This is a genomic window from Geobacter sulfurreducens PCA, from assembly GCF_000007985.2.
Lineage (GTDB): Bacteria > Desulfobacterota > Desulfuromonadia > Geobacterales > Geobacteraceae > Geobacter > Geobacter sulfurreducens.
This window is the reverse complement of the sequence record NC_002939.5, coordinates 1,518,358-1,576,028: the sequence shown is the minus strand read 5'-3', so window position 1 is coordinate 1,576,028 and position 57,671 is coordinate 1,518,358. Positions and strand designations below refer to the sequence as shown.

At 60.7% G+C, this 57,671-nt stretch carries 47 protein-coding genes, 1 tRNA gene, 1 pseudogene and 1 CRISPR repeat array (2 of these 50 only partly in view); of the genes and pseudogenes, 24 read left to right on the top strand and 25 right to left on the bottom strand.

From position 1 onward, the window contains the following. The 6 genes in view from GS_RS07145 to GS_RS07120 are tightly spaced (at most 26 nt apart) and all read right to left on the bottom strand, a layout consistent with a single transcriptional unit that may run on beyond the window. On the bottom strand, positions 1-641 hold the 5' portion of the coding sequence (locus GS_RS07145; RefSeq protein WP_010942084.1) for a M48 family metallopeptidase. It extends 154 nt beyond the left edge of the window; the window shows 641 of its 795 coding nt (coding positions 1-641); it begins with the start codon at positions 639-641; its stop codon lies off the left edge, out of view. Positions 642-661: 20 nt separating this feature from the next. After that, positions 662-1,186 carry a hypothetical protein gene (locus GS_RS07140; RefSeq protein WP_010942083.1) on the bottom strand — a complete coding sequence of 175 codons (525 nt, stop codon included), beginning with the start codon at positions 1,184-1,186 and terminating at the stop codon, positions 662-664. A 26-nt stretch (positions 1,187-1,212) separates the two neighbouring features. Beyond that, a complete protein-coding gene (gene opp4C, locus GS_RS07135; RefSeq protein WP_010942082.1) occupies positions 1,213-2,061 on the bottom strand; it encodes an oligopeptide ABC transporter permease in 849 nt (282 codons plus the stop codon). A gap of 3 nt (positions 2,062-2,064) precedes the next feature. After that, positions 2,065-3,045 carry an ABC transporter permease gene (locus GS_RS07130; RefSeq protein ID WP_010942081.1) on the bottom strand — a complete coding sequence of 327 codons (981 nt, stop codon included), beginning with the start codon at positions 3,043-3,045 and terminating at the stop codon, positions 2,065-2,067. Between the two features lies 1 nt (position 3,046). Beyond that, on the bottom strand, positions 3,047-4,663 hold the full coding sequence (locus GS_RS07125; RefSeq protein ID WP_010942080.1) for a peptide-binding protein: 1,617 nt from the start codon (positions 4,661-4,663) through the stop codon (positions 3,047-3,049). Then, positions 4,660-6,381: a tetratricopeptide repeat protein gene (locus GS_RS07120; protein ID WP_010942079.1), complete on the bottom strand. Its 1,722-nt coding sequence runs from the start codon at positions 6,379-6,381 to the stop codon at positions 4,660-4,662. Before GS_RS07120 ends, GS_RS07125 begins: the two co-directional genes overlap by 4 nt. Positions 6,382-6,663: 282 nt before the next feature. Here GS_RS07120 and GS_RS07115 point away from each other — a divergent pair, with 282 nt between their 5' ends. From GS_RS07115 to GS_RS07095, 5 genes and pseudogenes are all read left to right on the top strand, one after another. Continuing rightward, a complete protein-coding gene (locus tag GS_RS07115; protein ID WP_010942078.1) occupies positions 6,664-8,247 on the top strand; it encodes an AAA family ATPase in 1,584 nt (527 codons plus the stop codon). Beyond that, positions 8,232-8,489 carry a hypothetical protein gene (locus GS_RS07110; protein ID WP_010942077.1) on the top strand — a complete coding sequence of 86 codons (258 nt, stop codon included), beginning with the start codon at positions 8,232-8,234 and terminating at the stop codon, positions 8,487-8,489. Before GS_RS07115 ends, GS_RS07110 begins: the two co-directional genes overlap by 16 nt. Beyond that, positions 8,486-11,735: pseudogene (locus tag GS_RS07105) on the top strand (SpoIIE family protein phosphatase). The gene GS_RS07110 and the pseudogene GS_RS07105 overlap by 4 nt, the downstream one beginning before the upstream one ends. A 106-nt stretch (positions 11,736-11,841) precedes the next feature. Continuing rightward, entirely contained in the window at positions 11,842-12,177 is a 336-nt protein-coding gene (locus tag GS_RS07100; protein ID WP_010942075.1) for an STAS domain-containing protein, read from the top strand. Positions 12,178-12,188: 11 nt separating this feature from the next. Continuing rightward, a complete protein-coding gene (locus GS_RS07095) occupies positions 12,189-12,638 on the top strand; it encodes an ATP-binding protein (protein WP_010942074.1) in 450 nt (149 codons plus the stop codon). Positions 12,639-12,646: 8 nt separating this feature from the next. Here the strand turns inward: GS_RS07095 and lgt are convergent, their stop codons facing one another. The 7 genes from lgt to GS_RS07060 all read right to left on the bottom strand — a co-directional run bounded on the left by lgt (position 12,647) and on the right by GS_RS07060 (position 19,538). Continuing rightward, positions 12,647-13,429 carry a prolipoprotein diacylglyceryl transferase gene (gene lgt, locus GS_RS07090; protein ID WP_010942073.1) on the bottom strand — a complete coding sequence of 261 codons (783 nt, stop codon included), beginning with the start codon at positions 13,427-13,429 and terminating at the stop codon, positions 12,647-12,649. 649 nt (positions 13,430-14,078) lie between these two features. Continuing rightward, complete coding sequence (locus GS_RS07085) at positions 14,079-14,642, bottom strand: DUF4124 domain-containing protein (RefSeq protein ID WP_010942072.1); 564 nt, start codon at positions 14,640-14,642, stop codon at positions 14,079-14,081. 24 nt (positions 14,643-14,666) lie between these two features. Further along, positions 14,667-15,011: a histidine triad nucleotide-binding protein gene (locus GS_RS07080; RefSeq protein ID WP_010942071.1), complete on the bottom strand. Its 345-nt coding sequence runs from the start codon at positions 15,009-15,011 to the stop codon at positions 14,667-14,669. Beyond that, complete coding sequence (locus tag GS_RS07075) at positions 14,989-17,163, bottom strand: ATP-binding protein (RefSeq protein WP_010942070.1); 2,175 nt, start codon at positions 17,161-17,163, stop codon at positions 14,989-14,991. Before GS_RS07075 ends, GS_RS07080 begins: the two co-directional genes overlap by 23 nt. Next, the gene (locus GS_RS07070; protein WP_010942069.1) at positions 17,163-18,293 is read right to left on the bottom strand and encodes a metallophosphoesterase family protein; all 1,131 of its coding nucleotides are present in this window, start codon (positions 18,291-18,293) and stop codon (positions 17,163-17,165) included. Before GS_RS07070 ends, GS_RS07075 begins: the two co-directional genes overlap by 1 nt. A 13-nt stretch (positions 18,294-18,306) precedes the next feature. Then, on the bottom strand, positions 18,307-19,098 hold the full coding sequence (locus GS_RS07065) for a TlyA family rRNA (cytidine-2'-O)-methyltransferase (protein ID WP_010942068.1): 792 nt from the start codon (positions 19,096-19,098) through the stop codon (positions 18,307-18,309). 11 nt (positions 19,099-19,109) lie between these two features. Then, entirely contained in the window at positions 19,110-19,538 is a 429-nt protein-coding gene (locus GS_RS07060) for a helix-turn-helix domain-containing protein (protein WP_010942067.1), read from the bottom strand. A gap of 210 nt (positions 19,539-19,748) precedes the next feature. Between GS_RS07060 and GS_RS07055 the strand changes: the two genes are divergently transcribed. The 3 genes from GS_RS07055 (at position 19,749) to GS_RS07045 (ending at position 20,681) form a co-directional block, all read left to right on the top strand. Beyond that, a complete protein-coding gene (locus tag GS_RS07055) occupies positions 19,749-20,099 on the top strand; it encodes a hypothetical protein (RefSeq protein WP_010942066.1) in 351 nt (116 codons plus the stop codon). Next, on the top strand, positions 20,086-20,511 hold the full coding sequence (locus tag GS_RS07050) for a response regulator (RefSeq protein WP_010942065.1): 426 nt from the start codon (positions 20,086-20,088) through the stop codon (positions 20,509-20,511). The genes GS_RS07055 and GS_RS07050 overlap by 14 nt, the downstream gene beginning before the upstream one ends. A gap of 83 nt (positions 20,512-20,594) precedes the next feature. Further along, positions 20,595-20,681, top strand: a tRNA-Leu gene (locus tag GS_RS07045). Positions 20,682-20,799: 118 nt separating this feature from the next. Here GS_RS07045 and GS_RS07040 read toward each other — a convergent pair. The 3 genes from GS_RS07040 to GS_RS07030 form a co-directional block, all read right to left on the bottom strand. Next, positions 20,800-21,582, bottom strand: coding sequence for a 4Fe-4S binding protein (locus GS_RS07040; protein WP_010942064.1), 783 nt, complete (start codon positions 21,580-21,582; stop codon positions 20,800-20,802). Between the two features lie 43 nt (positions 21,583-21,625). Further along, positions 21,626-22,021, bottom strand: coding sequence for a response regulator (locus tag GS_RS07035; RefSeq protein WP_010942063.1), 396 nt, complete (start codon positions 22,019-22,021; stop codon positions 21,626-21,628). Positions 22,022-22,247: 226 nt separating this feature from the next. Further along, entirely contained in the window at positions 22,248-24,905 is a 2,658-nt protein-coding gene (locus GS_RS07030; protein WP_081461260.1) for a PAS domain-containing hybrid sensor histidine kinase/response regulator, read from the bottom strand. A 257-nt stretch (positions 24,906-25,162) separates the two neighbouring features. On the opposite strand from GS_RS07030, the gene GS_RS07025 reads away from it, so the two are divergent. The 9 genes from GS_RS07025 (at position 25,163) to GS_RS06985 (ending at position 30,296) form a co-directional block, all read left to right on the top strand. Continuing rightward, the gene (locus GS_RS07025; RefSeq protein ID WP_010942061.1) at positions 25,163-25,540 is read left to right on the top strand and encodes a NifB/NifX family molybdenum-iron cluster-binding protein; all 378 of its coding nucleotides are present in this window, start codon (positions 25,163-25,165) and stop codon (positions 25,538-25,540) included. 16 nt (positions 25,541-25,556) lie between these two features. Beyond that, entirely contained in the window at positions 25,557-25,967 is a 411-nt protein-coding gene (locus GS_RS07020; protein ID WP_010942060.1) for a DUF302 domain-containing protein, read from the top strand. A gap of 22 nt (positions 25,968-25,989) precedes the next feature. Continuing rightward, a complete protein-coding gene (locus GS_RS07015) occupies positions 25,990-26,985 on the top strand; it encodes an arsenic resistance protein (protein ID WP_010942059.1) in 996 nt (331 codons plus the stop codon). Positions 26,986-27,005: 20 nt separating this feature from the next. Beyond that, the gene (locus GS_RS07010) at positions 27,006-27,362 is read left to right on the top strand and encodes a DUF134 domain-containing protein (RefSeq protein WP_010942058.1); all 357 of its coding nucleotides are present in this window, start codon (positions 27,006-27,008) and stop codon (positions 27,360-27,362) included. Further along, positions 27,355-27,750, top strand: a complete 396-nt coding sequence (locus GS_RS07005) for an iron-sulfur cluster assembly scaffold protein (protein WP_010942057.1) — start codon at positions 27,355-27,357, stop codon at positions 27,748-27,750. The genes GS_RS07010 and GS_RS07005 overlap by 8 nt, the downstream gene beginning before the upstream one ends. Before the next feature lie 66 nt (positions 27,751-27,816). Further along, positions 27,817-28,704, top strand: coding sequence for an Mrp/NBP35 family ATP-binding protein (locus GS_RS07000; RefSeq protein WP_010942056.1), 888 nt, complete (start codon positions 27,817-27,819; stop codon positions 28,702-28,704). Beyond that, positions 28,701-28,946, top strand: coding sequence for an Rdx family protein (locus GS_RS06995; RefSeq protein ID WP_010942055.1), 246 nt, complete (start codon positions 28,701-28,703; stop codon positions 28,944-28,946). The genes GS_RS07000 and GS_RS06995 overlap by 4 nt, the downstream gene beginning before the upstream one ends. Before the next feature lie 11 nt (positions 28,947-28,957). Further along, a complete protein-coding gene (locus GS_RS06990; RefSeq protein WP_010942054.1) occupies positions 28,958-29,209 on the top strand; it encodes a GSU3529 family protein in 252 nt (83 codons plus the stop codon). Between the two features lie 124 nt (positions 29,210-29,333). Beyond that, positions 29,334-30,296, top strand: a complete 963-nt coding sequence (locus tag GS_RS06985) for a radical SAM protein (RefSeq protein ID WP_010942053.1) — start codon at positions 29,334-29,336, stop codon at positions 30,294-30,296. Between the two features lie 41 nt (positions 30,297-30,337). On the opposite strand, the gene GS_RS06980 is transcribed toward GS_RS06985, so the two are convergent. The 3 genes from GS_RS06980 to dnaE all read right to left on the bottom strand — a co-directional run bounded on the left by GS_RS06980 (position 30,338) and on the right by dnaE (position 35,660). Further along, positions 30,338-31,081, bottom strand: a complete 744-nt coding sequence (locus tag GS_RS06980) for a pseudouridine synthase (RefSeq protein ID WP_010942052.1) — start codon at positions 31,079-31,081, stop codon at positions 30,338-30,340. A gap of 114 nt (positions 31,082-31,195) precedes the next feature. Further along, complete coding sequence (locus GS_RS06975) at positions 31,196-32,155, bottom strand: acetyl-CoA carboxylase carboxyltransferase subunit alpha (RefSeq protein WP_010942051.1); 960 nt, start codon at positions 32,153-32,155, stop codon at positions 31,196-31,198. Positions 32,156-32,192: 37 nt separating this feature from the next. Then, a complete protein-coding gene (gene dnaE, locus GS_RS06970) occupies positions 32,193-35,660 on the bottom strand; it encodes a DNA polymerase III subunit alpha (protein WP_010942050.1) in 3,468 nt (1,155 codons plus the stop codon). A 329-nt stretch (positions 35,661-35,989) separates the two neighbouring features. On the opposite strand from dnaE, the gene GS_RS06965 reads away from it, so the two are divergent. From GS_RS06965 to GS_RS06935, 7 genes are all read left to right on the top strand, one after another. After that, on the top strand, positions 35,990-36,892 hold the full coding sequence (locus tag GS_RS06965; protein ID WP_010942049.1) for a sensor domain-containing diguanylate cyclase: 903 nt from the start codon (positions 35,990-35,992) through the stop codon (positions 36,890-36,892). Positions 36,893-36,895: 3 nt separating this feature from the next. Then, positions 36,896-37,960: a magnesium/cobalt transporter CorA gene (corA, locus tag GS_RS06960; RefSeq protein ID WP_010942048.1), complete on the top strand. Its 1,065-nt coding sequence runs from the start codon at positions 36,896-36,898 to the stop codon at positions 37,958-37,960. Positions 37,961-38,111: 151 nt separating this feature from the next. After that, positions 38,112-38,693: an SCO family protein gene (locus tag GS_RS06955; protein WP_010942047.1), complete on the top strand. Its 582-nt coding sequence runs from the start codon at positions 38,112-38,114 to the stop codon at positions 38,691-38,693. Beyond that, positions 38,690-40,393, top strand: coding sequence for an ABC transporter substrate-binding protein (locus tag GS_RS06950; RefSeq protein ID WP_010942046.1), 1,704 nt, complete (start codon positions 38,690-38,692; stop codon positions 40,391-40,393). The genes GS_RS06955 and GS_RS06950 overlap by 4 nt, the downstream gene beginning before the upstream one ends. Positions 40,394-40,410: 17 nt before the next feature. After that, positions 40,411-40,764 carry a hypothetical protein gene (locus GS_RS06945; RefSeq protein WP_010942045.1) on the top strand — a complete coding sequence of 118 codons (354 nt, stop codon included), beginning with the start codon at positions 40,411-40,413 and terminating at the stop codon, positions 40,762-40,764. Between the two features lie 262 nt (positions 40,765-41,026). Then, positions 41,027-41,284: a hypothetical protein gene (locus GS_RS06940; protein WP_010942044.1), complete on the top strand. Its 258-nt coding sequence runs from the start codon at positions 41,027-41,029 to the stop codon at positions 41,282-41,284. 91 nt (positions 41,285-41,375) lie between these two features. Next, the gene (locus tag GS_RS06935) at positions 41,376-45,287 is read left to right on the top strand and encodes a choice-of-anchor D domain-containing protein (protein ID WP_010942043.1); all 3,912 of its coding nucleotides are present in this window, start codon (positions 41,376-41,378) and stop codon (positions 45,285-45,287) included. A gap of 201 nt (positions 45,288-45,488) precedes the next feature. Beyond that, a CRISPR array of direct repeats spans positions 45,489-54,182; the repeat unit is 29 nt; unit sequence CGGTTCATCCCCGCGCATGCGGGGAACAC. 74 nt (positions 54,183-54,256) lie between these two features. On the opposite strand, the gene cas2e is transcribed toward GS_RS06935, so the two are convergent. From cas2e to cas5e, 6 genes are all read right to left on the bottom strand, one after another. Next, positions 54,257-54,562, bottom strand: a complete 306-nt coding sequence (cas2e, locus tag GS_RS06930) for a type I-E CRISPR-associated endoribonuclease Cas2e (RefSeq protein ID WP_010942042.1) — start codon at positions 54,560-54,562, stop codon at positions 54,257-54,259. Then, on the bottom strand, positions 54,543-55,463 hold the full coding sequence (cas1e, locus tag GS_RS06925) for a type I-E CRISPR-associated endonuclease Cas1e (RefSeq protein ID WP_010942041.1): 921 nt from the start codon (positions 55,461-55,463) through the stop codon (positions 54,543-54,545). The genes cas2e and cas1e overlap by 20 nt, the downstream gene beginning before the upstream one ends. Before the next feature lie 27 nt (positions 55,464-55,490). After that, positions 55,491-56,075: a mobile mystery protein B gene (locus GS_RS06920; RefSeq protein ID WP_010942040.1), complete on the bottom strand. Its 585-nt coding sequence runs from the start codon at positions 56,073-56,075 to the stop codon at positions 55,491-55,493. After that, positions 56,072-56,542 (bottom strand): mobile mystery protein A, encoded by a 471-nt coding sequence (locus tag GS_RS06915; protein ID WP_010942039.1) that lies wholly within the window; start codon positions 56,540-56,542, stop codon positions 56,072-56,074. The genes GS_RS06920 and GS_RS06915 overlap by 4 nt, the downstream gene beginning before the upstream one ends. Positions 56,543-56,712: 170 nt before the next feature. Beyond that, the gene (gene cas6e, locus GS_RS06910; RefSeq protein ID WP_010942038.1) at positions 56,713-57,321 is read right to left on the bottom strand and encodes a type I-E CRISPR-associated protein Cas6/Cse3/CasE; all 609 of its coding nucleotides are present in this window, start codon (positions 57,319-57,321) and stop codon (positions 56,713-56,715) included. Further along, positions 57,308-57,671 carry the 3' portion of a type I-E CRISPR-associated protein Cas5/CasD gene (gene cas5e / locus GS_RS06905; protein WP_010942037.1) on the bottom strand. It continues 317 nt past the right edge of the window, so 364 of the gene's 681 nt are visible here — the last part of the coding sequence; the start codon falls outside the window, past its right edge; its stop codon occupies positions 57,308-57,310. The genes cas6e and cas5e overlap by 14 nt, the downstream gene beginning before the upstream one ends.

Sequence of the window (57,671 nt, the reverse complement as noted above, 5' to 3'; positions counted from 1 at the left end):
CCGTCCATCGCGTTCAGCTTCTGGAAAAAGCTCGTCAGGCCGTTGGGGTTATATCCGGCCTTGTACATGGTCTCCACGCCGAGGAAATCTGCCTGGTTTTCGTATTCCCGGCTGTATGACATCATACCCGCCTTGCCGAAGAGTTGGCCGGCCAGCTGCGCCAACATGTTGGGGTTGTCCCCCAGGACAAGGGAAAGGACCAGAGAATAGCCATACTCCTGAGTCATCTGCCTAGTGCCGTGACGGGCGACCGCATGGTTGATCTCGTGGGCCAGGACGCCGGCCAGCTCCGTTTCGTTGTCAGCCGCCTTCAGCAGGCCCGTGTGCACATACACACGTCCGCCGGGGATGGCGAACGCATTGACGCTGTCATCCTTCACCACCTTGAAGACGTAGTCGAATTCCACTGCCCGGGCACCGGACAGCAACCGCTTGCCTACCTTGTCCACGTAACGCTGGACCTCCGGGTCGTTCACGGGTTGCTGCTGCTTTTCGATCTCCACGGCAAACTTGTTGCCCAATTCCTTCTCCTGCTCGATGGAGATCATGTTGAAACCCTTGATGTCGGTCATGCTCGTGGCACAACCGGCAAGGATACCCAGTGCCGCCAGCGGTCCAAGCAACCATTTCGCCAACTTCATAGCCATCCTCCTTGATCCGTTCACCACTGTTTCAACGAGCACTCCCGCTCCCAGGCGAGATAACCGTCCCCTTCGATGGCCCAGAATGCCTTGATCCGCTCTTCATAATAAGGAAGATCAGAGCACTCGCGGTCTATTTCCTCAAAAAAAGGTCCGTCCAGCAAGTCCCGCTCCAGCAGGAACCGGTAGAAAGCCCGCACGCCTGCCAGGTGGATCGCCAGCTCCCCGACGGAGGGTTCCACCGTATGAACGATGTACCAGTTGCCCCCGAACCGACGGACGATGCCCGGTTGATCGTCGAAGAGACTGCGATGCATGAACCCTATGACGAAATCGCGAACGAAATGGTCGGCCCCGCTGGCGAGCAGCGTGGCTTCCCGGGGATCAACTCCCTGTTCGAGCAGGGAAAAGTAGAACCGCGAGAGAAGCTTGCGGCAGAGGTTGTCGGCACGGATCTCGTCCTCCACCGAAGCGATGACGAAATCGGCCTTATCAATGACGAGCTCGCCTTCGAGCTCGGCGGCCGGTGAATAGTATGTTGTCATGCAACCACCTTTGCTTGTGTAAAAGATCAGACCCGCGGGTCAAGGGCGTCCCTGATTCCCTCGCCCAACAGATTGTAGGCCAGAACGGTCACCAGGATGGCTCCGCCGGGGAACAGCGAAAGCCACCAGGCGAACTCGATGTAGTCCTTGCCGGAGGTGAGGATGTTACCCCAGCTCGGCGTGGGGGGCTGGACCCCGATGCCGAGAAAAGACAGAGCCGATTCGGTGAGAATTGCGCCGGCCACACCAAGGGTGGCGGACACCAGGACCGGCGATACGGCGTTTGGCAGGACATGGCGGAGCAGTATCCGCACATCCGATGCGCCGAGGGCGCGGGCAGCCAGCACGAAATCACGCTCCCGCAGCGACAGGACCTCGGCCCGCACGAGCCGGGCCACTCCCATCCAGCCCGTGAGGCCGATGATGGCCATAATGTACCAGATAGACGGCTCCAGAAAGGCGATCACCGCGAGGATGAGAAAAAACGTGGGGAAGCAGAGCATGATGTCCACGAACCGCATGATAATCGTATCGACAAGCCCGCCGTAGAATCCGGAGACGAGACCGAGCACCGTGCCGATAACCACGGCGATGCCTACTGATACGAATCCCACCTTGAGCGAGATCCTGGCTCCGTAGATGACACGGGTAAAGACGTCCCGCCCCAGTTCGTCGGTCCCGAACCAGTGTTCGGCCGACGGCGGGAGCAGAACGCGGTAGGCGTCGATGGCGTCCGGGTCCCAGGGGGCGATGTAGGGAGCCAGGAACGAGATGGCAAAGAGCACCACCACAACCACGCCGCCGGCCAGGGCGAAACGGTTGCGCCGGAAACGTTTCCAGAAGACCGTATGGAACCAGCTGTCGCGGTAGGCCATCCCCTACCCCCTTCCGTGCCGGATGCGCGGATCGGCCATGGCATAGCAGACATCGGCCAGCAGGTTACCGATGAGCGTAAGGAACGCGCCGATGACGAGAATCCCCATGACAAGCGGATAGTCGCGGGCCATGACCCCTTGGTAGAAGAGCTGTCCCATGCCCGGGATGGCGAAAATCGTCTCGAAGATGACACTCCCTCCGATGAGCCCCGGCAGGGAAAAACCCAGAAGCGTGATGACGGGCAGCAGTGCGTTGCGCAGGGCGTGGCGGTAAATGACCACACGCTCGGACAACCCCTTGGCCCGGGCCGTGGTGATATAGTCCTGGCGGATCACCTCCAGCATGTTCGAGCGCATATAGCGCGACAGCCCCGCCAGACTGCCGAAAGTGGCCACGAACACGGGCAGCACCAAGTGCTTTACCATATCCGCGAACCATGCCAGGGGTGAAAGGTTCTCGCTCCCCAGGGAGTGGAGCCCCGAAATGGGAAGCCACCCCAGTTTCACCCCGAAAAAATACATCAGCAGCAGCGCCAGCCAGAAGGTCGGCACGGCGAACCCGAGAAAGACGAAGAGGGTTATTCCCTTGTCATAGATCGTGTCCCGGTGTGTGGCGGCAAAGATACCGATGGGGATGGCGAGACCGAATTCAAGGATCAGCGCAATGATGTTCAGGGAGAGGGTCACCGGTATTCTCTCGGCGATCTTGTCGGTCACCGGCCGGTTGTCCGGGGCGAAGGAGCGGCCGAAGTCGAGCTTAACGATGCGGCCGACCCAGGAAACGTACTGCTCATGGAGCGGCTTGTCGAGTCCGTAGAACTCCCGGAGCCGCTCGCGGGTTTCGGCGGTGATCTTGGGGCTCATGGCGGTCATCGCCTCCACCGGCTCCCCGGGGGCGAGCCGGATCACCACGAAGGTAATGAGGGTGATCCCGAACAGCAACGGGATCATTGCCAGGAGTCGCTTGAAGATGTAGGCGGCCATGTTAGTGCACCTGCTCTTCTTTCGGCACGTACCAACGGATGAAGTTGTACATGATGCCGGCCGGCGCGGGCTCGATTCCCCTGAACCGGGCGCTCACCGCCGGCAGGGCATCGGGGACGTACAAAAAGGTGTAGGGCTGCTCCTCGGCCAGAATCTCCTGGATGCGCCAGTAGCAGCGCCTGCGCTTCTCCTGGTCGAAAGTGCGGCGCCCCTCCTCGATCAGGCGGTCCACCTCATCGTTTTTGAAGCCGACGAAATTCAGTTCCTTGGGACCGGTCTTGCTCGAATGCCAGACATCGAAGAGATCGGGATCCTGGGGGATCGTCCACCCCATGATGAGGGCATCGAAATTCCGCTTGTCGATGAAATTGGTCAGGAGAGACGCCCACTCCAGCACCCGGATCTTCACGTCGATCCCGACCTTGCGCAGCCGGCGCTGGATGATCTGGGCGGTCTTGAGCCGCTGGTCATTGCCCTGGTTCGTCAGAATGGTGAAGCTCAGCGGCTTGCCGTCCTTCATCAGGATGCCGTCGGGCCCGGTTGCGCGCCACCCCGCCTCGGCAAGCAGTTGCCTCGCCCGCACCGGGTCATAGCCCGGGTCGCGCACCGTGGGATTGTAGGCCCAGGTCCCCGGCTTGAAGGGGCCCACCGCCACCTGGCCGAGCCCCAGGAGCACACCGTGAATGATCTCGTCCTTGCTGAGGGCATGGGCAATGGCCTGGCGCACGCGACGATCGGCAAAAAGCGGATTTTTCAGATTGTACCCCAGGTAGGTGTAGGCCGAGGCCGGATAGCGGTACTTGGCGAAGCGGGAACGAAACTCGGGGGTATCCGTCTGCCGGGCATACTGGACCGGCGAGAGTCCCATCAGGTCCACGCCGCCTGCCTTGAGTTCCAGGTACATGGTGGAATTGTCGGGGATGATCCGGTAGATGTAACGGTCAATGTACGGGCGGCCCTCGTAGTAGTCGTGATTGGATTCGAGGACGATCTTCTGACCGGCGACCCATTCCTTGAACCGGTAGGGCCCGGTTCCGACGGGACGACGGGAGAGTTCACTCTTGGTGATGTCCTTCCCTTCCAGCAGGTGAGCCGGGAGAATTCCCATCCCCCAGGAGGCCAACGCAGGGGCGAACGGCTTGGCATAGGTGACGCGAAAGGTGTAGGGATCGGGTGCCTCGGCGGTCTTGACCTGCTTGAAATCCTCGGCGTACGCAGTGGGGGTCTTCGGATCCACCGTCACCCGGTAGGTGTAGAGCACGTCACGGGAGGTGAACTCCACGCCGTCGTGCCATTTCACCCCCTTGCGGAGATGGAAAGTGATGGTGAGGCCGTCGGGAGAAACCTGCCACGACTCGGCCAGTTCCCCCTCCAGGTTCAGGTTCTTGTCGTAACGGACAAGGCCGTTGAAGATATTGCCCGCCACCTCGTGGGATGCCGAGTCGGACGCCAGCAGAGGAAGCAAGTTCGACGGTTCGCCAATGGTACCCACCACGATGGCGTCACCGTAAGCGGGCGTACCCGGTCCGCGCACGGCAGGGGCTCTCGCGCGGTCTTCGCCGCTGCACGATACGATCAACAGCAGGGCAAGAAGGCAGCCGATCCACCGGAACGTCATTTTTCCTGGCTCTCCCCCCTGACCTTGCGCTTCTTCTCGATGATATCCTTGCGGCCGGGCTCCGTTTCCAGGATCTTCCGGTAGAGTTCAAGGGCCTTGCGATGCTCGCGCCGGGCCGCATAGGCGTCGGCCAGATGCTCCATAATGGTGAGATCGTCGTCCACAAGCTTTGTCGCTCGTTCCAGGAGCGGCACGGCTTCATCATAACGCTTCAGCTTGAAATAGACCCAGCCGAGGCTGTCGAGGATGAAACCATCGTTGGGGCGGAGTTCAACCGCCTTTCTGAGATACTGCAACGCCTCGTCCAATTTTATGCCGAGCTCCGCATAGGTATACCCCAGGTAGTTCAGCGCCTGGGCATCATCCGGCGCGATGGTCAGCACCTTTTTCATCCGGGCGATGGACTCATCCTTGTTCCCCATCTTGTCGTAAAGGGTGCCCATGCGGAAGTGCAGGCGCGGATCGCCCCCGAAATCCCCTTCCACCGCCTTCAGCACCGCCAAGCCCTCGGTGTAGTGATCAAGAGACTCGTACAGACCAGCCAGATAGAGGTGAAGCTCCAGATGGCTCGGGTATGCGGCGATGGCATCCTTCAGGACGGCAATCCCCTTTTCGGGATTCCCCATATCCTTGTGGATGAACGCCATGTGCCCGACGGCCTCGAAATAGTTGAAGGAGCCGGGAGGTATCCGGCCGAACTCTTCGAGCGCCCGGTCGTACTCTTCCTTTTCCTCGAAGGCGGTCGCCAGATAGAAGCGGACTTGCAGGGCATTGGGCTCACGCTCCAGAATGTCCCGGAATTCGGCGATTGCCTCGTCGTACCGCTCGCTCTCCATGTAGATGAGACCGATCTTGCGTGACGTCTCCAACCCGCCGATCCCCTTTTCCTTGAGTCCCTTGAGGAGGGGAAGCGCCTCATCATACTCCTGCTGCTGCAGGTAAATCTGAACCAGATGCTGCAGGACGTTCAGATTGTAAGGATTGATATCCAGCAGGCTCTTATAGGTAGCGACGGCCTCATCGTGGAGCCCCATTCCCTCCTGGACGATCCCCAATTCGATGATGGCCTGCTCAAAGTCCGGCTTCAGTTCAATGGCCTTCTTGTAATAGTTGGCGGCCTCCTTCTGGAGCTTCATCTGGTCGTAAGCCTTGCCCAGGTAATAGTAACCGAGGGATGATTCGGGCTTGACCTTAACGAGGGACTTGAGCGTATTTACCGCCTTCTCGTACTCGAACAGCTTCAGGTAGGATACGGCCAGATGAATGTAGGCCTCTTCCCGAGACGGATCGAGCTCGATAGCCTTTTCCAGATGGGGAACCGCATCTCTATCGCGCTTGAGACTGGCCAGAATGGCACCGGCCAGCAGTCGGGCCTGACGGTACGAAGGATCGAGCCTGATGGCATTTTCACACGCCTTGAGTGCGTCTTCGGCCCGCCCCGTCTTCATGTAGATCTCAGCAACCGCAGTGTGGAGATATGCTGAGCCCGGATCTGCTTCGATGGCACCGTTGAGCAGCGTCAGGGCTCCGTCCACGTCCCCTTCCAGCAGCTGCAGCCGCGCCCTGGCGAAAATATACAGGGCGCGCGACCCGGCAATGTCAACAGTCGGCTTGAAACTCGCCTCATTGACGGGCAGCGCTCCTACCGCTCCACTGGTAGCGCAGCCGGGAATAACAAGAAAAAGGGTCAAGAGCGCTGCAACGGTTGTCGTATTCATGGAGACACCTGCCGTGACGGTCGGTCGCGGGCACGCGACGATGGACGGAGGCAGCCGAAGCCCCACTCGCCACACAATGGATTCCGTTGTCGTGGAATGATCCTGAAGTCGTGATCCGCACCGTCCTAAAGACAGTCGACACCGGAGGAAACATGCCTGCAACCTTGGAAGAAAGCTAGCACATTAACCCCACACCGTCAAATGTTTCTCTGGGCTCCGGAACCTTGCACCGACCGGGGTTTGTGGTACTGTTGACATAACTTTTCTTCCCATGGAAGCGGTATGGAACAACACCACGTTCGGTCACTGCTGAAGCCTTCCGCCTACCCGGATCCGACCGGCTCCGTGGAGTTGGTCCAGACCCACGTCTCCTACATCTTTCTCACCGACAACTTCGCCTACAAGGTAAAAAAACCCGTAGACTTCGGCTTCCTCAACTTTTCAACCCCGGATCGGCGCCGTTTCTACTGCGAAGAGGAGGTTCGCCTCAACCGCAGGCTCTGCCCTGACATCTATCTCGGCGTGGCAGAGGTGCGTGATACTCCGGCCGGAGCCGCGTTCGTCGGCGAAGGACAGGTCATCGATCACGCGGTCAAAATGAAGCGGCTGCCGGCGGACCGCATGCTCGACCGGCTGCTTTCGGCCGGCCTGGCCGGAGAGCCGGAGATCCGGGCTGTGGCGCGCGTTGTCGGCACCTTTCACCTGGAGGCGGAACACAGCTCTGAAATAGATGCGTTCGGCGACCTCGCCACTATCAATGCCAACTGGGTGGAGAACTTCCAGCAGACTCGCCCTTACTGCGGCATCACTCTGAGCGCGGGGGATCACGACTTCATCAGAGGATGGGTCGAACGATTCATGGCGGAGCGGGTCGACCTCTTTGCCGCGCGGGTCGGGGACGGCCGCATCCGCGACGGCAACGGCGATATTCACATGGAAAATATCTGCCTCGGCGCCGACGGCCGCGTCTGCATTTTCGACTGCATCGAGTTCAACAATCGGTTCCGCTACGGCGACACTGCGGCAGACATCGCCTTCCTGCTCATGGATTTCGACTTCGTCCTCCGACCTGATCTGGGAGCCGCTTTCCTGGACGAGTACACGCGGATCACCAACGATGCGAGCGTCGTTGAAATGATCGACTTCTACAAGGTGTATCGGGCCTTTGTCCGGGGTAAAGTGGAGAGCATGCGGCTCTCTGATCCGCAGATACCGGAAAACGAAAAACAGGCAGCCGCGGCACGGGCATCCCGGTACTTTCGCCTGGCACGGGGCTATGCGGTGAGGCAGGGACTTCCGCCAACCCTTTTCATTACCTGCGGACTAACCGGCACAGGAAAAAGCCGTCTGTCACGGGAGCTCTCCCTGGACCTGGGGCTGGAAATCGCCTCCTCCGATGTGGTAAGAAAGGAGCTTGCGGGACTACGCTCCACGGAGCGGCCGGACCAAGATTACGGCGCAGGGATTTATACGGACCGATTCTCGCTGCTGACATACGGGGAACTGGAACGCCGGGCGCGGGTAGCCCTGGAGGGCGGCCGCAGCATCGTTGTGGATGCCACCTTCCGCCGGCGCGCCGACCGGGAACGGTTCGGGGCTTTGGCACGGGACGCCGGCGCGACGTTCGTCATCCTGCATGCGGTCTGCCCCGAGCCGACAATCCGCAGCCGGCTCAACTCGCGACAGAAAGACAGGAGCGAGCCCTCGGACGGGACTTGGGAGGTCTACCTCCGGCAAAAAGACGAATTCGATCCCCCCTCGGACCAGGAGGGAAACCTCCTGTGCATCGACACGTCGGACACCGCGTCAGCCATGGTTGACAAGGTGCTCCACGGACTGGAGCTGCTGCCATGTGGAAAAAGCTGAACGGCGCCATCCTCAAGCGGTTGCGACTCAGGGAATCATGGGTGATCTTCTTTGTGCTGGGGATCATCATGATGAATTACCCCTTCACCCAGATATTCAACAAACCGTGGCGGATATTCAACATTCCGCAGCTGTACCTCTATTTCCAGGCCGGGTGGGTGGTTTCCATCTTCGTCATCTACCTCTTCACCAAGGCCATTGATCTTCCCGATGACGACCACGACGAAGGAGATCACCGTTGATCCTCAGCATCGAACTGGTGGTCGGCATATCGCTGCTCTACATTGTCTTCCTCTTCACGGTGGCGTACTACGCCGACAAGAAAAAGGAAGAGGGCCGGAGCGTTATTGCCAATCCTCTGGTCTACGCCCTTTCCATTGCCGTCTATCACACGTCCTGGACGTTCTACGGCAGCGTCGGCAAGGCCGCGACCACGGGAATCGACTTCCTGCTCGTCTACCTGGGGCCCACGCTGGTCGCTTTTTCCTGGTGGTTTTTTCTGCGCAAGATCGTGCGGATCTGCAAGGAAAACAACATCACGTCCATCGCCGACTTCATCAGCTCCCGCTATGGGAAATCCCAGTGGCTCGGCGCTGTGGTTACGGTCATCGCCATCGTAGGGATCATGCCCTATATAGCACTCCAGCTCAAGGCGGTCTCAACCACCTTCGACATCATCTGCGGCTACCCTTACGTCCAACTCCCGCTTCTGCACACCAACTACCCGGTTTCGCTCCACACCAACTTTTTTGCCGCGGTGATCCTGAGCGCCTTCAGCGTCATCTTCGGCGCCCGCAAGCTGGTTTCCACCGAACGCCACGAGGGACTGGTCGCCGCAATTGCCGTAGAGTCCATCGTCAAGCTCGTGGCCTTCATGGCTGTGGGCATCTACGTGACCTACGGAATGTTCAACGGTTTCGGCGACATCTTCGCCCGCATCGATGCCCAGGGCCACCTGCTGGACAATCTGACCACCATTGGGGGCTCCTCCACAACCTCCCACGCTCGCTGGTTCACGACGCTCTACCTTTCCATGGGTGCCATCATGCTCCTCCCCCGCCAGTTCCACGTAATGGTCATCGAGAACTCGGACGAGGAGCATATCAAGAAGGCCATGTGGCTCTTCCCCGCCTACATGTTCCTGATAAACCTCTTTGTGATGCCCATCGCGCTGGGGGGGATACTCCAGACCGGCGGCGTCCTGGGCGCCGACTTCTTCGTACTTACCCTTCCTCTCCAGACCGGCCACTCCTGGCTGGCCCTCCTGGCCTTTCTGGGAGGTTTTTCGGCAACCGCAGGCATGATCATCGTGGAGTCGGTCGCCATCTCCACCATGTTCCTCAACCACCTCCTGATGCCCATCGTGGTGAAACTCAAGCCTCGCCCCTGGTTTCCCACCATGCTCATCAACCTGAAGCGACTCTGCATCTTTGTCGTGGTTTTTCTCGGCTATATCTATCAGACCGTAGTTGGCGAAACGTTCATGCTCGTGAACATGGGGCTCATTTCCTTCGCTGCCGCGGCACAGTTCGGCCCCGCTCTCCTGGGAGGACTCTACTGGCGCAGGGGGAACAAATCCGGCGCCCTGACCGGCATCGTCCTTGGCTTCATTTTCTGGTTCTATACCCTTCTCCTGCCGTCCATCATCATATCCGGATGGCTTCCCCGCGCAATTCTCGACCAGGGCCCCTTCGGCATAACCCTGCTCAAGCCGACGGAGCTCTTCGGCCTCGCAGGGTTCGACATCTGGACCCATTCCCTCTTCTGGAGCCTCCTTTTCAATGTCGGGGGATACCTGACCCTGTCCATCGTCCTTCGCCAGAAGGACCGGGAAAAAGAGCAGGTGCGAAAGTTCGTCGACGTATTCACGGCACGGAAAAACGGCGTCCCCTGGGAAACCAAGCGGATGTCGAAGCCCGTGACCATCATGCAGTTCGTTAATCTCATGTCAAAGTTCATCGGCGACCAGCAGGCCCACGCGGCAATCACCGAGTACGTGGGCTCGCGCGAGATCGACGCCCAGGGAGGGGTCTCGGAGTTCGAGCTGCCCAAGCTGAAACGGTTCACGGAAAAGACCCTCGCCGGCTCCGTGGGGGCAGCCGCAGCGGGGGCCATCGTGGAGAGCTATCTGTCGGATCTCGGTTCGCGCATGGAACCGGTCTACGACATATTCAGCACCGTCCAGGCATCCCTGGCCGAAAGCCGCGAAGCGCTCTATGTACGACTCCGGGCCTCCGAGATCATGAACCGGACCCTTGACCTGCAGATCATCATGGATGATCTCCTCAACCTGCTCTTGAAGGAGTTCAAGCTCGATCTTGCCGTCATTCGGCTGGTGGACGAAAAGGGAGTGTTGCGGGTCAGAAGCTACAGCGGCAAGGGGATTGCCGGCATCGCCGGAAAAGATTGGGAGCCGGAGATCGAAACCTACATCGGCGAGGCGTTTCTGAGCAATCGGCTTCAGTTCGTGAACGACACCCAGTACATGACCAAGCCGCTTACCAGGGAACTGATGCAGAAGGAAGGGATCAAGTCCTTTGCCCACATTCCCATCTCCCGCAAAGGGGAACCCCCCTTCGGGATCCTGTCCGTCTTCTCCAGAACCATCGTCGGCCTGTTCAACGAGCCCTTCCTGAACCTTCTGGAGAGCCTTGCCGGCCAGTTGGCCCAGGCGGTAAAAATCGTCACGGAAATGGAAGCGAAGGAGCGCGAGCGGGAAGAGAAGGAGCGCATCCTTCTAGAGAATGCGCGCGTAGTCAAGGAGATGGAAATCGCCAAGCAGATCCAGCTCTCGCTGCTCCCCTCGGCCCCGCCGACTCTCCCCCGGCATGGCCGTGGCGGGCCGGTGCAAGCCGGCCACCCACGTTGGAGGAGACTATTACGACTATTTCCAGCATGGCGAGTCCGGGGCGGACATGGTCATTGCCGACGTCTCCGGTCACAGCGTCGGCGCAGCCCTCATCATGGCTGAAACCCGCAGCGTCCTGCGCGCCCAGGCGCGTTCCGACCGCAGCGTCGGCGAAATCCTCGAAACCCTCAACGAGCTTCTTCACGACGATCTCTCAGGCGCGGAACTCTTCATCACCATGTTCTACATCCGCTACGACACCCGTCGTCGTCTGCTTTCCTACGCGAATGCCGGGCACAACCCTCCGCTGATTTTCCGCAACGGTCAAACCGCATGCATGGAGCTCGACGCCGAGGGGCTCATCTTGGGAGTGAAGCGCAGGGTTGAATTCGAAGAGAAGCAGATTGAGCTCCAGCCCGGCGATGTGGTTCTTCTCTACACCGACGGCATTACGGAGGCTCGGAATCCTGATGGGGAATTTTTCGGGTCCTCAAGGCTCTGTACGCTCCTGTCAGCCACGAGCGACAGAAGGAGCGACGAAATCATCGACGTCATCCTCGCCGAGGTTGAATCATTCAGCGGCGGTACCGTCATCGACGACGACATCTCCATGGTTGTCCTCAAGATCCTGGAAGGGTGAATTTCATGAAAATGCAAGCAGGGGATGACTAATTGGTGTAAGATACTTCAGAAGATAACCATACAGGTCTTTCAGAATGAAGGACTCATATAGTAAGGAGCGGACCATGAATCTGAAAATCGAGACGAAAAACGACATTCTCATCATATTCGTGCGCGAAGAACGGCTCGACGCCCATAACTCCGGCGACCTCAAGACAAAGATGCAGGAGCTTTTCACGTCGGGAACGAAGAACATCCTCGTGGACCTGAACGAAGTACGGTTCATCGACAGCTCGGGGCTGGGTGCCCTGGTATCCGGCTTCAAGAACGCAATCTCCCACCAGGGGAGCCTTAAACTTGCCAGTCTCCAGCCCCAGGTCAAATCCATGTTCGAGTTGACCCGGCTCCACCGGGTATTTGAAATATTCGGCTCTACGGCGGAAGCGGTGGAAAACTTCTAGGAGTGAGCGGGATGGACAAAAACGAGATCGAGGTCGACATCAAGGTACCGAACCAGACGCGCTACCTGAGCCTCATCGGAAGGATCGGCGAGGACATTGCCAAGGAGCTGGACCGCTACGACGGCGATCGGGAAACGCTGGCATACCATATCAACCTCGTCCTCACCGAGGCCATGGTCAATGCCATCAAACACGCGAATGCCGGCGATCCCGACAAGATGGTCCACATCTACATCAATATATCGGACCAGGATCTGATGATCCGGGTTTACGATTCAGGGCAGGGATTCGACATCAACACGATCCCGGCTCCCGACTTCGACACCCTGGAGGATCGGGGCCGGGGCATCTTCATCATCAAGTCGCTCATGGACACGGTTCGCTACACCAAGATTGCCGACGGCAACGTGCTCGAGATGACGAAATGCCTGCGCACCTCTTTCCCCCCCCTGCCCAAATGACTTCTGGCCTATGGTCCGACCTTTCTACGTGAAACAAGGACGGCCATGGTCAACCCCAGAAGAAACATGGGAAAACTTAGCAACTGCCCCATGGAAAAGGGTCCGGCAAGAAGCCCCAGCTGGGCGTCGGGCTCCCGGAAAAACTCAACCAGGAACCGGAACAAGCCATAGAACGCAATGAAGGTCCAGAACACCACGCCAGCCGGACGTTCCCGCCTCCCCACAGCCATCAGGATCAGAAAGAGCACCGGCCCCTCCAGCACCGCTTCGTAAAGTTGCGACGGATGCCGGGGCACTCCGCCGCCACCGGGGAAAATAATTCCCCACGGCACGTCGGTCACCCTGCCGTAAAGCTCACCGTTGATGAAATTGCCGAGCCTGCCGAGCCCCAACCCCACGGGTGCCGCCGGCGCACAGATGTCGGCCAGCACCGGAAAGCCGATTTTCTTTTGCCGTGCCACGTACACACCTGCCAGGATCACGCCCAGGAGACCGCCGTGAAACGACATGCCTCCCTCCCACACGGCGAACAGCTTGAGCGGGTGGGAGAGGTAGTAGGACAGGTTATAGAAGAGAATGTATCCCAGACGGCCGCCGAGGATAACGCCGATCGCCAGCGAGAAGATCACATCGGCAACGTCGTCCTGGGTCAGGGCGAGACCGCGACGGCCGGCAGCGCGCCTGACAATAAAGTAGGCGGCGATGAACCCGAGGATGTACATCAGGCCATACCAACGGAACTCCAGATGCCCGAGACGGAAAAAGACCGGGTCAATATGCGGGAACTGCATGTCGCTCCTCTTGAATTCGAAGTTCACCTAACCTATCAGACGGGGGGTGTACTGTCAATTGACGCGCCACCGGCAACAGCATTCCCTCACGATAAACCATGCCTATATCACCTTGATATACTTGAATAAATTTTTATCGCCCTCCGACTTGACAGCCCAGAGAAGGCGTTTACAATTCATACTAAAAGGTCTTTGAAAATTGCTCTGGGAAGCAGGTACTGACCGGTTGAGGGACCTGACGGATAATCAAATCATTTACGCATCCGGGTCCAGGCGTGATGAGCATGGCCGCAGCGATGGGCAAGCCTGAAACGTTTCCCCGGGGGAATCTGTTCACAAGGTCAGAGGGTCCAGCGGTATACGGCTGTCCCGGAGCAAGAAACTAATTGGCGTTCAGGGAATGGCGCCTTGCGTGTATCTCTCATCCGTCAGGCGCGTCGCAACCGCCACAAAAAGGGGAAGCACGAGCTTCAGCCCGCAACGAACGGTCGCCAAAGAGCGTTCATCGCAGCGTAGCAACGGCTTTCACCGACGGATATGGGAAAGCATCCCCGCTGAACGTCAATTACAGTGAAAAGCCCGGAGGCAGTATCTCCGGGCTTTTCTAATATGAAGTAACTGTCACCACACGGGCCTGGGCGTGGGTTGTCTATTTACGCAACTCCAACGGGACCCCCGCCTTGGCGGCGCTCTCTTTCAGAATCGCAAGTTTCTCCCTGAGTCCAGCCAGTTTTTCCTCGATCCGCTTCACTTCAGTCTGAGTTCCCAGGTATTCGCCGCGGCTCATTTTGGTGGGATTGGCCAGCTTTGCCTTCCGGTCGGCGAGTTCATTCTCGTAGAGTTGAATATCGTTCCTGAGCCTGCCGAATTCAGCCTTCCAGACGTCCTCCGACTTGCCGCCGTAAACCGGCTTTTTCACTTTCTCGGGCTGCTGAGCCTGTTTTTCCTGCGGCTCGGACGTCCCCTGCGACGGAGTACCCTGCCCTTCCGCCGGCGCCTTCAGCTGTGCGCCCTCCTCCACCGATTCGGTAAACTCGGGCGCCACGGAACCGGGATCGGAGATGACCGTCATCTTCTTGCGGAACTTTTTGGGGACCTTGCCTGGATCCTCAGTGAAATTCACGGTTCCCCGCTCATCTATCCATCGGTAGGTCTCACCCAAGGCCGGCTGGACCAGAACAGCGACAAGGAGCAGCACCATTATGCTTTTCATCAATTGTCCCCCTCTCGTGGAACGCTATCCCGGCGGCCATCCCAGGTGGCGGCCGGCCAGAAGATGAAAGTGAATGTGGAAGACCGACTGCCCGGCGTCGGCATTGGAATTCTGAACAATCCTGAAGCCCCGCTCGTCGACGCCACGCTGGCGGGCGATTTCCGCGGCAACACGGAACACGCGGCCCACGAGCCGGTCATCCTCCGGGGTAAGGTCAAGGGCATTGACCACGTGCTTTTTCGGTATCAGGAGAAGGTGATGGGGGGCCACGGGATTGATATCTTCAATGGCGACCATATCCTCATCTTCATATACTTTTTTCGCGGGGATCGTCCCGTCGACAATCTTACAGAAGATGCAGCTGTCCATCCTGCTGTCCTTTCGTGTCGATCTTGACCCGGTGCCAGAGATCCGCCCCCCGTGCCTTCAGGTAGCGTTCATCGTGGACCAGGAGGATTACCTGGTGATCGGAGGCTGCGACGTTAAGCGCCGCCAGAGCCGCGGCCCTGCGCTCTTCGTCGAAATGTACCAAAGGGTCGTCGAGAAGAAAAGGCAATTTTCGGCTACGGGAAAGGATTCCGCCAAGAGCGAGCCGAGTGGCGAGATAGGCCTGATCCTGGGCGCCGCAGCTCAGGGCGCCCACCGGGCGAGGAGTCCCTTCGACGCCGATGGACAGCGCAAAACCGTCATCCAGAATCGCCTCGCGGTATCTGCCGGCAGTGAGATTGTACAGCTTTCCGTTGATCTCGCTGCCGAGGCGCGACAGATAAGTGGCCCGATACTCGTCAAGGGTCTCGCGCAGGAGGTCGACCGCGAGCCGTAGCGCCTCCACCCGACGCACAAGGCGGGTTTCGCGGGACTTCAGTTCCTCGTCCTCTTCCGCAATGGCCTCCAGGTTAAGGCTCCCCCGGCGCATAACCGCCAATTCCTGCTCCTTGGCGAGGCAGAGTCTTTCTTTTTCGGCCACCTCGCTCTCCAGCCGCCGCATCTTCTCCTCGGCCTCAGCGTACTCACGGGGGGACATGACCGGGAAGCCCCGCCCGATAAGAGTCTCCATGCCTTCACGGGTCACGGCCAGTTCCCGGGCCAGCTCAACCTCCTGGCTCCTTATGCTCTCCAGTGGCGGAAGGACCCCAAGGGCACTCTCTATCCGGGCCAATTCCCCCCTCACCTCCGCGGCGCGGTCAATTTCGCGCAGAATATCGCTGACCCGCAGAGGATCGAATGTTCCCAGCCGCTTTTCCAGCTCAGCCTCGGTCCGGTCGAGCTCTTCCCGGAGCCTGACCGCATCGGCGGAGAGACCGTCGATGCGCCCCTGAATGCGGGCCATCTCGGCTGATCGAGCCTGACCGGCGCGCACGGTTCGCACAAAAAGGAACACCGTGATGACGAGGGCGCCCCCGGCAAGGGGCAACCATGCCTGGGGCAGCAAAAACCACGCCCCCGTAGCGCCCGCCCAAAGCAGGAGAGCCAGGATCAGCATCGGCACCTGCAGGACGGAGCCGGCGTGCGTCCGGTCGGCGCTCAGGCCCGCCAGCTCCCTCTCAAGCGCCGTCAACCGCTCCGAGCCGTCTACCCACGCTTCCAGGGTCCTGGCAAACCCGTCGGGAAGTCCTGCCGCCTCGCCCAGGGATGCAAGCCGCTCTTCAACCGATTGTCTCTTTGCCGTGAGCGCCTCAACCTTTTCCCGTTCAGCCCGGATGCGGTCATAATCCTTGCGAAGCGCCTCTTCCCGGGCGGCAGCCTCGTGATATCTGCTCACCCGCTCCAGATAACGCTTTCCCTTTTCCAGATCCTCTCGTCCCGTTGCCACGGCGGTCCGCAACTCGGCCAACGTCCCATCCAGGGCTGCAAGCTCCGACACGGCACGGCTCGCCTCGCGCCATTGCTCGGCCAGGACTGCCATACGCGCACGAACCTCTTCCAGCTCCCGGTCTCGCGAACGACCGCCGGGGCGCTTGGTCAACTCGAACAGTTCCTTCTCCAGGCTCTCCACCACCGCATCGTAATCGAGTTCGGCAAATCCCGACAGGAGCTGCTTGATGCGGGTGGTCAGCCCCGCATCGCCCTCGATCCGCAGGTCGCGCTGCCCAACGTAGACTGAATTGCGGAAAATGTCCCCTTCCGCAAATCCCCACACGTCTTCAATCTTCGCCAGGTATTCCTCGCGCTCGCTGCTTCTGCCCAGGGGGGAAACCTTGCCTTCGAAACGCCAGAGGGTCCTCTCCCCGTCGCGCTCTATCGCTTGAACGCGGTCGGAGAGAAAGTCGCGGGCAATGGTCATTTCACGGCCGTTGTAAGTGAAACTCACCCGAGCCTCACACCGTTCGCCGCCTGTCCAGGGCACGAAACGATCGCGCTCCTTGCGAAAACCGAAGATGGTTCCGGAAATTGCCGACACAAGCGTCGACTTGCCCGCCTCGTTGCGGCCGTAAACCAGGTTCATGCCCGGCCTGAAGGTGAACGACGCCCCCCTGAACCGGCCGAATGCGGGGAGTTCGACCCGACTGATCCAGAGCATCAATTCCCCCCTCCACGACTGAACCGCCCCATGACGAGCCTGAGGGCGTCGCGGCACAGTTCGCGTTCGGCGTCGGAACCTGCTGCGTCGTATCGTTCATGGATCTTGCGGATGAAAAGGCCCCGGATCGAGTCCTCCCGCTCCATCCGCTTCACATGACCGCTATTGTAAAGATCGGTTTCGTCCACCAGCTCGAGCCAGGCGAAGTTCCCTTTGACCCGCCCGGACAGATTGGCCGTGTCCAGGGGTTCTTCCACGGTCCCGCACAGCCTGATGCGCCCGACGGTATCGGAAGTGCCAAGACGTGCCAGTTCCGCTTCAAGGGCCGCCGGCTCGGCAAAGAGCGAGGCGTCGACGTTGAACTCCCGGATGATCCGCGTCTGCACCTCGACCCGTTCAACCGAGGCATTGCCCGGCGCCACCTCCACGATCAAGGCGTAACGCGGACCGTTCTCGCCGAACTTTTTCCCCTCCGGCGAGCCGGGATAACAGGCAATGACGCGCCCCCCCTCTTCCAGGCAGGCGGCGTCATGGTAGTGGCCGAGCGCGATGTAGTCCAGGTCGAGCGCGACCAGATCGGCCACGGAAAAGGGAATGTCCTTCTTGCGCATCTCCCACTCGGGATTTCCCTTGAGGGAGCCGTGCAGAAGTCCCACATGGATGCCGTCGCCGGAGCGGCGACGCATGGATTCGAGGGCTTCCCGCGAACGGTCCGAGCGATAGGCAAAACCGTAGAAAAACACTGCCTCGCCACGAATGTCCAGCCGCAACGGCTCATCCACCGCCGGTTCGCGTAGAATATGAACGCCAGTAAACTGGTAGCGGCTGTAGACACTCTCCGCCGAGATGATGTTGTCGTGGGTGCCGGGGATCAGGACGACCTGCACCCCACGCCCCGCCAGCCGGGAAAAGGCATCCTGCACGCGCCCCACCGTTTCGGCGCCAACCGATGTGGAGTCGAACAGGTCACCTGCTATCAGGATGCAGTCCACCTCTCGCTTGATGGCAAGATTTACGATCCGGTCGAAGGTCTTCAGGAAGTCGCGACGGCGCTCACGGGCAAGGTCGCCGAACGTGCGCAGGGGCGAGTCGAGATGCAGGTCGGCGGTATGGAGGAATCGGATGGGCATGGCTGATGTCGGATTACCGGTTATGGGGCGGGGTCTCCCCAACCGCCTTTTTAAGGTGGATCAGAAACTCACGATTTCCCTTGGGCCCGAGAATGGGAGACTCGGTAACGCCGAGAACCATCAGGCCCAATCCTTCTGCAAGGGCCACGACGTCGGCAATCACCCGGCGGTGCTTCTCCTCGTCGCGCACCACGCCGCCCTTGCCGACCTCTCCCCGTCCCACCTCGAACTGGGGTTTGATGAGGGCGACAATGACACCCTCTTCCCCGATAAGGCGCAGGGTGGAGGGCAGGACCTTGTCGAGTGAAATGAAGGACGCATCGATCACTGCCAAGCCGGGTGTCTCCGGCAGAGCGCCGGGTTCCAGATAGCGGATGTTCGTCTTTTCCAGATTCACCACGCGCGAGTCCTGGCGCAGCTTCCAGGCCAGTTGACCGTACCCCACGTCAACGGCATAGACCTTCCGGGCACCGCGCTGGAGCAGGCAGTCGGTGAAGCCGCCGGTGGAAGCACCCACGTCAATGGCGGTCATGTCCGCGACATCGATACCGAACTCCTCCAATGCCCTCGCGAGCTTAAGGCCACCCCGGCTCACAAAAGGAATGTCCTCCCCCTTGAGCCGGATTTCGGCTTCCACCGGAACCTGGAGCCCGGCCTTATCCGCCAGGTGATCGTTCACCACCACCTGACCGGCCATGATGAGCGCACGGGCTCGTTCCCGCGACTGGACAAGCCCCCGGTCGACCAGAAGCTTGTCGAGGCGCTCCCTGCTTTTTGCGGTGTTCAACGTTGATGAGGCTGTCATGGGCTGAAATTCTACGGCTTGCTGTACGAGGGGCCGTCCTCGGCGGCCAGCGGAAGAGAACCCGCCGGCGTTTGATATGCTTTTTTCCGTTCCGCCCTCCGATGCCGGTTGAGCAGACGGACAATTTCAACCACAAGGGGCAGGTCGTCCGGATGGAGCACGCGCAGTTCCTTCTCCAGCTCCCCCGCCTTACCGGCCTGGACCACCCGAAGCCGCGCAGCCTCGGCAGCCGACTCGCCTCCGAAGAAGATGCCCACGGGCACACCGAGTGCCTCGCTTATGCCGATCAGAATCTTCAACGACGGCAGCTGCTCGCCTCGCTCGATCTTACCGATATAGGTATAGTCGAGGCCACCACTCACCAGCGCCGCCAGATCCTTCTGGGTCAGCCCACGCTCGCTTCTAAGCCTTTTCAGCGCATGTCCTATATTACAGTTCAACGGCAACTCCCAGCGGCTCGATCAGGTACTGGAACCCACGGAGAATTCCGACCAGACGCGGGTTTATGCACACCCTGACGCACGTTTGATATACCCCCTTTCACCCCCATGTGTCAATGCGATTAACAATATGACTATCAGTCGTATTTGTCATTGACATTAAGGATTATTTATCACATCATCACTTCAATCGCCATATCCGGAGGTATCGTGGACAAACGCTTCCTGCTCAAGGCCTTGTATGAGACGGGCACCAATGCCCTCCTCTCCGGAGGCGATTTCAGGCTGTATGTGCTTTTTCTGGCAGCGGCCGGCACCAACGGACGTGGACTCCTTCCGTACAGTGTCATTGAGGAGGCGCTTGGCCCGATCCATCCGCCCGGACGACTGACATTCATGTGCAGGAGGCTCGAAGAGCTGGGACTGATTCAGCTCCACGGACCCCCTGTCGCCACAATCGGAGTCGGGTATCGCCTGAAAGAACCGGTCCCCGTCATCCACAACGCACCCATGGAGTCGGCCCCCAGTGCCGGCAATGGAGACCCCCATGAAACACAATAAACTGCTGATGGGCAGCCGCCATCTTGCGGCGCCTGCGAGGGCTCGCGTACTTGTTGTGGACGATGATCGCGATATTCTCATTTTCGTGAGGCTCGTTCTCGAAAACGAGGGCATCGACGTTATCTGCGCGGAGAATGGCTCCCAAGCACTGGAACTGCTCGCGAACAATACGTGCGCCGTCATGATCACCGACCAGAACATGCCGCTCATGAACGGTTTCGAGCTGGCACACCGGGCCCGTCGTCTCAAGCCGGAACTAACGGTTTTCATGGGCACGGGCCACATCTACCCCGGCATCCAGGCCCAGGCGCAATCGGCCGGCATCCGACAGGTCTTCGGTAAGCCGTTCAACTTCCCGCATCTCTTTGCCGCACTTCATGAAGTATTGAACGCAGACTCAATCGGCAAGTGATGGTGAGTAAGGGCGGCGAAGCGTCACACTCGAAAAAAGTGCTTGCAAACCTGAATGGGGGGTGCTATAAGTTCAAGTCCAACGCCGAAGTGGTGGAATTGGTAGACACGCAAGATTCAGGATCTTGTGCGGGCAACCGTGTGCTGGTTCGAGTCCAGTCTTCGGCACCATAAAAACAAGGGGTCAGCAACTGTGGTGCTGACCCCTTTTTCTTTCTGGTTACCACACATTACTGCGTGGTCAGAACCACCGCATGCGAAAGGCCCTGATCCGGACCTGCTGCACCCCCTACAGGAACAATGCCGGCTCTTTCCGCTCGCTGCACTGGTTGACCAGCATCTCGCACCGTGTTTCAACCGTGGGGTGATGCAGCGTCCTGGCCCCTGCGGGACAGCCTTTTGTGCAAGCACAGCACTTCAGACACCCTTCCGCGCTCGTCAGGACCCTGTCATCCACCTTGATGACAAAGGTAGGACACAGGGCGGCGCAGGTACCGCACAGGGTGCAGAGCCCGGGATCGGTTTCCGGCGCGACACCGCCCAGCGGCGGCCGCTCCCTGTAGGGCACGTCGCCGGGAATCACCGGCATTGCCAGACCGATGCCGGCACGCAGTCGGCGGGCGATGAGCCATCCGAACTCCCGCGCCTTTGCCAGGTCGGCCGGGTCCGGGCGATGGGCGGCAATCGGTTGGGTAGTCGTCGAATACGAATGTTCACCGATAAACGCGCCGGCAGCGATCGCCGTAAATCCTTTGGCAACAGCGACATCCCGCAATTCGATCAGCGCATCCTCGAACGCGCGGTTGCCGTACAGGACAACCAGCACGGCGGGAACGCCGGACGCCGACAAACCACCCAGTCGCTCCAGACAGATTTCCGGCACCCGCCCCGCGTAAACCGGGACACCGATAACGGCAAGACCGTCATCAAGCCGCAGATCGAGCCCACCTTTCAACCGGGTTAGGTCATGGTGTGCAACACTCGTGTCGCCAATGCCCTCGGCAATCTGTTCGACGATCATTTTCGTGGTGCTGGTGGGGGAGAAATAAATCAGGTGAGTCGTGACCGGCATAGAGACCTTCTTTCGTATGATTGGCGTGATTCTGCGCAGTAATTCATGGTGTCCCGATGGCCTCGATCAGCTGTGAGATGTCATTTTCCCTGAACGGTTTCGGCAGTATTCCCCGAATGCTGAGACGTTCCATCTCCACCTGATCGAGGAATTCCGTGCTGCCGCTCGATATGAAGGCTATCAGATTCGGATCGACTTCCGTGATCCGGGCAATGGCTTCAAGCCCCCCCATTCGGCCGGGGACGGATAAATCCATGATCACCGCCGCATAACGCCTGCCCTGCGAAAGGGCGGTGCCGTACAGTTCCACGGCCTGTTTGCCGTCTTCGGCAAAGTCGGCGGAAAACCCACACCGTTCAAGGTAAAAGCCCGCGATCATCCTGATATCTTCGTCATCGTCCATCACCAGGACCCTGCCGCGACACTGGTCGTTTTGCATCAGTTCACTCCGCTAACATAAGATGAGAGTCCATCAGGCCGCTCACGCCCCGAGTGGATTGTGCCGCTCAGAAATTCCATGGAGCGGGCATAGCACCATCGGCACAGACGGGACCGGCACCGGAAGTACGGTTAGTGCCGGCCGCACGGGACACAACCTTAACTATAATTCGTTTTTTTGTTTGTTCAATCGAAGAGTGTTTCCGTAGAACTCAGGTCGCGGGGCACTACGACTGAGGTTCTACCTCGGCCGGCTCATGCTCATGATGCAGGCTTGGCAGCACCTCACGGCCATCCAGCACCCGACGGATTGCCGTGAGAATGTCCTGGGGGAGGAGCGGTTTGGGAACGAATTGGATACCGGCGTCGAGAACTCCTTTGTTCTCGATCAGATCGGCAGTGTAGCCGCTCGTATAGACGACCTTCACAGCCGGGTTGATCTTTAGGAGCTCGTCATGGACCTGGCGGCCATTCATCCGCGGCATGATGACGTCAAGAATCACCAAGGCTATATCCTCTCCGGTCGCACGATACCGTTCGATGGCCTCTGCCCCGTCCCCCGCGGTCACAACACGGTAGCCGAACATTGTCAGAATATCCGCCGTGGTGGTTCGCACGGATTCATCATCCTCCACGAGCATAATGGTTTCGTTTCCCCCCGGGAAAACCGGCGTCGCATCGGCATGCTCCCGCGCACCGGCTGCCAGGGGAAGATAAATCCGGAATGTGGTACCCCTTCCCACCTCGGTATAAACCGTAATCACCCCATCGTGCTGCTTGATGATGCCGTAAACCATGGCCAGACCGAGGCCCGTCCCCTTGCCGACCGGCTTGGTTGTGAAGAAGGGATCGAAAATTTTCTCCTTTGTTGCGTCATCCATGCCGATCCCACTGTCGGTAACGGTAAGCAGGGCATAGTCTCCCGGACGGCAGCCGTGGAGGGACGCTGAAATCGTGTCGAGCCGCACCATGTCCGCGCCTATGGCCAGCATCCCACCTTCCGTCATGGCATCGCGAGCGTTGGCCGCCAGATTGACGATGACCTGCTCAATCTGGCCCTGGTCCACGGAAACCGGCAATCCGTAGCTCGGCAGGGAGAATTTCAAATCGATATCTTCTCCGATGATCCGTTGGAGGAATTTCTCCATATCCGCAACAATTTCCGCCAAATCATGCTGTTTCGGTACGATGACCTGTTTGCGGCTGAATGCCAGGAGGCTTCGCGTCAAGGTTGCCGCTTTTTCAGATGATTTGAGGATCTGATCGAGCAGGGGCAGGAACTGGGGGTGCTGCTCAAGCTTCAGTCGCAGCATTGAACCGCACCCCGTGATAACCGTAAGGATGTTGTTGAAATCGTGAGCGACACCTCCCGCGAAGGTACCGATTGACTCCATCTTCTGGGCCTGCCGGAGCTGGTCTCCCAGCTTGCGTTTTTCGGTGATGTCGTGAATGATCGAATGCAGGTACTCCTTGCCTCCGATGCGGACTTTGCTGCTGTAGACCTCGACATCGACAATGCTGCCGTCAGCCTTTCGATGCTGGAATTCGAACCGCGTATTCCCGGAATTCCGGGCTTTGTCCATCTCTTCTTTCACCTGCGAGAAAGGAAGGGTGTTGATTTTGGAAATCTTCATGCCGCACAGTTCGGCCACAGACCAGCCGTAAAAGAGCGCTGCAGCATTGTTGGCATCGACGATGGCGCCGCTTTCTGGGTCAATGATCAGCTTTGCCGCGGCATGATCCTGGAAAATGTTCCGGAATTTTTCCTCGCTCTCCCGCACGGCAGCCTCGGCCTGCTTACGCTCGGTGATGTCATGGGCAAAGGAGAAAGAGAACCGTTCTCCTTCGAAATCGAGATAGGTGACAGTGATCTCGACCGGGAAAACGCTACCGTCCTTGCGCCGGTGGAGGGTTTCTATGGTACCGGAGCCGCGCTCGCGGATGTTCGCCCGGTGCCTGAGCCAACTATCATCGCTGAACGTCGGGTCAATATCGAAGACCGTCAGGGAGCAGAGCTCGTCCCGTGAATAGCCGAGCCCCTCGCAGGCTCGACGGTTCGCATCGATAATGCGGCCATTCTCGGCCACCGAAAAGATGGCAATGGCCGATTCGTCCATGCAGAACCGCGCCAGACGCAATTCGCGTTCGGACACCTTGGCTCTGGTGATGTCTTCGGTAAAAATGACGACGCCCCCCACTCGGCCTTCCCCCTCGTACCAGGGACGCACTTCCCATCGCAGCCACTGAGTTCGGCCGTCAGCCCGCACGAAGCAATCCTCTTCGACGCGGATAACTTCCCCCGCGAGGCCGCGGCGATGCACGGACTTCCACTCTTCTCCGATTTCCGGGAAGATATCATAGTGAGACATGCCGAGAATATCGCCGTCTCCAAGACCGTAGTCTTCGCGCCAGCGCCGGCTCACGGCAAGATACCGCATCTCCCGGTCGAACATGGCAAGGGCGGCAGGCGCATGCTCCGTGAACAGACGCAGCCGCTCGTCTGAAGCCCCGGTCTGCACTCCATTAAACGTCAGCACCACTACGCCGACAACGGCACCGTTGTCATCCCGTAGCGGCGAAGCCGTTGTCAGCCACGTCCCCGGCGGTCCCGGGCAGTGTTCCGGACGGGGCTGGATCAACTCCGCGTCAGAAGGCGTGCCGGCCTCCACGGCGATAGCCGCCGGGCAGTTGCGGCACGGAACGCCCATCCCCCGTACGGAATAGCACTTCCTGCCCACGAGTGCCCGTAAGGAAAGCTCCACGGCCTCCCGGTACGCCTTGTTCGCCCAGACGATCCCGTACTCGGTATCGCACACGGCGACCTGCACCGGAAGGTCTTCAAACGCCTCGATATGGGCCTGTCTCAGAATGATATCTTGCGTCATTGTTCTTCTCGGACTCAGCCGGCAAGACTACCTTTTCATCGAATTATACGTGATAAATATGAGGATGCCCATGCAAGTGCCAACTTTTTGCCTTTTCCTCCCTTTCAACCCTGCCGACCAGTCCTGCCCCATCGCAACCTGTTTACTGGTTCCACTGACGCCGTTTTCTACTCAAAATTAATTTGTACACAAAGCTATTGACATTCAAGAAATCGAATGCAATAGTGTGCATATGCACACAACAAAAGGAGGCACGTATGAAACTCTGCTTTCCCGTGACATCGGACGATGGACTCGACAGCAAGGTGTATGAGCACTTTGGATCCGCACAGCGCTTTATCGTAGTGGACACTGAGACCGGGGCAACGGTCTCCATTGACAACACCGACAAACACCACAGCCACGGATCGTGCAACCCGCTGAAGGCCTTGGCAGGAGCGCCGCTCGACGCGGTCGTGGTCGGAGGGATCGGCGCCGGTGCACTCATCATGCTCAACCGCGCGCAGGTCAAAGTGTTCAGCTCACAGGCGCCCACGGTGGGGGAAAACGTTGCCTTGTTCAGAAGCGGCGCCTTCCAGGAAATCGTGCCACCCACCTGCGGGGGTCACGGCCATGGCCACGGCTGCGCTCACTGAACAGGAGAGATCGATCATGAACTGGGCGGAACTGTATCAGGCTACAACGGACAAACCCCTCGGCGAGTTCGTCGCGGCGCTGGCCAAGGCCGGCAGCCGGCGAGGGTTCGTCATTCACAATGAGGAAAAGATGGAAATGGCGCATACCTTCGGTGCCCATGGCGTAATGGTTGGCGAAGGGTTCGATCTCCATATGATCCAGGTCTGCAAGCCGAAAAAGGCGGCCGCAAGCCTTCAGAAAAACCCGGAACGGGCCGCTCTCATGCCGAAATTCATCACCACGTTCACCCGCGACGGCAGGACTGAGGTCCGGATGCTCCGCTACCGCAGGCCCATGATCGAGGCCCTGGTGGACGACACCGAGTTCGCCTCATCCCTGGATGAGAGCTTCGATGCCATCGTGGCCATGATCGAGGAGGCGCGCTGAGCGCGCGCAGAGGGCCAAGGCTATGTGGCAACTGCTGAGCAGACTCAACAAGAACCTGGTGCTGACCATTCCCGCCATGATGGCCGCGGGCTTCGTCTTCGGTCTCGTGACTGAGACCGGCTTTCTCAAGGAGCTGATCATCCCCTTCACCTTTCTCATGGTCTACCCCATGATGGTGACCCTTAAGCTGAAGAAGGTACTGGAGGGAGGTGACGGCAAGGCCCAGCTGTTCACCCAGTTCATCAACTTCGCGGTGGTGCCCTTTGTCGCCTTCGGGCTGGGAAGGCTTTTCTTTGCTGACCGCCCCTACATGGCCCTGGGCCTGCTGCTTGCGGCCCTGGTCCCCACCAGCGGCATGACCATCTCCTGGACCGGCTTTGCCAGGGGGAACCTCGAAGCGGCAGTCAAGATGACCGTCGTGGGCCTCATCCTGGGCTCGATCGCAACCCCCTTCTACGTGCAAGCCCTCATGGGCGCCCATGTGGAGGTGGATATGACCGGCATCATGAAGCAAATCGCCGTCATCGTTTTCCTGCCCATGGCGGTCGGGTATGCGACCCAGCGCTATCTGATAGCGAAGCACGGCCAGAAAGGATTCCAGGAACAGTGGGCGCCCCGCTTCCCCTGCCTCTCCACCCTGGGCGTCCTGGGCATCGTTTTCATCGCCATAGCCCTCAAGGCACAGGCCATCGCGGCCCGCCCCCAGGATCTGCTGGCAATCCTGCTGCCCCTGGCCATTCTCTACGGCATCAACTATAGCCTCAGCACCGTTGTGGGCAGGCTTTTCCTTCCCCGGGGCGATGCTATCGCCCTGGCCTACGGCACGGTGATGCGCAACCTCTCCATTGCCCTGGCCGTGGCCATGAACGCCTTCGGCAAGGCCGGTTCCGACGCGGCGCTGGTCATTGCCCTGGCCTACATCATCCAGGTGCAGTCAGCCGCCTGGTACGTAAAATTTACCGGCACGCTCTTCGGTGAGGCACCAGCGCCGTCCTGTCCCGCACCGAGGCGGAACTGACCACCCGATGAAAGGAACCCATGTCGCCACGCAAGAAAAAACAACGCAACTGCATCTGCCCCCTCCGGGAGAAGCTGGGACACGTCTTCAAGCCCGCGGGCACTCCGCTGAAGGAGATGGAGATCATCATCCTGGATCACGATGAGCTTGAGGCGCTGTTTCTCTGCGACAAGCTGGGGCTGAACCAGGAGGAAGCGGGAACGCTGATGGGGGTTTCCCGGGGAACGGTCCAGCGGCTACTGGCCGAGGGAAGGAAAAAGGTGATCGAAGCCCTTGTGGAGCAGAAAGCCCTGGCCGTGACCGGGGATGTGCCCGAACACGGCGTATCGGATGACAACGCCGAGACCGGGGAACGGAAAGGAACCGAACATGGCTGAGATTTATTCGGCGAAGGTATGGGATCACGTGCGCAACCCGCGCAATGTGGGGTCACTGGAGGATGCCAACGTGGTGGTACAGGCAGGCGACCCCACCTGTGGCGATGCGGTGCTCTACTTCCTCAGGATCGAAGAGGATATCGTGCGCGACATCAAATTTCTCATCAAGGGATGTGGTGCGGCCATCGCCACATCGTCAGTGGCAACGGAGCTTGTCATGGGCAAGGGGCTCGACGAGGTCATGGGGCTCTCCGATCAGATCATCGCCCAGGCCCTTGACGGGCTCCCCGAAGAGAAGATGCACTGCTCGAACATGGCGGCTTCGGCGCTCCACGCGGCGGTCGAGCAATACCGTGCAACAGTGGCGGGTGAGACGAAGCCCTTATGAGTCTCGTGGTGGGATGGCGACAAAACATATCCGGCGAAATTCGACAGGAAATACGAGGTGAACAGCATGCAGGGTGAAAAGGTAGCGCAAAAATCATGCAACAGGGAGCAGGTGGAAGAGCTGCACCGGCTCAAAGAGCAGATCGAACTGCAGGAAGCCCTTTTCAACATCAAGCACAAGATCGTGGTGCTGTCGGGCAAGGGGGGCGTGGGCAAGAGCTCGGTGGCGGTCAACTTGGCCGTGGCCCTCTCGCTCAGCGGCAAGAAAACGGGATTGCTGGATGTCGATCTGCACGGGCCAAGCATCCCGACCCTTCTCGGCATTGAGGGCCGGCTTCCGGCAACTGCCGCCCGGATCGAACCGGTTCCCTACAGCGACACCCTCAAAGTCATGTCGGTAGGGCTGCTGCTGCGCGACCAGGCCGAGGCGGTAGTCTGGCGGGGACCGGCCAAACACGGCGTCATCAAGCAGTTTCTGGCCGCCGTGGAGTGGGGTAATCTGGACTACCTGATCGTCGACTGCCCGCCAGGGACCGGTGATGAGCCTCTCTCGGTGATCCAGCTTCTGGAAGGGGCGGAGGGCGCCGTCATCGTCACCACTCCCCAGGACGTTGCGCTCACCGACGTGCGCAAGTCGGTCACCTTCTGCCGTCAGATGAAGCTGCCGGTCATCGGCGTAGTCGAGAACATGAGCGGCTTTGTCTGCCCCCACTGCGGCGAAGGGGTCGACATCTTCAAGAGCGGCGGCGGCAAGCTCATGGCCGATGAAATGAGCGTGCCCTTCCTGGGCAGGATTCCGCTGGACCCGGCCATGGTCAGAGCCGGCGACGAAGGGGAGCCCCTGGTGGAACACCGGGCCGATTCCCCCACGGCAAAGGCCTTTGCCGAAATTGTGGCGACCGTCGCGGCCCGTTGCGATACCGCCGTCAACGCAGCACGGGAGGGCGGACAATGAACGTCAGGATCCTGTTCTGCCCCACCTGAAGCCAGTATCCCATTGCGGCCGGTCTGGCCCGCTTGATCGAGCAGACGGAGGAGAATGTATCGGTGGAACTCGACAAACAGGCACCGCGGAGCGAATTTGCCGTGTACCTGGACGGAGAGATAATTTTCTCCCGCCTCGAACGGGGCCGGATGCCGGAACCGCTGGACATTATCCCGGCTATCCGCGCCCGGCGTCATGGCACCTCAGGCTGAAAGGACTGCGTATGGACGTCTTCGAAGAACTCAGAGAGGTTGCCCTCCGGCAGAATGCGGAGGGTGAATTCCCGGAATGGCTGCTGGCCGATGTACTGGGCATCGCCGACGACCCGGAGCGGTATGGTGACCGTACCCATCTGGTGGAGACCCTTGTTTCGCAAATCAGGGAGTACGATCCCTTTGCCGGGGCGGGATGCTTCGGCACGGCCGTGGGCATAGAGGAAATCCGGGCAACGCTTCGCCACCTGACCCTTCCCTGAGCTGCCAAGAGTCACGGTCGTCTCTGGAATATATTTCCGAACAGGGTATACTTTGGGATGAATTCATGATCTTGCCGGGTGCATGCCCGGACGAACCGTAGTGCTCAAGGAAGACGGACGCATCATGTTCATCTTCGGACCGGTACCATCCAGACGCCTGGGGCGCAGCCTCGGGCTCGACACCATACCTGCCAAGGCATGTTCCTATTCTTGCGTTTACTGCCAGTTGGGCCGGACCTGCTCCATTCAGAGCGCCCGGCGCCGCTTCTGCCGCCCGGAAACCATTGCCGTCGAGGTTGAGCGGGCGGTCCGCAGACTCATCGAACGGGGCGAACGGATCGATTACCTTACGTTTGTGGCCGACGGTGAACCGACCCTTGACCTGAACCTCGGGAGAGAAATCGAGCTGCTCAGACCCCTCGGCATAAAAATCGCCGTCATCACCAACAGCTCGCTCATCTGGCGTTCCGACGTAAGGGCCGAACTTGCCCTGGCGGATTGGGTTTCCCTCAAGGTGGATGCAGTGGACGGGGACGCATGGCACCGCATCAACAGGCCGGCCGCCACCCTGCGGCTCGCCGACCTCTTGAGCGGAATGGCCCTGTTTGCCGAAGAGTTCACGGGGACACTCGCCACTGAGACCATGCTGGTGAGCGGCATCAATGACTCCGAAACCGAACTGGAGATGCTTGCGGCGTTTCTGGGGGAGCTGAAACCGGACGTCTCCTATGTCGCAGTTCCTATCAGGCCGCCGACGGAGCGGTGGGCGACGCCGCCGACAGCCGAGGCCCTCAATCGGGCCGTGCAGATTATTTCGGGAAGCGTTGAGCGAGTGGAATACCTCACCGGCTACGAAGGGAACGACTTTACCGGCAGTGGAGACGTGACCGCCGACCTGCTCGGCATCACGGGCGTTCATCCCTTGCGGGAAGATGCCGCGCGTGAGCTTCTGGTCAAGGCAGGTACCGACTGGTCAGAGGTGGAACGGCTCATCGACAGGGGCCTTCTTCTGGAAACCATCTATGACGGCCGAAAATTTCTGCTGCGCATGAGGCCATGCGCATTTCCCCTCAAAACGATGCACTAAATCCGGACACAAAATGATCCAACAAAAGCAGCCTTGAGCGATCAGGCTTTCCGACGGCGCTGTTCTCGTTTTTCGCGGCCGGCCAGGGCTGCAACCTCCGTCGGGCTGAGGGGCCGGTACTCCCCCGGTTTCAGGTCGCCGAGCGAGACCGCGCCGTATCTCACCCGGCGCAGGCGGACCACCGACAGGCTCACGGCTTCGCACATGCGGCGCACCTGGCGGTAGCGCCCCTCGTGAATCACGATGGAAAGCCAGGTGTTGTTATCGCTCTGGCTGGACACCTCCACCTTTGCCGGCGCCGTCGGCCCGTCGTCCAGTTCCACACCGGTAGCCAGCCGCCGGATCTGCTCCTTGGCCACAGCCCCCCGCACCCGGACCAGGTATTCCTTGTCCACCTCATGCCGGGGATGGGCGAGCCGGTTGGCCCAGGCACCGTCATTGGTGAGCAGCAGAAGCCCCTCGGTGTTGTAGTCGAGCCGCCCCACGGGAAAGACGCGGACATCGAGCCCCTTGAGGAGATCGGTGACAATGGGTCTCCCCTCCGGATCCCTGAGGGTGGTCATATAGCCCACGGGCTTGTTGAGGATGAGATACACCTTCTTCTCCGCCGGACGGACGGGCTGCCCGTCCACGGTTATCCGGTCCCGCTCCGGGTCGGCCTTGCTCCCCAGCTCGGTAACGACCGTGCCGTTCACCGCCACCCGTCCCTCGGTGATGAACCGTTCCGCCTCGCGCCGGGACGCGACCCCCGCCTGGGACAGCAGCTTCTGCAATCGTTCTTCCATATGCCCCTCCAAAAAGACTAAAGGCCGAAGACCGGGGAACTCCCCGCGAACGTCTCCAGCCTTCAGACTGTCAGGTTGCCCGAAGGCGGTTGCCGCCCCCGGTGCGTCTCGGCCCTACCCTTCGATGAAGCGCGACATTTTGCGGAACTTCTGGTACCGCTCCTCCACCAGTTGCTCCGCGGGAATCGCCTTCAGCTCCTTCAACTGCCGGGCGATGGCTTCGTGGAGGGTCCTGGCCATGGCCTCATGGTCGCGGTGGGCGCCGCCCAGGGGCTCGGGCACAATCTCGTCGATCACCTCAAGCTCCTTCAGGTCCTTGGCGGTCAGTTTGAGGGCCTCGGCGGCCTGCTCACCCTTAGTGCCGTCGGACCAGAGGATGGCGGCGCACCCCTCGGGGGAGATGACGGCGTAGATGGAGTACTGGAGCATGAGGACCCGGTCGCCCACGGCGATGGCCAGCGCCCCGCCGGAGCCCCCCTCTCCGGTGACCACGACAATGATCGGCACGGTGAGGGCCGCCATCTCCCTGAGGTTGCGCGCAATGGCCTCGGCCTGGCCCCGCTCCTCGGCGCCGATGCCGGGAAACGCGCCGGGGGTGTCCACGAAGGTGATGATGGGCAGCCGGAACCGCTCGGCCAGCTCCATGATCCGCAGGGCCTTGCGGTACCCCTCGGGGTTGGGCATGCCGAAGTTGCGGTAGACCTTCTCCTTGGTGTCGCGCCCCTTCTGGTGGCCGATGACCACCACCGGCTCACCGTCGAGCTTCGCCAGGCCGGCGACAATGGCGTGATCGTCGCCGAACAGGCGGTCGCCATGGAGTTCGGTGAAATCGGTGAAGATCAGGTTGAGGTAGTCCAGGGTGAAGGGACGCTCGATGTGGCGGGCCACCTGCACCGTCTGCCAGCGGGACAGGTTGGAGAAGATCACCTCGCGCATCCGGTCGACCTTCTTCTCCAGCTTGGTCACTTCGCCCGCCAGTTCGGCGTTAGTGCCGGCCAGTTCGGCCAGTTCCTGTACTTTTTTCTCAAGCTCAACCACCGGTTTTTCGAATTCCATGTAATATTGGGCAGCCATTGAGTGTTCTCCTTTGGGTATGCGTTAGCTTCTCTCTCTATTCAAACGCAACGGCATGATAGCCGAAGAGGTTCTTGACCTCCACCGTCAATTCGTCAGAGGGCGCAACCATGCAGGAATCGGGCAGGGCAATGGTGGCGCGGCACTGGTCCGGGATGTCGATGGTGAGGGTGGCCTTGCAGGTACCGGGATGGCGGAGCATGATCGCCTTGAGCTCCTCCAGGCGATAGCGGTCGAGGCCGTCCCCCTGCAGGGCGAAGATCACCCGTGAGGTCTGCCGCGCGGTCACGTCCCGGAGAAGAACCACGTCGCTGGCCATGATCTTGGCGCTCTTCTCCCCCTTATCGATGGTGCCGGTGACCAGCAGCGGATCGTCCGACTTGAGGTATTCCGACGCCTTGGCAAAGACCTCGGGGAAGACCACCACCTCCACGGAGCCCACCAGGTCCTCCAGGGTGGCAAAGGCCATCCGGTCCCCCTTCTTGGTCATGAGCTCCTTCATGGTGGCCACGATGCCGCAAATTTTGACCTCGCTCTTGTCGGCCCGCTCCTCCAGGGTGGCGGTGTCGGCGGTGGTGAAGCGCCGGATGTCCTTCTCGTGGCGGCCCAGGGGATGGCCGGTGATGAAAAAGCCGAGGGCCTCCTTTTCCTGGGCCAGCAGAAACTTGTCGTCCCATTCGGGCAGATCGGGGAGCTGCACCTTTCCCTTGCCGTTGCCGTTGGTCCGGACGATCTCCTCGGCACCGAAGAGCGACACCTGGGCGCTTTCCTTCTCCTGCTGGATCTTCTGGCCCAGGGACATGGCATCTTCAAGGGCCGCCGTGAGCTGGGAGCGCCGCCCGCCGGTCGAGTCGAAGGCGCCGCACTTGATCAGGGATTCCACCACCCGCTTGTTGACCTTGCGCAGGTCAACCCGCTCGCAGAACTCGAAAATATCCTTGAACGGGCCGTCGCCCCGGGCCTCGATGATGGCTTCGATGGCCGACTCGCCCACGTTCTTGACCGCGCCGAGACCGAAGCGGATGGAGTTGCCCAGGACCCGGAACGACAGATCCGAGGCATTGATGTCCGGTGGCAGCACCTCGATCCCCATCTCGCGGCAGTCGGCGATGTTCTTGACCACCTTGTCGGTGTTGGCCATGTCCTCGGTCAGGAGCGCGGCCATGAACTCAACCGGATAGTGGGCCTTGAGATAGGCGGTCTGGTAGGCCACCAGGGCATAGGCGGCCGAGTGGGACTTGTTGAACCCGTACTCGGCGAACTTGGCCATCAGGTCGAAGATGGCGCCGGCCTTCTGGAGATCGATGCCGTTGTTCTTGGCCCCTTCCAGGAAGATGTCCCGCTGCTTGGCCATCTCGGCCGGGTCCTTCTTGCCCATGGCCCGGCGCAGCAGGTCGGCGCCGCCCAGGGAGTAGCCGGCCAGGGAGCGGGCGATCTGCATGACCTGCTCCTGGTAGACGATGACCCCGTAGGTGTCCTTGAGGATCGGCTCCAGTTGCGGCAGATCGTAGACCACCTTCTTGCGGCCGTGCTTGCGGTCGATGAAGTCGTCCACCATGCCCGAGCCGAGGGGGCCGGGACGGTAGAGGGCGCAGACGGCGATGATGTCTTCGAAGCAGGAGGGCTTGAGCTTGCGGAGCAGTTCCCGCATCCCCGAGGATTCAAGCTGGAACACCCCGGTGGTGTTGCCGGCCTGGAGCAGCTTGTAGCTCTCCTCGTCGTCGTCCCGCAGGGCGGCGATGTCGAAGTCCGGCTTTTTGTCGGCCCGGATGTGCCGGACCGCGTTGAATATGACCGTCAGGTTCTTGAGCCCCAGGAAGTCGAACTTGACCAGCCCGATCTTCTCCACGTACTTCATGGAGTACTGGGTGGTGAGCGAGCCGCTCTTCTGGTCCTTGTAGACCGGGCAGAACTGCTCCAGCACATCGGGGGCCACCACCACGCCGGCCGCGTGGGTGGAGGCATGGCGGGCAAGCCCCTCCAGGCGCAGGGCCACCTCCAGCAGCTCCTTCACCCGCGGATCGGCCTCGGCCGCCTCGTTGAGCTTGGGCTCCTGCGCAATGGCCTTTTCCAGTGTAATGCCCAGGACCTCCGGCACCAGCTTGGCGATCCGGTCCACCTCGCCGTAGGTCATGTCCAGGGCCCGCCCCACGTCGCGGATGACGGCCCGGGCGGACATGGTCCCGAAGGTGATGATCTGGCAGACCTTGTCGCGACCGTACTTCTCGGTGACATACTGGATCACCTCCTCGCGCCGATCCTGGCAGAAGTCCACGTCGATATCGGGCATGGATATCCGCTCCGGGTTAAGGAAGCGCTCGAAGAGGAGGTTGTAGGGGATCGGGTCCAGGTCGGTGATCCGGATGGCGTAGGCCACCAGCGAGCCGGCCGCCGAGCCCCGGCCCGGGCCCACGGGAATGCCGTGGTCCTTGGCCCAGTTGATGAAATCGGCCACGATCAGGAAGTAGCCCGGGAACCCCATCTGCTTGATGCAGGCGAGCTCGATGGCGAGGCGGTCCCAGTAGGCCTGCTCCTGCTCGGCGGTCATGGACGAGTGCTTGGCCCGGATAGCGGTCAGGCGCGACTCCAGTCCCGTGCGGGCAGCCTCCTCCAGCATCTGATCAAGGCTCAGGCCGACGGGGGGCTCGAAGCGGGGGAAGTGATAGGTCTTGAAGTCAAAGGAAAGATCGCACCGCTCGGCGATCTTCACGGTGTTGGAGATCGCCTCGGGCGCATAGTGGAATGCGGCGGCCATCTCCTCGGGGGTCTTCACGTAAAACTCGTCAACGGAGAAGCGCATCCGCGACGGATCGTTCATGGTCTTGCCGGTCTGGATGCAGAGGAGCACCTCGTGGGCCCGGGCATCCTCCCGGTTGAGATAGTGGCAGTCGTTGGTGGCCACCAGCGGCAGACCCACTTCCCGCGCCACCTCCAGCAGCCCCCGGTTGGCCTTGTCCTGTTCAACGAGGCCGTTTTCCTGAAGCTCGATGTAGTAGCGGTCCGGGAAGAGATCGGCATACCAGCGGGCCACGTCCACCGCCTCGGCGACCCGGTCGCGCTCGCACAGATAGGCAACCTCCCCCTTGAGGCAGGCGGAAAGGCAGATGAGCCCCTCGGCGTTCTCGGCCAGGACCTCCTTGTCGATGCGCGGCTTGTAGTAGAACCCTTCCTTGAAGCCGATGGAGACCAGTTTGGACAGGTTCCGGTAGCCGGTCATGTTCTCGCACAGGAGCAGCAGGTGGTAGCCGGCGCCGGCCTCCCCTCCCCTGGCCTCCTTGACGAAACGGGAGCCCGGCGCGATATAGACCTCCGCGCCGATGACCGGCTTCACGTCCTTGTCCTTGCACTTAAGGTAGAATTCCATGGCCCCGAACATGGCGCCGTGGTCGGTGATGGCCACGGCGGGCATGTCGTGGGACTTAACCTTTTTCACCAGGTCGCCCAGGCGGATGGCGCCGTCGAGAAGGGAGTACTGGGTATGGAGATGGAGATGGACAAAGCTCATTGATATCCCTGTGGACAGGCCCTGCGGCAGTATGCGGAGCCCGGAAGCACATACAACGATGGGAGCCGCGGTACCCTGCAACTCCCATTTTTACTCCAGCTAAAAATGTTCCCAATTATGTCACGAAACGCCGGACCCTGTCAACACGCCGGGACTACCGGACCGCCGGCGCAGCAACGTGCGGGCGACCTGAATTTACCGGCAACAATCCCGTACCTTCCGCTGCAGCTTTCCCCTGCTTCCCGGGTGGAAATCGCCGACAATTGCTTTACACTTAGCGTAAACGAGCAGGGAGGTTGCGCCCAACCGACCCGGAGGAACGTTAGCTGATGAAGCCTGACACCACCTTCTACAAAGAACTGATCGACAATCTGTACGACGGCGTCTACTTCGTGGACCGGGACCGGCGCATCACCTACTGGAACCGGGGCGCCGAACGGCTCACCGGCTACGGGGCCGACAACGTGACGGGTTCCCGCTGCCGGGACAACATCCTCTGCCACACGAATAACGACGGGGTCAGCCTCTGCGAAAAACTCTGTCCCGTGGCCCATACTCTGGAAGACGGCATCCCCCGGGAAGCAGAGGTCTTTTTCCACCATCGGGCCGGACACCGGGTGCCGGTCAACGTGCGTGTCTCGCCTATCCGGAACGGAAGCGGTGAGATTGTCGGTGCCGTGGAAGTCTTCAGCGACAATTCCGCCCGGCTCTCGGACCTCCAGCGGATCGACGAGCTTCAGCAACTCGTCTTTCTGGACCCCCTCACCGGCGTGGCCAACCGGCGTTACATCCAGATGTACCTCCAGTCCAAATTCGACGAGATGTTCCGGTACGGCTGGCCCTTCGGGGTCATGCTCCTGGATCTGGACCACTTCAAGGAGATCAACGACAGTTTCGGGCACCAGATGGGAGACGACCTCCTCAAAATGGCGGCCAGAACCCTGCGCAATGCCGTGCGCTCCTACGATCTGATCGGCCGTTGGGGCGGCGAGGAATTCATCGCGATCATTACCAATGTGAGAGAGAAACGGCTGTGCGAGATGGCAGAGCGATTCCGCCGCCTGGTCGAGGAGTCGAGCATGACGGTCGGCGACAACATCGCACGGGTTACCGTCTCCATCGGCGCCACCCTGGCAACCTCGGACGACACCGTCGGGAGCCTGCTCAAGCGGACCGACGAACTCCTGTACCGGAGCAAGGGTGCCGGACGCAACTGCGTCACCTGCGCATAGACTATGAAAAAAATCATCAAGCAACGTTCCCGCAAGACAGGCCTTCCTCCCGGCAGTCTGGTCCACATCGGCGAGCAGACCGGCGAACCGGTCCGGATATCCCTTGTCGACTACGACGAAACGAGCATCAGCGAGCGGGAAACGGACGACATTGCCGAGTGTTTTCCCCATAGCGACCAGCCGGGGGTGCGGTGGCTCGACATGGAGGGTATCCACCGGCCCGAACTGCTCAAGACACTCGGCGAATGCTACGGTATCCACCCCCTCACCCTCGAAGACATCCTCAATACCGACCAGCGCCCCAAACTGGAGGACTTCGACGACTATCTCTTCGTGGTCCTGAAGATGCTCTCCCTCCAGCCGGATGGCTCGCTTACCGCGGAACAGGTCAGCTTCGTGCTCGGCCCCTCGTTTCTCATCTCCTTCCAGGAAGGATTCAAGGGAGACCTCTTCGACTCCATCCGCCGGCGCCTGAGGGAAAACCGGGGCAAGCTTCGCAAGAGCGGGTCCGACTTTCTGCTCTACTCACTCATGGACGCCATTGTGGACTACTACTTCGTGATCCTCGAAGATCTGGCCGAGCGGATCGAGGAACTGGAAGAAGAAGTCATCGCCGGCCCCAGCCGCAAGACGGTCGTGAAGATCCAGCACCTCAAGCGGGAAACCATCTTTCTGCGCAAATCCGTCTGGCCCCTGCGAGAGGTGCTGGGACGGCTGGAGCGGCGCGAATCGCCCCTGGTGCGCGGCGAAACCGTCATCTACCTGCGGGACGTCTACGACCACTGCATCCAGATCATCGAAACCGTGGAGACCTTCCGGGACCTCCTGTCGGAGATCCTCGACATCTACCTCTCCGCCATCGGCAACCGGACCAACGAAGTGATGAAGGTGCTCACCATCATCGCCACCATCTTCATGCCGCTCACCTTCATCGCCGGGGTCTATGGCATGAACTTCCGCTACATGCCCGAGCTCGAATGGCACTGGGGCTACCCGGCCGTTCTCCTGCTGATGCTCCTGGTAAGCCTGGGTATGGGAATATTCTTCCGGCGCAAGAGATGGCTGTAGCACAAGGCTAGTGAAACAATTTACCAACAAAAATTTGTTGGGCGCTTTGGACAAACCGCCGGCTGTCGGCTATGCTAATACCCAATCGTGCGTTCATCGCAACCAGCAAGTGATCCCTTTGACAAATTCGACCGGAGGTCATGACATCCGCATGCATACCCTCATAAGACCGATCCTTCGTTCCTTCCTGGCCATTGCCGCCTGCCTTGCCCTTGCAAGTCATGCCACCGCAGCATCCCGTTCATACCAGCGCTCCGTAGAGAGCTACAGCATGCCCGACGTGACCCTCATCAACCAGGACGGGAAAAAGGTCCGGTTCAAGGAGCTCGTCGAATCAAACCAGCCCGTGGTGGTTGACTTCATCTTCGGCACCTGCACCACCATCTGCCCGGTCCTGTCCGCCACCTACACCAATCTCCAGACCAAGCTGGGCCCTGACTTGAAGAAAATCCACCTGGTGTCCGTCTCCATCGACCCCGAAAACGACACCCCCCAGGTCATGCGCGACTACCTCGCGCGCTACCGCGCCAAGCCGGGGTGGGATTTTCTGTCGGGCTCACGCAAGGACATCGACCGGGTCATGAACGCCTTCAATTCCTACTTTCGGAACAAAATGGACCACAAGCCCCTGACCTTCATCCGTTCGCCGGTCGACGGCAAATGGACAAGGATCTATGGCCTCATCAGCAACGTAGAATTGATGAATGAACTTACCAAAGCGGGGTTGAAATGATCTGCGTGACCGGTAAACGTCTTGCTCTTTCCGCTGTTGCCATGCTGCTCATGCTGCTGTGCTCCGCCGCGACAGGCCGCGCCGCAGCGCCGACCGCCGCGCTGTCTCCCGAAGAGATGCGCCAGGGCGAACGGATGTACCGGGAGGGGGTTCTCCCCTCGGGTGCCCCCATGAAGGCGTTCGTGAGCGGAGACGTGCCGGTGGACGGCACGGCATTCACCTGCGTAAGCTGCCACCTGCACAGCGGCCTCGGCTCCTTCGAAGGAGAGGTGGTCACCCCCCCCACCAACGGCCGGGTGCTCTACCAGGAGCGCAAGCCGTTCATTCCCGGTTCGGAATTCATCCCCTCCGTCTCCAACTACGCCAAGAACCTGCCGGTCAGGCCGGCCTACACCGACGAAACGCTGGCAAGCCTGATCGCCACGGGGATCGACCCCACCGGCCGCTCGGTACTCTACGTGATGCCCCGCTACGAACTCGGCGACCGGGACATGGCAATCCTCATCGCCTACCTGAAGGCGCTCTCCGACAAACCGTCACCGGGCGTCGGCACATCTGAGATCAAGTTCGCCACGGTGATCGTGGAGGGAACCAACCCTCTTGCGGTAGAATCCATGCTGACCCCCATCCAGTTCAGCGTAGACCGGAAAAACAGTCTCACCCTTGCGGCCAAGAAGAATTCCCGGGTGGCGCGCATGGCGTACAACATGCTCGGCGACCTCCACAGTATGAGCTTCACCCTGTCCCGCTGGACCCTGAAAGGTCCGCCCGAAACCTGGCGGGCCCAGCTTGACCAATACTACCGCAACGAACCGGTCTTCGCCCTGCTTGGCGGAATCTCCGAGGGAGAGTGGGAACCGGTGCACCGGTTCTGCGAGGAGAACCGCATCCCCAACCTTTTCCCCGTGGTCGATTACCCGGTCATCTCCGACACCGACTGGTACACACTCTATTTTTCGCGCGGCGTCAGGCAGGAAGGGGAAGCCGCCGCCCGGTACCTCAACGGCATGGCGGGCCTCTTCGGCAACCGCCCCGTGGTTCAGGTGATCAGGGATAGCCGCAAGGGCGAGGCCCTGGCCGATGGATTCCGCACCATCTGGCAGCAGCGTGGGCACGCCGCCCCCCTCGACATCCGCCTGACCAAGGGGGAACGCCTCACGGACAAGCTGATCAGGGAGATCCTCGACACCCGCCGGCCAGCGGCATTGCTGGTCTGGGACGACGATTCGGCCCTGCCCGCCCTGACCGGAGCCGCAGCCGGCAAGGAAGAACAACCGACGGTCCTCCTGGCCTCCGGCACCTATCTGGGCAAAGCGCTCTGGAGCATTCCCGAGCCGCTGCGTGACCGCCTCTACCTGACCTACCCCTACCGGCTGCCCCAGGAAGACGTCCGTTTCGACATTGCCGTGAAAAAAGTTCTGCCCGGCAAAGACATCCAGTCCTTTGACCAGAAGATCATCCGGGAGTCGTTCATCACCGGCGAGGTCCTGGGCAAGGCACTGATGGAAATGCGGGCGGAATACTACCGGGACTTCCTGCTGGACAGCATCGGCATGATGACCGACATGTACTACCCCCTCTACGAGCGGGTCAGCTTCGGTCCGGGCCAGCGCTATGCATCCAAGGGGTGCTATATCGTGCAGCTCGGCAAAGGAGAATCGCCCAAGCTCGAACGGCGCAGCGAATGGGTCATTCCGTGACCCGAAGGGAGAATGCCATGTTGAAACAACTGCTTGCCCCCCTGCTCCTCCTGACTCTCGCGCTCCCTCCCTGCGTCCACTGCCAGGAACACGAAGGAGAACGGGTTTTCATCGTCAAGGACTACCGCTATCAGCCCGCGGAAGGCTCACAGGCCGACCCGCAGATGGGGCAGGATCTGTGCGGGACCCGCTGCAACGCCCTGTCGTTCGACTATCTGAACGTGATAGAGCCGGGCGGCTGGAGGATGATCAAGGTCGCCGACCACAGCGAAATCACCGTTGGCCTGGACAATCCCTTTCTGGGCGGCGCGTGCGTCTGCATCGGCGATGAATATATCGTAAAGATCGATGATCTCAATAGGGTCAGATAGGGCGAAAGGGACGGAAGTCCCCATCTGAGGATACCACCAGCACTCTTGCCGGCGCGCCCCTGCCCCGCCGCCTAACGTATTAACAACAAATAATTTCTAAAAATACCTGCCGCCTGTTTACACCATATATACAGAGCAGTATACTCATCGATACACAAACTGAACACTCAGTCAAGCCGATCTGTTCAACCTGTGCTTGTAAGCCGATTTGATGACCCTGCATCCGCATTGAGTATCAACTTTCGGAAAAGGAGAATAGGCCATGAAAAGACTGATGGGAGCAGTAACCGGATTACTGATTTCCGGCATTCTGGTCGCGTCGGGCATGGGGGCGGAGCCCTCCAAGGCGCCCCGGCAAAAGCGCCAGAAGGGTGAACCAGCTGCGCGTTATGACGTAAATGCCGCTGGCAGCAAGGTGCCCCAGGCCCAGAGAAACGTGGTTAAAAAACGTGAAGATGCGAAGAAGCGGCGCGATGAACTGCGCAAGGTGCGTGACGCAAACGTGCGTGCGGCGGACTGACAACCGTGGGCCGGCCGCACTAATGAGTAGCCTGAAGCCAGCAACACCCGGTTCCGACGGGTTATAGCCAGCACAAAGGAGACATTTGATCATGACTTCCGCACGCATGTTATTGGCCACGGCCATAGCGATTCTCACTCTCGGGTCCGGTACCGGCACCGCGCTGGCGTTCCTCAAGCCGGACAAGACCCCCATCGGTCCCGGCGATACGCCGGACTACCTGACCACCCCCAACTGGGCGAACAGCCCGCCCATGCGGAAATTCGTCGACACCCTGCCGGGACTCGGCAGCGGCAACGCCAACAACCTAGGGCAGTTTCTGTCCGTGGCCGTACCCGACATCACCACCTACCCCGGCTCCGATTATTACGAAATCGAACTGCGGCAATACTCGGAGCAGATGCATTCCGACCTGCCGCCGACCACCCTGCGGGGCTACGTCCAGGTGAACAACGGCACTGACACGACCTCGTGTACCGATCCGTCGCTGAACCTGGCCACCCCCTGTACGACAGCCAACAACACCGTGGCTCCGGCACCCGGCCCCCGTCACCTGGGCCCCATTATCGTTGCCCAGAAGGACCGGCCCGTACGGGTAAAGTTCATCAACAAGCTCCCCACCGGCGCCGGCGGCAACCTTTTCATCCCCGTCGACCAGACGGTCATGGGCTCGGGTCCCTTCCAGATCGACTACGATCCGGTCACGAAGCAGGCAACGGCCCTCAAGTCGGGCACCTTCACCCAGAACCGGGCCGAACTGCACCTGCACGGCGGCCGCACCCCCTGGATCAGTGACGGCACCCCTCACCAGTGGATCACCCCCGCCGGCGAGATGACCGACTACCCCACGGGGGTCAGCGTGGAAAACGTACCGGACATGCCCGACCCGGGTCCCGGCGCCCAGACCTACTACTGGACCAACCAGCAGAGCTCCCGCATGCTGTTTTACCATGACCACGCCTGGGGCATCACCCGCCTCAACGTCTACGTGGGCGAGGCGGCCGGCTACCTGATCAGGGACGCTGTGGAGCAGGAACTGATCACCGCCGGAACCATCCCTTCCGCGGAGCTTCCGCTGGTCATTGAAGACAAGACCTTCGTTGACCCGGCCACCATCGTCGCCACCGACCCTACCTGGGCCTGGGGTAGCCAGCCCTGGACGGGAACCGGTCCCATGACGCCGGTCAAGGGCGATCTCTGGTGGCCCCACGTCTACATGCCGGCCCAGAACCCCTTCGACATCACCGGCATCGCCCCCATGGGACGCTGGGCCTACGGACCTTACTTCTGGCCCGCCACCAACAACCCGTTCCAGCCGATCCCCAACCCCTACTACAGTGCTGCGTGCGATCCGGCGGGCGACCCCGCCACCACGCCTGGCTTGCTGGGCGGCCCTTACGGCCAGTTCTGCCAGCCCCCCGAGATTCCGAGCACCCCCAACCCTTCATGGGGAGCTGAAGCGTTCATGGATACCCCCCTCGTCAACGGCACCGCCTATCCGGTCGTCGACGTGGATCCCAAGCCCTACCGGCTCCGCGTCCTCAACGCGAACCATGACCGGTTCGTCAACCTGCAGCTCTACAAGGCCGATCCGACGGTGGATCCCAACGCCACGCCGGGCTCCGACGCCAAGTGTCTGGCGCTCGGCGGTTGTGCCACCGAGACAGAAGTGAAAATGCTTCCGGCCCTGGACTACTCGACGGATCCGACCTGGCCCGCCACGTGGCCTGCCGACGGCCGTCCCGGCGGCATCCCCGACTGGACCACCCGGGGTCCCGACTGGGTCATGATCGGCACCGAGGGCGGCTTCCTGCCCAAGCCCGTGGTCATTCCCAGCCACCCGGTCACCTGGAACAACGACGTAACCACCTTCAACGCCGGTAACGTCAACGGCGGCTCGCTCATACTTGGCCCCGCCGAACGGGCCGACGTGATCGTCGACTTCTCCCAGTACGCCGGACAGACCCTGATCCTCTACAATGACGCGCCTGCCCCCTGGCCCGCAATTGATCCGCACTACGACTACTACACCGGCGCACCGGACAACCGCGCCATGGGCGGCGCCGACACCACGCTGGCCGGCTTCGGCCCCAACACCCGCACCATCATGAAAATTCGCGTCGCAGCCGGCGCCGGTGCTCCTTTCAACCTCGCCGCGCTGCAGGCCGCCTTCACCTCGGGCAGCAACTCCGGAGGCCAGCCCAGCGTCTTCCAGCGCTCACAGGACCCGATCATCGTGGGTCAGGGCAACATGAACCCCGCCGGCGACCCTGCTGTCTTCAGCGCCTTCCTGTTCCCCGAAACCTATGATGCCTACAACAAGGCCTACGACCGGGTGTTCCCCACCTCGTGGCCCAACTGGGGCGTCTCCCGCATCAACGACAAGGTCCTCAACTTCATCGGCAGCGACGGATCAACCACCTACCAGTACAACCCTGCCGACACCACGCCCCTGCCCTGGGATCCCACCAAGACCACCAAAGGCGGCATGCCCATGAAGTTCAAGGCGATCCAGGACGAGCAGGGCGAAACCTTCGACGACTACGGCCGCATGCGCGCCGCCCTCGGCCTCGAACTGATCACCCCCGGCGCCGGCCGCGTCAACTTCATCGTCCAGACCTACAGCGACCCGGCAACGGAAGTGCTCCAGGAAGACGGCATCCAGATCTGGAAAATCACCCACAACGGCGTGGACACGCACCCGGTCCACTTCCACCTCTTCGACGTCCAGGTGCTCAACCGGGTCGGCTGGGACGGCTTCATCCGCCTGCCCGACCCCACCGAACTGGGCTGGAAGGATACCGTCCGGATCAGTCCGCTCGAGGACACCATCGTCGCCATGAAGCCGGTTAAGCCCAAGATGCCGTTCGGCGTGCCCAACAGCTTCCGTCCCCTGAACCCGGCAACCCCCCTCGGCGACACCACCGAGCTCTCCATGGTCGACCCGACAACCGGTCAGGCATGGGCAACGCCCAACATCAACCGATTCATGAACTTCGACTGGGAATACGTCTGGCACTGCCACATCCTGAGCCATGAAGAAAACGACATGATGCGGCCCATGCAGTTCATTCCCGTCACCAACCTGCCGGACGCGCCGACCCTGAACACGGCCATCGTCACCGTCAACAGCGTGGTGCTCAACTGGACCGATTCTACGCCGCCGAGCGCGCCCACGACTCTGGGCAACCCGAAAAACGAAATCGGCTTCCGGGTCGAGCGCTGCGCCGGCAGCAGCTGCACCGACTTCGCCCCCATCGGGACGGCTCTGGCGAACGCCACCAGCTATACCGACCTGGCGGTCAACTCGACGACCACCTACCGGTATCGGGTAGTCGCCTACAACGCCCTCGGCGATTCGCCGGTGTCCAACGTCCTTTCCGCCGACACGGCCGTCATCTCCAGACCGATAATCACGGTTTCCCCGCTGACGGCAAACTTCGGTAACGTAACCGTCGGCTTCACCTCGAGCCCGACTAACATCACCGTAACCAACACCGGACAACTGCCCCTTGATGTAACCGCGTTCACCCCATCGGGCGGCAATGCGGCCATGTTCACGATCCAGAACGGTTCCTGCGGCACCCTGCCGGTGACGATCGCCCCGGCCGCCAACTGCACCTTCTCCGTCACGTTCGCTCCCACGACAGCAGGGATTGTGACGGCTAACCTGCAGATCACTTCCAATGACGCCGCCTCTCCCGTGCCGAACATCAGCCTGAGTGGTACAGGCATCTCGCCCACCACCAACCCGGTCCGGATCAACACTACCTACTATCCGAGCCTGGCGGCCGCATTCACTGCAGCGGCTTCAGGCAACACCATCCAGGCCTTTGGGGTTCTGTTCGTCGAACCTGCAGTCAACCTGAACACCACCGGCACCGTCACGTTCCGCGGCGGTTACGACGCGCTCTTCGGCACCAGCACCGGCATGACGACCCTGCAGGGGGTCTTCACCATCACCAACGGCGCGCTCGTGGTCAACAACCTGACGATCCAGTAAGAAGTTGCGGCCCGTCCGCATGCGTGCGGACTTGAACGACAAGAAGACGGCTCCCGATGATGGGGGCCGTCTTCTTTTTTCCAAAGAGCACCACCGTAACTACACGTTGCAGAAATGGATGAAGCCATTAGGAGCAGACACGCATCGTCCGGCTCCAGGCCATCCCGTCCCGTGAACACAAGCCCTTGCACTCCGAAAGGGCGGTTCATCCCCGCGCAGGCGGGGAACACCGCAAATCCGGACACGGCAAGGCAATGCTGGACGGTTCATCCCCGCATGTGCGGGGAACACTACCAACACATCTACCGCACCGGCGGAATTGTCGGTTCATCCCCGCATGTGCGGGGAACACTGATGGCGCTCGATGGCGGCAATTCGTTGGAGCGGTTCATCCCCGCATGTGCGGGGAACACGACGAGCAACTTCTCCTGACTGCGCTCGTCCACGGTTCATCCCCGCATGTGCGGGGAACACTCTCGGAGCGCGTCGCCGAAAAGCCATTCTACCGGTTCATCCCCGCATGTGCGGGGAACACCGGATCTGGTCCACGTTGCCGAACTGGAGCGGCGGTTCATCCCCGCATGTGCGGGGAACACGGGAGAGCCCGGAGTCCACCAGTAGGTCTACCGCGGTTCATCCCCGCATGTGCGGGGAACACACCGATGATCTTCGCCGCGTGGTCATAGGCGTCGGTTCATCCCCGCATGTGCGGGGAACACCTTATGGCGACATCCTCAACCGAGTGCACGTGCGGTTCATCCCCGCATGTGCGGGGAACACCTTTATCAAGGCCATGAAAACCGATGTAAAGGCGGTTCATCCCCGCATGTGCGGGGAACACGTTCTAGTGCGCGGTCGCAGCATGGAGCCCACCGGTTCATCCCCGCATGTGCGGGGAACACTGCCCCGTCTAATATATTCATGGTTCTGGCTCCGGTTCATCCCCGCATGTGCGGGGAACACTGTTTCCGGTTCTGCGCCGCGAAGCGTGACAACGGTTCATCCCCGCATGTGCGGGGAACACTTCTTTTCGCCCCGGTACTGGCCGTAGAAACCCGGTTCATCCCCGCATGTGCGGGGAACACGGCAGCACTGCCGCTGGGGCCACTGGAATCACCGGTTCATCCCCGCGCATGCGGGGAACACAATGCCTTCCGATACCGAAACGCTTCCGTCAACGGTTCATCCCCGCGCATGCGGGGAACACTCCACCACCTGACCCTCAAACTGTTTGCGCAGCGGTTCATCCCCGCGCATGCGGGGAACACGCAGTTTCCAGGGTCAGGCGCTTGATATCCACCGGTTCATCCCCGCGCATGCGGGGAACACCTGCGCCTCGTAGTTGTCCTTGGCGGTTTTGGCGGTTCATCCCCGCGCATGCGGGGAACACACCCGTAAGCAAATTGCCCCCTTCGGCATCCGCGGTTCATCCCCGCGCATGCGGGGAACACGACGTTAACCACTGGCGCAACGCTTTGAACATCGGTTCATCCCCGCGCATGCGGGGAACACCGTATGGACCACATTAGTGAGCCATTGCGTAGCGGTTCATCCCCGCGCATGCGGGGAACACCTATGGCGGAATGTATGGCAGCCGGCCTTCTTCGGTTCATCCCCGCGCATGCGGGGAACACGTGTTACACACCAGTTGAATCGTGCTGTTTCCCGGTTCATCCCCGCGCATGCGGGGAACACGTTATTGACGAGATATCGGTGAGTATCGACTGCGGTTCATCCCCGCGCATGCGGGGAACACTTCGAGCAGGAAAGCTGGACCCTCAAGACCGGCGGTTCATCCCCGCGCATGCGGGGAACACCGCAGAGAGAACCAACACGGAAGTAAGTACACCGGTTCATCCCCGCGCATGCGGGGAACACTGGCAAGTACACGACCCCAGCATAGTTGTCGCCGGTTCATCCCCGCGCATGCGGGGAACACACCACCATCGTGACTGTGGGGACGGGTTTACCCGGTTCATCCCCGCGCATGCGGGGAACACCAGGTAGTTCTTGCCGATCTCCCAGGCTCCGGCGGTTCATCCCCGCGCATGCGGGGAACACGGAGTGGGCCGCGTTGATGCTCTGTTTGAGGTCGGTTCATCCCCGCGCATGCGGGGAACACAGCAGGGATATTGTCCCCAGCTTCAAAGAAGCCGGTTCATCCCCGCGCATGCGGGGAACACTAGCGACTCCGTCCGGTGAGGGGCTGCAACTCCGGTTCATCCCCGCGCATGCGGGGAACACCCAAGCTCCAAATGGCTGACCCTCTGGACAACCGGTTCATCCCCGCGCATGCGGGGAACACATTGCAATGATCCCAGCGATAAAAAGTAGCGTCGGTTCATCCCCGCGCATGCGGGGAACACCTTTGCCAACTTGGTGAGGATAGTCGCAATTTCGGTTCATCCCCGCGCATGCGGGGAACACTAAACCAGCATCCGCAAAACCCGCCGAAGCTCCGGTTCATCCCCGCGCATGCGGGGAACACATATGGGCGCCCTGCGCGAAGAGTCCCAGCACCGGTTCATCCCCGCGCATGCGGGGAACACGCGGAACCGGCTATACTGCCGGTGGGGCCACTCGGTTCATCCCCGCGCATGCGGGGAACACTAGGTAGCGGGTTGCGTCCATCAGGTGATCCCCGGTTCATCCCCGCGCATGCGGGGAACACCCTTCCAGGATTCGTCTGTGCAGCCTCGCAGCCGGTTCATCCCCGCGCATGCGGGGAACACCTATCTCACCAATGAAAAAATGAACCGGATAGCGGTTCATCCCCGCGCATGCGGGGAACACCCGCTGGCGGCCACGGTGTAGGTGTAGTTGATCGGTTCATCCCCGCGCATGCGGGGAACACGATGTCGGACATAATGTCTTTTGTTTTGGTATCGGTTCATCCCCGCGCATGCGGGGAACACAAACCTCCTGAGCCAATGGCAGACGTTACAGTCGGTTCATCCCCGCGCATGCGGGGAACACTGCTCAAAATCGTAGGAAGCCACACCCAACCTCGGTTCATCCCCGCGCATGCGGGGAACACGCCTCAATCTTACCTTCGGAAGCATCCCTCATCGGTTCATCCCCGCGCATGCGGGGAACACTGTCGGAGACCCTGCGCCAGGGTGAGCCAGCGCGGTTCATCCCCGCGCATGCGGGGAACACTTGAATCGTGCTGTTGCCCTTTAGTGAGGGTACGGTTCATCCCCGCGCATGCGGGGAACACTGTCGGCGCAGGGACGGCACGTATCGGCAAACCGGTTCATCCCCGCGCATGCGGGGAACACGCGGTCGAGCATCAGGACCCAGATGGCAACGCCGGTTCATCCCCGCGCATGCGGGGAACACGGCTCATCCCGATTCTGAAGCGGTCGCTCAAGCGGTTCATCCCCGCGCATGCGGGGAACACGCCCGCCAAAAGCACTGACGGCTTGTTTGGCACCGGTTCATCCCCGCGCATGCGGGGAACACGCATCCCAGTACCGGGAGGACATCTACCCGCTCGGTTCATCCCCGCGCATGCGGGGAACACTGCGCCTCGTCGATGAGTACCCAGTCGTACTCCGGTTCATCCCCGCGCATGCGGGGAACACGACCGGCGATAGTATTTTTCGACGCCATCCTGCGGTTCATCCCCGCGCATGCGGGGAACACGCCTGGTTCACGGAGTCGGGCTCTTTTCCGTGCGGTTCATCCCCGCGCATGCGGGGAACACATTTTGCCGAAACTCGGCGGTCGGCGTAACGGCGGTTCATCCCCGCGCATGCGGGGAACACGTACGGCATGGAGGGCCGAGGACATTCGTGCGCGGTTCATCCCCGCGCATGCGGGGAACACCGGTGTACTCGATAGTGATCCGGGCATGGTTACGGTTCATCCCCGCGCATGCGGGGAACACATGGCACCATCACCGACGAGCAGATCCTCGATCGGTTCATCCCCGCGCATGCGGGGAACACACGATGATGGTGTTTCCGGCCATAGGGAATACCGGTTCATCCCCGCGCATGCGGGGAACACTCGCCAACGGTGGTAATGTCGCTGATTTTGTCCGGTTCATCCCCGCGCATGCGGGGAACACGCCTTGCGGGTTCTTGAATTCAGCACACATCTGGGTTCATCCCCGCGCATGCGGGGAACACAAGGAGAGAAATGTTCATTGCTGCATACTCACCGGTTCATCCCCGCGCATGCGGGGAACACTATTTCACCCTCTGTCGGTTCGCAACGATAAACGGTTCATCCCCGCGCATGCGGGGAACACGAGTAGTCACCGAAGGAGAAGGGGCCGCACATCGGTTCATCCCCGCGCATGCGGGGAACACGGCCGTGAAGGAGTCGACCGCCTCCAGGCCGCCGGTTCATCCCCGCGCATGCGGGGAACACGCTGGCGATAGCGGCTGGAGAACAGAAATGACCGGTTCATCCCCGCGCATGCGGGGAACACCAGGGTTCGATTGCCGGGTTTTCAGCCCTCATCGGTTCATCCCCGCGCATGCGGGGAACACTCCTCGTTCCAGCAACGAACCTCAAAGCGATTCGGTTCATCCCCGCGCATGCGGGGAACACACCCATTGTTCAATTCTCCCTTCTTCATTATACGGTTCATCCCCGCGCATGCGGGGAACACCCCTGACGAGGGGAAGGCCTCATTTGATACCGCGGTTCATCCCCGCGCATGCGGGGAACACGACTCACAGGCGTTCCACTTAGTTCCCCATATCGGTTCATCCCCGCGCATGCGGGGAACACCACTTGCGGAGTTTCTCTTCGTCGTGCTCGGCTGGTTCATCCCCGCGCATGCGGGGAACACAGGTCTCAATTGATGGTGGGGCGTACATCACCCGGTTCATCCCCGCGCATGCGGGGAACACGGCGTCGAGTTCGGCTTCGACTATTACAAAGGCGGTTCATCCCCGCGCATGCGGGGAACACATAGCTAAAGCGGTAATTGCGGACGGTGCATTCGGTTCATCCCCGCGCATGCGGGGAACACCTAAAAAAGTCTCGGAAATTACGGGGTGGACACGGTTCATCCCCGCGCATGCGGGGAACACAGGACAACGGCGCCCCCCTCGGTGATATCCAGCGGTTCATCCCCGCGCATGCGGGGAACACCCGGCCGCCTCTTTGAGCATGGCGCTGACGAGCGGTTCATCCCCGCGCATGCGGGGAACACGAAACGCCTGACCAGCAAAACTAAAATATTGACGGTTCATCCCCGCGCATGCGGGGAACACTTCGGCATCTCGATCCGGCCATTCTTGTGTATCGGTTCATCCCCGCGCATGCGGGGAACACGCGTAGTCGGCGTCTATAGGCGGGTTATACCCCGGTTCATCCCCGCGCATGCGGGGAACACGAGATCAAGACTGGCGACGCGATCCTGTGTCGCGGTTCATCCCCGCGCATGCGGGGAACACTCTGAGTGCCATTTTCAGGTTCCTTTCATCTGCGGTTCATCCCCGCGCATGCGGGGAACACAATGTCACGATAAGGGCTTTCCCCGAATGCATCGGTTCATCCCCGCGCATGCGGGGAACACCTGCACAGATAGACATCCACCGGACCAGACCCCGGTTCATCCCCGCGCATGCGGGGAACACGTCCGACCGTAGGTCGGGCGAACGGCATTCGCCGGTTCATCCCCGCGCATGCGGGGAACACCTCTCCCAGGAGTTGCAGGGCCTCGACAGGATCGGTTCATCCCCGCGCATGCGGGGAACACGTTGAGAAACAGCGGTCCGGTGTGGTTAATTTCGGTTCATCCCCGCGCATGCGGGGAACACTTGACGCCGGTCCAGGTGATGGGGGCGGTGGTCGGTTCATCCCCGCGCATGCGGGGAACACCGATGCCCTTGACCGCAAATACCCTCGCGCACCGGTTCATCCCCGCGCATGCGGGGAACACGAGGTGCCGCTCGTCGTTGACGATCCGCTGGGCGGTTCATCCCCGCGCATGCGGGGAACACAATCTTCGGGTTACGACCAGGGATGGGGAGGGCGGTTCATCCCCGCGCATGCGGGGAACACGCGCTGCTCAGGAGGCGTGTCGGGCCAGAGCACGGTTCATCCCCGCGCATGCGGGGAACACGGCGCCGCCTCACCGGCAGCTCCGACCGCGAGCGGTTCATCCCCGCGCATGCGGGGAACACACGGCGGTATCGTAGGCGACGAGGATCTGCATCGGTTCATCCCCGCGCATGCGGGGAACACCGTGGCAGGAGCAAAGATTGCCCCCTGGCGAGCGGTTCATCCCCGCGCATGCGGGGAACACGACCCAAACGCCGCACGTCAGGTTGCCGGGGTCGGTTCATCCCCGCGCATGCGGGGAACACTGGCCCAGGCGTTCGGCCTGCTGTTCCCGCAGCGGTTCATCCCCGCGCATGCGGGGAACACGGCCTGCTGGAGATCAAGCCCCAGGCGGGCAGCGGTTCATCCCCGCGCATGCGGGGAACACGATTTCAACACGCTCTTGAGGTAGCCGTGGTCCGGTTCATCCCCGCGCATGCGGGGAACACTCTGGGCCAGGGGCTGAGTTTCAGTGGCTCGTCGGTTCATCCCCGCGCATGCGGGGAACACGCGATGCTCTCCAGCCTCCGCCTAACCTCGCCCGGTTCATCCCCGCGCATGCGGGGAACACATCACTCTCAAGATTATCACAGCAGACACAGCCGGTTCATCCCCGCGCATGCGGGGAACACGCATGCCAGGGGGGCACCTCCTCCAGAAAAACCGGTTCATCCCCGCGCATGCGGGGAACACGTCGAGGTCGGCCTGGATCATGGCCCGGCCCTCGGTTCATCCCCGCGCATGCGGGGAACACGGCCTGCGGAGGTGAACGCCCCATGAACCAGCCGGTTCATCCCCGCGCATGCGGGGAACACGATGCCGGCGCGGTCTGCGGCGTTGCTGATGGCGGTTCATCCCCGCGCATGCGGGGAACACATGCTGTGGCTGCAACCGCTAACCTGGGAATACGGTTCATCCCCGCGCATGCGGGGAACACCTCGTCGGCCGCCAGCCAGGCGGTGAGTCGTGCGGTTCATCCCCGCGCATGCGGGGAACACGGCACGGACAAAAGACGAGATGTCGCCTAGCTCGGTTCATCCCCGCGCATGCGGGGAACACGTTCTGAGTCTCTGTTGCCATGCTTACGCCTCCGGTTCATCCCCGCGCATGCGGGGAACACGCCTAGCCGCATAGTCCCATATATGGGTTGAACGGTTCATCCCCGCGCATGCGGGGAACACAACCCCTTCCAGACCGACGCCACCGACTGGTTCGGTTCATCCCCGCGCATGCGGGGAACACGGTGATGATCTGGTCGGCCCGCCAGACCGGGCCGGTTCATCCCCGCGCATGCGGGGAACACCTCCCGGGCGCTGGGGTCGGCGGCCCGGCTGACGGTTCATCCCCGCGCATGCGGGGAACACACCTGAAGAAAAAGTCCGGCAGCGACAAGGGGCGGTTCATCCCCGCGCATGCGGGGAACACTTTGCGGCGCATGACGGATTTACCGCTGCCGACGGTTCATCCCCGCGCATGCGGGGAACACTGCTGCAGTGGCAAAGGCGCTGCAGAGGTCTACGGTTCATCCCCGCGCATGCGGGGAACACCCCGAGGAGAGCACCCAGGGCCGGCTGCCGACCGGTTCATCCCCGCGCATGCGGGGAACACTTGGCGTTGGTCATGGAGGAGCGGCCCGGTACCGGTTCATCCCCGCGCATGCGGGGAACACAAGACACCACCGCCGGCGCCACCCCCCCGGCACGGTTCATCCCCGCGCATGCGGGGAACACAAGCTTGGAATCCATCAAATCAACCCATTGAACGGTTCATCCCCGCGCATGCGGGGAACACGGCTCTCGAGCGTTCTAAACACATTCCTGGTACGGTTCATCCCCGCGCATGCGGGGAACACTGTCCTTGCTCCTGTATCGTCTGCTGTATCGTCGGTTCATCCCCGCGCATGCGGGGAACACCGACTAAAAACCCTGCTGATTACCAAAAATATCGGTTCATCCCCGCGCATGCGGGGAACACAGCATAGTATGTCTTACCGGAACCGAGAGCACCGGTTCATCCCCGCGCATGCGGGGAACACATTTTCCTTTCTCTCGCTATCGTTGCTACTGTCGGTTCATCCCCGCGCATGCGGGGAACACCCATCATAACGACCGGGGTTACCGGTAACGGCCGGTTCATCCCCGCGCATGCGGGGAACACAGCAGAGGGGGGCATCATGCCCCCCTTTACCCCCGGTTCATCCCCGCGCATGCGGGGAACACTCGAGCATGGTTGGAGCTGGCATGCGCGTAATCGGTTCATCCCCGCGCATGCGGGGAACACTAAACAGTGCAGTCCCAGTAGTCGATCCGTTGCGGTTCATCCCCGCGCATGCGGGGAACACGTACGGACCGCATTGAGCGTGAGCGACAGAAGCGGTTCATCCCCGCGCATGCGGGGAACACATATACCGGGCAGTACCAGGTCATTGGGTGAGCGGTTCATCCCCGCGCATGCGGGGAACACACGATCATCGGCTCCATGCTGCGACCGGAAACCGGTTCATCCCCGCGCATGCGGGGAACACGAAATTCACCAGACCGGAGAGCCCGGAGAGCACGGTTCATCCCCGCGCATGCGGGGAACACTACGGCGTCGGCCTGGTCCATGTCTTCGACGACGGTTCATCCCCGCGCATGCGGGGAACACCACAACAACCTGGCCGACGAGGGGGAACAGGCCGGTTCATCCCCGCGCATGCGGGGAACACTCGGCCGCCAGTGTCGCGTTTGAACGCCGGCTCGGTTCATCCCCGCGCATGCGGGGAACACTCGCCGTCACGGGCGGTGGTCTCCAGGGCGATCGGTTCATCCCCGCGCATGCGGGGAACACACTTCCTCTACATCATTGAATTCACATGCAATTTCCAAACAACTCAAACCTACCAACTTTTCTCACAGGTTTCGTCATGGTTCGGCAGCCTGCTGTGCTCCATTCTCCGGCAGGAATGACACCAGCTTGATTCCATCCATCTCTACCGGAACTCGCCGGTTAGCGCCGAGGGTTAGGAAATCGAAACCCGACTCTGTGTTGGTACTCCAAGCCATGACGGCGTTACCGTCGTCTATCCCCTGCACGGTGGTATTCCAGATCATCTCCCGCACCCGACGCGAGACTTTGCCCACGTAGACTCCGGCCCGCACTTCAAGCAGCCAGAGAGCCAGCCGGCCGCGCAGCCTCGGAGGCGCATTCTCAACCACGATGACCAGCATCTCCGATCCCCTCCTTGTTCGGAATTACGGCTTCGACCGACTCGGGCGGCGGCGTGGGCACATCCATGCCACCGGCTGCTAGCACTTGCTCAATGGTAGGTATGATGCGATGCAGAATCTTTGACTGACGGAAGGCATCGCGACAGGCGAGCCGCACTTCCCGCTCCGGGTCGCGGGGCTTTTTGGCGGCGATCCGGAAGGCCACCGGCACCACGGTTTCGAACTTGAAGATGTCGGCGATGTCGTAGACGAACGATTGGGGCTTGCCGGTATGGATGAAACCGACCGCCGGCGCATAGCCCGCCGCCAGGATCGCCGCCTCGCAGATACCGTAGAGACAGGCGGTGGCCGATGACAGACAGCGGTTCGGCACATCGCCGCTTTCCCACTGAGTGTGGTCGTAGTTGCGGGCCTTCCACGCAACACCGTGCTGGCGGGCGAGAAGCTCATACATCTTACGAACCCTCACCCCCTCAATGCCGCGCAGTTGTTCCACGCTCCGCCGCTCGGGAGGTTCTTCCCTGAAGCGGAGGGCGTACATCTTGCGCACAACTTTCAACCGAGCCGAATCGTCCAGGGCCAGTTTCGCCTGATAGAGGAGCCGGTCGGCCCGCGCCCCGCCCGGCTGGCCCGAGGCGTAGAGCCTGACCCCGGCCTCGCCGATCCAGACGAGGAGGCAGCCGATCCGGGAGGCGAGCGTCACCGCTGCATGGGATACCCGTGTGCCCGGCTCCAGCATGAGACACGCCACCCCGCCAACGGGGAGATGGGTGCGGACGCCGGTCTTGTCCACCACCACGAAGGCGCCGTCAAGCACATCGAGGTTCCCCCTTTCCACATAGAGAACCGAGATGCGATCTTTTATCGGGATGGGTTTAAGGGGAGGAAGCTGTGGCTGCATTGCTGACACCTCCTTGGCAAATCAGGATCACATCCGCACAAATTCCAGCAGAAGTTGATAATCATGCCGGTCGGCGGCGCGAAGCGCTTCGATATAGTAGCGCCGGCAGTCGCCGACACTGACGAGATTGCCGCTTCCCCAGGTAAATCGAGGACGCTGCAGAGCCTGGACGAGCAACAGGTCGGTCATGGTCCGGGCATGCCGGCCGTTGCCGTTGGCAAACGGATGTATGGCCACCAGCCGGTGATGGAACCGCACGGCAATCTCGTCGGGCGGGTAGGTGCCGAACGCTATCCAGGCGACAACATCGTCGCACAGTTTGCGTAGTTCAATCGGCACCTGCCACCACGTGACGCCGATATTCTTGTCGCTTCTGCGGAACTCTCCGGCCCAACGCCATACATGGCCGAACATCCGCTTATGCAGACGACGAATAAAGGCTTCGCTCAGGATATTCTTCTGCCTGCGTCCGAAAGCCCAGGCCTCCCCTTCCGCGATATTTTCCTGCTCCCAGCGATCCAGCTCGCCGCGTGAGGTAATATGCGTCAGGAGAAGCCCTTCAGCCTCATCTGAATCAAGAGGAGTTGCCCCGTCGGGGTACTCGAAGTTCATGGGGCTTTGCTCCACAAATCTTTCGGCATAGTCCGCACCAGTTCCTCCACCGCAGCATCCAGCGCCTGTTTCATCTCCTCTTCCGAGAGCTGCTGGCTTTCCAGCATCATGGTGTGGGACACCCGCAACAGGCGCTCACGCGCCACGGCCTCCGCCTGCCTCCTAATGGTTTCCTCAAGGCTCGTGCGCGGCACCAGAGCATAGAGAAACACGCAATCCAGAGCCTCCGCAGCCTGGCGCATGGTCTTCATGGTAACGGCCCCGGACAGTTCATCCCGTTCCAGCGCCGTCACCCGTGGCGGCGTCACCCCCAAACGGGCGGCAAACTGTACGCCAGACATCCCCAACGCTTCCCGGATGGCTCGTATCCACCCCCTTGCCGGGGGAGATACTGCTTGTAGTCCGGCGAAACGTGAGAGAGTTTTCCCCAGTTGTTCAAGAACGAGACGTTTTCGGCTTGGCAGCATAATTAACCTCTAAATTAATTTTATTACTACAAATATTAATATATTTGTTAATTTATTCAACAGTATTATTAATATTAAGGTTAATTTGTACCGATAGTCCTGTTGCCTATTATCACACCTGCCGAAAAGGCTCCTTTCCCCCCTTTATGAAAGGGGGGCGGGGGGAGAATTTATGTCCTAGCCAGCGATAGCAAACCGCAGCCAAAGGCCTTGGCAGGGCCGATGCCGGTATTGATCAGGGATATCAACCCGACGGGGTCCGTCACTGACAACACACCATGAAAACTAACCGCCTGTACCTTACCGACCCGCTTTTCCCTGGCCTTACGAAAGTTCATAGCCGGCCGCTTTTCTACCTCGACCGCCTCAATGACGGCCACGCCCTCAAGTTTCCGTTTCAGCCATGCACGCAGATCCTCCTCACGAATCAGCGGAACGCGGCACTTCTTTATTTCATTGGCACTATTTAGTCTCGCGCTTTCGTCGTTGATCGTCTTTATCGGGTTGGCGACTAGCATAAAGCGCAGCTGCTGATCCTGCTGGAGGCTGAGAAGGTAGGGTTTGCTTCCCATCAAGAGTACTTCACGAGATGCAGCCATAGTAGGTTCACGTCGGGACTGCAACAACACCTCCACGCTCTGTTGACCGGATCGCTCAACACGAAAGAGAAAATCACGCTCGGCATCGGCATCTTCGGGAAAGAGCTTCCACAACACTCGATGAATCTCGTAGGGATTGCGACAGGCTGTCCCGTTGATCAAGACTTTACTCAGATACATCGACCCCTCCATAGACATGGACGTTGCGGCTGGCAAACTGGCGTGGCTGGCGCACCAATGGCACGTCACGAAGCCGTATGGTTCGTGTTTCGCCCGGCTCCTCACTGTAGATCACCCCACCATCCGAAGGAATCATGCGCAAAGCGTCACAGGCATTCGCTGCAGAAAAGCTCATCTCGAACAGCGGACGGGACAATGGACAACTGCGCCGACCAAGATAGGGGGTGAAGTGGGGCGACTTTACGGCCTGTTCCAGTTCAACCAGCGATATCGTCGCAACGTCGGTATTCCAGACGGCCACGGTGTAGGTAGCATCGAACAGGTATTCACGCCAAGTCTGAATGGTCTCA

What these genes read in the sequence shown, in the direction of transcription:
- GS_RS07140 (WP_010942083.1), bottom strand. Translation starts at nt 1,186, where the DNA reads ATGACAACATACTATTCACCGGCCGCCGAGCTCGAAGGCGAGCTCGTC.
- opp4C (WP_010942082.1), bottom strand. Translation starts at nt 2,061, where the DNA reads ATGGCCTACCGCGACAGCTGGTTCCATACGGTCTTCTGGAAACGTTTC.
- GS_RS07130 (WP_010942081.1), bottom strand. Translation starts at nt 3,045, where the DNA reads ATGGCCGCCTACATCTTCAAGCGACTCCTGGCAATGATCCCGTTGCTG.
- GS_RS07125 (WP_010942080.1), bottom strand. Translation starts at nt 4,663, where the DNA reads ATGACGTTCCGGTGGATCGGCTGCCTTCTTGCCCTGCTGTTGATCGTA.
- GS_RS07120 (WP_010942079.1), bottom strand. Translation starts at nt 6,381, where the DNA reads ATGAATACGACAACCGTTGCAGCGCTCTTGACCCTTTTTCTTGTTATT.
- GS_RS07115 (WP_010942078.1), top strand. Translation starts at nt 6,664, where the DNA reads ATGGAACAACACCACGTTCGGTCACTGCTGAAGCCTTCCGCCTACCCG.
- GS_RS07110 (WP_010942077.1), top strand. Translation starts at nt 8,232, where the DNA reads ATGTGGAAAAAGCTGAACGGCGCCATCCTCAAGCGGTTGCGACTCAGG.
- GS_RS07100 (WP_010942075.1), top strand. Translation starts at nt 11,842, where the DNA reads ATGAATCTGAAAATCGAGACGAAAAACGACATTCTCATCATATTCGTG.
- GS_RS07095 (WP_010942074.1), top strand. Translation starts at nt 12,189, where the DNA reads ATGGACAAAAACGAGATCGAGGTCGACATCAAGGTACCGAACCAGACG.
- lgt (WP_010942073.1), bottom strand. Translation starts at nt 13,429, where the DNA reads ATGCAGTTCCCGCATATTGACCCGGTCTTTTTCCGTCTCGGGCATCTG.
- GS_RS07085 (WP_010942072.1), bottom strand. Translation starts at nt 14,642, where the DNA reads ATGAAAAGCATAATGGTGCTGCTCCTTGTCGCTGTTCTGGTCCAGCCG.
- GS_RS07080 (WP_010942071.1), bottom strand. Translation starts at nt 15,011, where the DNA reads ATGGACAGCTGCATCTTCTGTAAGATTGTCGACGGGACGATCCCCGCG.
- GS_RS07075 (WP_010942070.1), bottom strand. Translation starts at nt 17,163, where the DNA reads ATGCTCTGGATCAGTCGGGTCGAACTCCCCGCATTCGGCCGGTTCAGG.
- GS_RS07070 (WP_010942069.1), bottom strand. Translation starts at nt 18,293, where the DNA reads ATGCCCATCCGATTCCTCCATACCGCCGACCTGCATCTCGACTCGCCC.
- GS_RS07065 (WP_010942068.1), bottom strand. Translation starts at nt 19,098, where the DNA reads ATGACAGCCTCATCAACGTTGAACACCGCAAAAAGCAGGGAGCGCCTC.
- GS_RS07050 (WP_010942065.1), top strand. Translation starts at nt 20,086, where the DNA reads ATGAAACACAATAAACTGCTGATGGGCAGCCGCCATCTTGCGGCGCCT.
- GS_RS07040 (WP_010942064.1), bottom strand. Translation starts at nt 21,582, where the DNA reads ATGCCGGTCACGACTCACCTGATTTATTTCTCCCCCACCAGCACCACG.
- GS_RS07035 (WP_010942063.1), bottom strand. Translation starts at nt 22,021, where the DNA reads ATGCAAAACGACCAGTGTCGCGGCAGGGTCCTGGTGATGGACGATGAC.
- GS_RS07030 (WP_081461260.1), bottom strand. Translation starts at nt 24,905, where the DNA reads ATGACGCAAGATATCATTCTGAGACAGGCCCATATCGAGGCGTTTGAA.
- GS_RS07025 (WP_010942061.1), top strand. Translation starts at nt 25,163, where the DNA reads ATGAAACTCTGCTTTCCCGTGACATCGGACGATGGACTCGACAGCAAG.
- GS_RS07020 (WP_010942060.1), top strand. Translation starts at nt 25,557, where the DNA reads ATGAACTGGGCGGAACTGTATCAGGCTACAACGGACAAACCCCTCGGC.
- GS_RS07015 (WP_010942059.1), top strand. Translation starts at nt 25,990, where the DNA reads ATGTGGCAACTGCTGAGCAGACTCAACAAGAACCTGGTGCTGACCATT.
- GS_RS07010 (WP_010942058.1), top strand. Translation starts at nt 27,006, where the DNA reads ATGTCGCCACGCAAGAAAAAACAACGCAACTGCATCTGCCCCCTCCGG.
- GS_RS07005 (WP_010942057.1), top strand. Translation starts at nt 27,355, where the DNA reads ATGGCTGAGATTTATTCGGCGAAGGTATGGGATCACGTGCGCAACCCG.
- GS_RS07000 (WP_010942056.1), top strand. Translation starts at nt 27,817, where the DNA reads ATGCAGGGTGAAAAGGTAGCGCAAAAATCATGCAACAGGGAGCAGGTG.
- GS_RS06990 (WP_010942054.1), top strand. Translation starts at nt 28,958, where the DNA reads ATGGACGTCTTCGAAGAACTCAGAGAGGTTGCCCTCCGGCAGAATGCG.
- GS_RS06985 (WP_010942053.1), top strand. Translation starts at nt 29,334, where the DNA reads ATGTTCATCTTCGGACCGGTACCATCCAGACGCCTGGGGCGCAGCCTC.
- GS_RS06980 (WP_010942052.1), bottom strand. Translation starts at nt 31,081, where the DNA reads ATGGAAGAACGATTGCAGAAGCTGCTGTCCCAGGCGGGGGTCGCGTCC.
- GS_RS06975 (WP_010942051.1), bottom strand. Translation starts at nt 32,155, where the DNA reads ATGGCTGCCCAATATTACATGGAATTCGAAAAACCGGTGGTTGAGCTT.
- dnaE (WP_010942050.1), bottom strand. Translation starts at nt 35,660, where the DNA reads ATGAGCTTTGTCCATCTCCATCTCCATACCCAGTACTCCCTTCTCGAC.
- GS_RS06965 (WP_010942049.1), top strand. Translation starts at nt 35,990, where the DNA reads ATGAAGCCTGACACCACCTTCTACAAAGAACTGATCGACAATCTGTAC.
- corA (WP_010942048.1), top strand. Translation starts at nt 36,896, where the DNA reads ATGAAAAAAATCATCAAGCAACGTTCCCGCAAGACAGGCCTTCCTCCC.
- GS_RS06955 (WP_010942047.1), top strand. Translation starts at nt 38,112, where the DNA reads ATGCATACCCTCATAAGACCGATCCTTCGTTCCTTCCTGGCCATTGCC.
- GS_RS06950 (WP_010942046.1), top strand. Translation starts at nt 38,690, where the DNA reads ATGATCTGCGTGACCGGTAAACGTCTTGCTCTTTCCGCTGTTGCCATG.
- GS_RS06945 (WP_010942045.1), top strand. Translation starts at nt 40,411, where the DNA reads ATGTTGAAACAACTGCTTGCCCCCCTGCTCCTCCTGACTCTCGCGCTC.
- GS_RS06940 (WP_010942044.1), top strand. Translation starts at nt 41,027, where the DNA reads ATGAAAAGACTGATGGGAGCAGTAACCGGATTACTGATTTCCGGCATT.
- GS_RS06935 (WP_010942043.1), top strand. Translation starts at nt 41,376, where the DNA reads ATGACTTCCGCACGCATGTTATTGGCCACGGCCATAGCGATTCTCACT.
- cas2e (WP_010942042.1), bottom strand. Translation starts at nt 54,562, where the DNA reads ATGCTGGTCATCGTGGTTGAGAATGCGCCTCCGAGGCTGCGCGGCCGG.
- cas1e (WP_010942041.1), bottom strand. Translation starts at nt 55,463, where the DNA reads ATGCAGCCACAGCTTCCTCCCCTTAAACCCATCCCGATAAAAGATCGC.
- GS_RS06920 (WP_010942040.1), bottom strand. Translation starts at nt 56,075, where the DNA reads ATGAACTTCGAGTACCCCGACGGGGCAACTCCTCTTGATTCAGATGAG.
- GS_RS06915 (WP_010942039.1), bottom strand. Translation starts at nt 56,542, where the DNA reads ATGCTGCCAAGCCGAAAACGTCTCGTTCTTGAACAACTGGGGAAAACT.
- cas6e (WP_010942038.1), bottom strand. Translation starts at nt 57,321, where the DNA reads ATGTATCTGAGTAAAGTCTTGATCAACGGGACAGCCTGTCGCAATCCC.